We start from the raw sequence: 51465 nt of genomic DNA on the forward strand, positions 1-51465 counted from the left end.
GCCGTAGAACCCGCAATGAAATATTTTATCAACTCTAACTGCTTATTTCTCGATAACTTACAATGCTTTATATACATCAATAACTCCTAACAATTTAAATGTTAGGTGTCAGCCCCAAAGAGATTCTTCCTGTTAGTGCAGTTGAAGGGGAGTCTGCCCAGCGTGTAGCCCAGGTGGTACGTCGCGTTTTTGGCTTTGCCGATGAGGATAGAATCGCATTCGGAAGTACGGGAAGTAACGAATATTTGAGTGCGCTAGCCACGGCTTCTATCCTGCAAAAAGCAGGGGTAAAAGAGGAAGATATTATTAATATCGTTTTTCAAATTGAGGCGACGGTGCCTTTTCGACTGCAATCAGTAGATGAACTGCTCGCGCAATCGGAAGGTGAGCTGCCCAAGACGTTTGAAGATCGTAAGAGCCGATTAGAGGGGTTAGAAGTGAACCGGGGTGGGGCTAATAAAGCAGCATTTACTTCGCAAGAAATCGACGACATGATGATATTGAGTACGCATTTCGCAAATCAGGATATCAAGAATTTTTCAGGCAAATTTTCGACCTTCATGCATAATACGTTCAAAATCGCGCCAGAACTAAATGCAGAGCTTACCGGAAAACCTCCCACGGCTCGCGACTATATGAAAATTCTGAAAAAAGAGCAGGCCACGATGGATTGGTTTGCAGATGAAATGTCGAATAGGATTGTACACCATAATGGCGAGAAAGATCCGCAATACCCATCAACAAGTGCCCTCGAAAATCTCCAAAGTCGAGTGAATCAAAATTTTCGAGATGCACAAAAATATATCAAAATGAAGATGGTCTCGACGCATTATTTACAAGCTTTAACGACGCAACTAGGGTGCGAGAATCTTGCCTTAAAGGAGTTTATTCCCGAGGTTCATTTCCCGCAGAAGCCTAATGAATCATCCGATGTTATCTATCAAACTCTGAAAGGCGAGAATTTGGATGATATTTATACGGAGAATGAAGGGGGCGAACTTGTACGGTTTGATTTAGGAAGCTCTCCTTTGACGTCATGTTTATGGGAACATGTAGGAGAAGCGAAGTTATTGGCGCTCTCGGAACAGTTGGAACTCATTAGCACTCAACAGGGTAAAGAAGAAACCAAGCTCTCGGCAGAAGTGCTCAAGCTGTTTAACAGAGAATTAAAGGATGAGATAGTTATCCCCCCAAGTGCTACTGAGCACCTTCGTCGAGATGAACAAAAAAAGCCGTTGATGGAGGGGATTTATGAGAGCATCAAGCGAGTTACGACTCGTCCAATTCAAGCAAAAATGAACCAACTTGAAGCTACCCTGTTATCGCCGACGCTCACCCCTCCGGATGCCGGAACGGTGTCAGTCAGTCCTTAAAATTAGAAAATTTAGATAGGAACTTAGCGAGCCCTGTCTTGCAACTCTTTATCAATGCTTGCGCGCTCTAATACGAGTTCGTCAACGCGGTTTGCTTCGCGTGTGATGGCAGAAAACTTAGCTACATCCCACACTGCTTTACCGAAAATAACACTAATAGCCCCTAAAGCTACGCCAAGTAAGCCCATGCCTGATGATTTGTCTTTTGAAGCCACCGCAATAGCGCCTATTGCTATGTTGCAGGCTCCAATGGCGACAGAAAGAAACACCGCCTGAAATCTTTGCAAGAGTGTTTTTAGTGCTGCTCGGTGCCTGAGGGCGTATAGGGAAATTGCTCATAAGCCAACTATAGCAGTCAAATGTTACAATTCAGTGACTAAAATAAACTTTCCTGCAACTCATCTATCGCTTTAGACTTCGCTTTTTTAGGCGGTCTTTTGATAGGTTGCATCGGTGCGGAGCCTAACATGGTTTCGCCATCATGGAAGGTCAGGCTGGCGGCATTGGCGGCATTGGCGGCAGAGGTAATAAGCTCGCCATCTGCATTTTTGACGAGGGCAAAGCCGCGTTTGAGCACGTTATGATGATCCAGTAAGGCGAGCTTTCCGGTGAGCTGTTGCAACTGGTTGTCTTTGCGTTCCACGAGCTGCTTGAAACGTTCATTTAGTTTTTCACTTCGCTCACCTAGTTGGCGCGCTTGTTCTTTAAGTGGATGTTCCAGCAGGCTAGGGCGCAGGCCAGTACTGGCTTGTTGCAGCTTATGCTGTTTCGCCGTGACCATCATGCGCAAGGACTGGCCAAGCTTATCGCTTAAAATATCGAGTGATTGGCGCGCATTCGCGAGTATCTCAGATGGTTTGGGAAGGCCACGCGAAAGTCCTTCAATGCGTTGTTTATAATTACTTAATTGTGATTGTAATAAGCTATCCATACGCTGCTGATGGTCGCGCAGTGTGTAAAGCAAGTCAGCACGAACTGGTACCGCCATTTCGGCGGCGGCGGTGGGGGTGGGCGCGCGTTGATCGGAGGCGTAATCGATCAAGGTAGTATCGGTTTCATGTCCTACGGCAGAAATGACTGGGATGCTGGAGGCAGCAACCGCGCGCACAACGACTTCTTCATTAAATGCCCATAAATCTTCAATCGAACCGCCCCCACGCGCGACGATTAGCAAATCGGGGCGTTGTTCGTAGGTTTGGAAAGCGGTGACGGCATTGGCAATTTGCGCCGCTGCCGTATCGCCTTGCACCGCGACCGGCCAGACGAGAACATTACACGGCATCCGGTCTTCTAACCGGTGTAAAATATCGCGGATGACGGCGCCAGTGGGCGAGGTAATGACCCCGATCGTTTGCGGAAGATAAGGCAGTGGCTGTTTGCGATCTGCATCGAATAAGCCTTCCGCCGCGAGCTCTTTTTTGCGCTTTTCGAGCAGCGCCATCAGTGCGCCTTCACCGGCAGGTTCCATCGATTCAATCACGATTTGGTAATTGCTGCGCCCGCCATAAGTGGTGAGTTTTCCGGTGACGATGACCTCTAACCCATCTTCCGGTTGGAAGCGTAAACGTCCCGCGACACCTTTCCAGCAGATGCCGGACAGAACGTTTTTCTCATCCTTCAGGCTTAAATAAACATGGCCGGAGCTAGCGATTTTAAGTCCCGAAATTTCCCCGCGCACTCGCACGTATGAGAAGTTGCTCTCCACCATGCGTTTAAGCGCATTAGAGATTTCTGAAACCGAAAATTCCGGTGCATTATGAGTGGGCTTGATGTCTGACATGAGCCGGACTATACAAGCGTTACGAAGAGGAGCAATGATGAAAATTTTGATTATCGGTTCAGGCGGGCGTGAACACGCCCTTGCATGGAAAATTAAGCAATCACCGTTAGTGAGCGAGCTGTATTGCAGCCCCGGTAACGGCGGTATTGCGCAAGTGGCCGAATGTGTGGCACTCGCGGATGACGCAACCATTGTTCAGTTTTGCAAAGACCAACCCATTGATCTCGTGGTCGTGGGGCCCGAAGTTCCCCTCGTTGAAGGCTTATCCGATGCACTCCGACTTGCTGGTATCAAGGTGTTTGGCTGCAGTCAAGCCGCAGCTCAACTAGAAGGATCCAAAGGTTTTACCAAGGATATTTGCGCGAAATATAATATTCCAACTGCCAGCTACGGACGTTTCGCCGATGCGCAATCGGCTAAGGATTATCTGTTGGAAAAAGGCGCACCGATCGTGGTGAAAGCCGATGGTTTAGCTGCCGGTAAAGGTGTGATTATGGCCGAAACCAACCAAGAAGCACTTACGGCGATTGATGAAATTTTCAGCGGTAAGTTTGGCACTGCCGGTACCGAAGTGGTGATTGAAGAATGGCTGCAAGGTGAGGAGTCTAGCTTCTTCGCCCTCTGCGACGGTAAGAGTGTTCGCATGCTCGGTTCGGCGCAAGATCATAAACGCGTAGGTGAGGGCGATACTGGCCCTAATACAGGCGGCATGGGTACCTACAGCCCCGCACCCATCATGACGGATGCGATGAATAGCCGCGTGATGAACGAGATTATTCAACCAACTATGCGCGCCATGCAATCGGAAGGCACGCCCTTCCAAGGCATCTTCTTTGCAGGTCTGATGATGACCGCCAAAGGGCCGGAGCTGATCGAATATAATGTGCGTTTTGGCGACCCTGAAACGCAAAGTTTAATGCTGCGCTTAGAGTCGGATATTGTGCCACTCTTCATGGCCTGTGCCAAAGGTAAGGGCTTAGAGGATTGCGAGCTTAAGTTGTCCGGTGATGCGGCAGTATGCGTAGTGATGGCCGCGAACGGCTATCCCGGCTCCTATGAGAAAAATACCGAAATTCGCGGATTGGAAAATGCTGGCGGAACCATCTTCCATGCTGGCACCAAAGTAGAAGATGGAAAAACCTATGCCACAGGTGGTCGCGTGCTAGGCGTCTGTGCCAAAGCCTCCAACTTTGAAACCGCGCGCACACAAGCCTATGCCGCCGTTGAGAAAGTCGATTGGGCCCAAGGTTTCTACCGCAAAGATATCGGCTGGAGAGCTGTGGAGCGCGCGGCCTAGTGCTTAGTGACGTGACATGGCAAGCGCTCTTCCTCGGTATTGTTGAGGGGATAACGGAGTTTTTGCCGATTTCCTCTACGGGCCATTTGATTTTATTGGTGGATTTATTACAATTCTCTGGCCCTCCGGGGCGGGTATTTGAAATTGTCATTCAACTGGGAGCCATCCTCGCGATTTGCTGGATTTACCGTGCCAAGCTTTTTGGAGCGGTATTAAACGCCCCCAAAGATACCAGCGCGCGGCGGTTTATTTCGAATATCGTGATTGCCTTTTTACCGGCTGCCGTGATTGGCGTGTTCGCACATGGCTTTATCAAGGAAGTGCTGTTCTCGCCTTTGGTCGTAGCGATTATGCTCGTGGTGGGCGGGCTGTTTATTCTGCTGGTAGAGAAGGTGATAAAGCCGCAGCCCCGCACGCAAACGGTGGATGAAATGGACTGGAAACTGGCCTTGAAAATCGGCTTCTGCCAAGTGCTTGCGATGATTCCGGGAACCTCGCGTTCCGGCGCCACCATCATGGGAGGGCTGCTTATGGGCCTAGAGCGCAAAGCCGCTACTGAGTTCAGCTTCTTCCTCGCCATCCCCACTATGTTTGGCGCAACGGTGTATGATGCCTATAAAAATTGGGAGCATATGACAGTAGAGAATATGGAAGTAATTGCGATCGGCTTTGTCGCCGCGTTTATTTCGGCCTTATGGGTGGTGCGTTGGTTGATTAATTTCCTAAGCAATCATGGCTACACGCCCTTTGCCTATTACCGCATTGTGATCGGCACGATCATGCTAGTCCTCCTACTAGGATAGCGAAGAACCAACCCCCGCCTCAGGCGTAGAATTAATGCGCGGATGGGTTTTTGCTAACTCTTCAGTGTCGAGTTGTTTTGCAAATTTTTCAGCATCATGCGATTGGCTACGTGAAATGAAAGGTTGAACCGCAGCATATAGATCCATTGCTTCTTGAGCTGTTTGAGGTCCGGGTAGGCTGTTAACGAGCGCGGCGAGAGGTTTTTTAATATTTTGTGGCAAGACTGTTTTACTTTTATAGGAGGTCTCTTGCATGACGGCTCCTTTGTTTTGTAAGGTTTTATCGATCGCATTGATGATTTCATCTTTTGTGGCTGAAAGCATTTGGCTTTTTTCTAGCTCTGTAGCGAGCGCTTGTTTTACCGCCTCTTTTTGTTCGTGTCCAAACTGTAGAACAATGTCTGACGCACGTTCCGCAATAGCCTCAAATTTCTGATTAACTTCAGGAAGTTTGCTAATGATTTCATTTCTAATCTGCTGAGCGAATCGATTTAATCTCTCTTGTTCGTCCATTTTGGCATATTCTTCAGGACGCGGGTTCTTAGGGTCATGAAGGTTATCTAAACGTTTCGCCATGTAATTTGAGAGCTTGGTAATGAATTCATCTTTACCAGACTCTCCAAATGCGATTGGCATATTATCGAGGAGACCAATAGCGGTGCTTGCCATTGCTTCGATATTTGCGATTTGCCCTGCTTCATAATTACGGTTCTTGGTGAGGGCAACCGTCATATCACCGATTAGGTAGATACCATTACCAATATATTGCTTGTTGAAGCCAGATTTCTTATTTTTTGATTGTGCCGTTGCTAGGGCATCTAAATTTTTACTGCTGAGTCCAGTAGCACTTTTTGAGATATTGAGACGGTTATGTTCCCATTTTTGTTCTTCTTCAAGTGCATGTTTTACGGAGTGTTTTAAATCTCCAGCTTTCATACCTACAAGACTAGCTAAAGTTACGCAGACGCTTGCAAGTGTATTAGGCGAAGATTTAATTTCTTGTCCGGCGCGTTTGAAGAAATTCTCGCTCCAGTCCACTTTATTGGTAATGGCTTGTTCTTTAAAGAAGCCCATTAAGGTCCAACCTGCTACGGAGAGTGAGCCTGTTGTCACATCACCAATAGCTCCTAATTTCGCTTTTCCTAGCTGGTCATAGATATTGACGCCTGTGTTGAGCTTAATGTCTTTATTTTCATTCAGAAATGCTTTGGTATTACGAAGGCGCATCAAGCCTGAAACGATTAAGATCAATTGTCCTAAAATTTGTGCACCAGAACCCGTATAAACGGCGGTATCGTTAAACCATTTTTTAGCAGTAGAGCGGCGGTCTTTTATTTCGGGCATTAGATTGTCGAAGTCAGAAAGATCGATACCTTTCTGTTGTGCGGCAGAAAGCCCTTGTTTCATCTCTTCTGCAATGAGCTCTTTACCTTCTTTCATTCCAAACATCATGACGAGTGATTGAACGAGTGCTAAGTCATAGGCACGATCATATAGGCTATTGGCTGTTTTATTTTTGTCTTTAAATTTGTCAATTGTTCCAGTAATGGCGGTCTTCGCTTTAGGTGTTTTATCGCCAGAGAAGTTTGAATAGAGATTTGGGAGAGTACCTAATGCGATATCTCCAAAGGCATAGAGAGTGCTGAAGCGACGAGCTTCACTTCCCATGAAGAAATCGACTTTGCTCTTAATGCCCGTGAGAATATCACCAATACGCCCTCGACTGGTTTCAAATGTTTGGCGGATGCCGGCTGTTAGACCAAGTTCTCCAAAAGTTTTAAGCAGGCTAGTTTCATGGTTGAAATGTGTGATTGTGAGGGTTGGGATGCCGTTTGTGTCTTTCCCGAGCTTCGTTCTGTAATTTTTCTGTTCTAGCTCTTTCTTGAGAGATGGCAGGCGACCTGTTCCGCTCTCCACAGGCTCATAAATAACCGCCTCCCACTCTTTATCACCAAGAGTGGTCTCCAGAAAATTGATGCGACTTTCTGGGTCATCCCAGATGTGTACGCGCTGAATGTGGTTCTTTTTCGTCATATAAATCTATCTACTATAGAATATACCGCGTTTCGGAGTTTGATTGTGTTACAATTTTAAGACAATCATTGATTCGCGCGATAGCTTAAGTCACTGTAAAAGAACAAATGAGGCTGTTATGCGCGTGGCTATCTTATCCTTTCTAGTGGTAACCTTTGCGAGTTTCTCCGTTTTTGCGGCGGGTGAGGCGAGTGCTGAGGTCGTGATTGACTATGGAATATGGTCATTGCTCCCTGCCGGTTTAGCCATTGCGATGGCGTTATTGACGCGTCAGGTGATTGTCTCGCTCTTCCTTGGTATTTGGTCCGGCGCGTGGTTGCTTTCGGGCGGTGATTTGCCGGCTTTATGGCAGGGTTTCTTGCGCGTGATGGATACGTGGTTACTCCAATCTATCGTGCCAAGTGATGCGAGTACGGATCATATTTCGATCATCATGTTTACGCTCACGGTGGGTGGGATGATTGGTATTATCCGCGCCAATGGCGGTATTGACGGTGTGATTGCATGGATGGCGAATCGCGTAAAAACAGCAAAAGGCGCGCAATATGCTTCGATGTTTGCCGGTTTAAAGATCTTTTTCGATGATTATGCGAGCATGCTGATTGTCGGCAACACGATGCGTCCACTGGCCGATGAACGCGGTATTAGCCGTGAAAAACTCGCGTATATCGTGGATACTACGGCGTCGCCGATTGCCTCTATTGCGCTACTTACCACGTGGATTGGCTTCCAAGTGTCTTTGCTTGATACGGCGATGAGTAGTTTGCCGACCTTGAATATGCCAGCTTATGAGTTGATGATCGCGTCGATTCCTTACAGTTTCTACAGTATTTTGAGTATCTTATTCATCTTTATGCTTATCACTACGAATCGCGATATGGGGCCGATGTTAAAGGCCGAGCGGGCGGCGCGCAAGGAGGCAGCGAAAGCTGCTAAACGCAAGACCAGCAAGGCGAAAATGGTCAAAGTAAGCAAAGGTAAAGCGATTAACGCGCTCTTGCCGCTTATGGTGCTGATTGTAAGCGTGATCGGTGGCTTGCTCCTTACCGGTTGGCCGGATGAAGGGCAGGCGGTGACATTAACCGCTATCTTCGGAAATGCAGATCCGTTTAAGGCGATGCTATGGGCCTCTTTGCTCAGCGCCACCTCGGCGCTTCTTGTCAGTAAATACAATGCGGATATGACGGTCGGTGAGATTATCGGTGCCTTGGAACATGGCTTTGTGCCCATGCTTGGCGCGGTGATTATCCTGACCTTCGCTTGGGGTATTGCCGGCGTGAATGATGCGATTGGAACAGCGGATTACTTGGTGAATCAATTGGAGGGCAATCTTGCGCCACAATTATTGCCAGTGGTCGTGTTCTTGCTCGCGTCGATCATCGCTTTCTCAACCGGAACCAGCTGGGGCGTGATGGCCATTCTAGTACCGCTCGCCATCCCACTTGCATGGGGCGCATTAGAGAGCGCTGGCATGACTGGTGGGCCAGATGCGATGCCGATTCTCTATGCCAGTGTGGCGAGTGTGTTGACCGGTGCTGTATGGGGCGATCATTGCTCGCCGATTTCGGACACAACGATTCTCTCTTCCGTTTCCTCCGGTTGTGATCATATCGAACATGTGCGTACGCAGCTGCCTTATGCGATGCTTGTAGGTTCCGTCGCCATGGTCGCTGGCCTCATCCCCGTAGGCTACGGCCTGCCATGGTGGATGGGCATGGGCGCCGGCATGTTCTTGCTCTATGTCGTGCTAACCAAGTTTGGGCAAGAAGTGGATTAATTCGGATTGTCTCCGCTTAAGCCCACTGGCCTCCCATCGTGAAGTCAGCAAGCTGAGCCAGCCTTGAGCATTGGCGAAGCCAATAGCCCATCGAAGCGCCCGCACGCGCGCCGGGGGCAAAACAAATAAGTCTGAACTCCATGCAAATAAAAACCCCCGAAAGAGAATTTCTCTCTTCCGGGGGTTTTTATTTGCGGTTAAGCTCTAATTATAAGCTCAACAAACTCTAGCTAGCGAGTGACTCGTCGCCGTCTGTATCACCGTCGAAGCTGATCGCTTCTGGTTCTGCAGCCAGTTTAGCCGCGCGCTCGTCTTCGATTACCTTATCGCGTACTTGTGCCACATGTTTCATGCGATTCATGAATGCACCGGTACCGGCAGGAATCAAACGACCCACGATGACGTTCTCTTTGAGGCCTTGCAACGTATCGATTTTACCCGCCACTGAAGCTTCGGTCAGTACACGCGTGGTTTCTTGGAACGATGCCGCTGAGATGAATGATTTGGTTTGTAGGGATGCTTTCGTAATCCCTTGCAATACCAAGTGGCCTTCAGCTGGCTTCTCGCCGGCTTTAGCCGCTTTTGCATTCATTTCGTCGAAATCTTCACGCTCAACTTGCTCACCGACTAGGAAAGTCGTTTCGCCAGGCGCAGTGATTTCGATTTTACGGAGCATCATGCTAAGTACAACTTCGATATGCTTATCGTTAATGCCTACCCCTTGTAGACGGTAAACGGCCTGCACTTCGTGAACCATATATTCAGCCAAAGCTTCGACACCCATGACACGCAAAATATCGTGCGGTACAGGGTTACCATCCATCAACAAGTCACCTTTTTCGATCAAGTCACCTTCGTTTACGGCGATATGCTTACCTTTTGGAATCATATATTCCATCGGTTCTGCATCGTCCTCTTCAGGGCGAACAATGATACGACGTTTGGTTTTGTAATCGCGACCAAACTCGATACGTCCACCAATATCAGAGATCACAGCGTGATCCTTAGGCATACGTGCTTCGAATAGTTCAGCTACACGAGGTAGACCACCGGTAATATCACGTGTCTTAGAAGACTCTTTCGGGATACGTGCGATCACGTCACCTGCGTTGATGGTTTGACCGTCAGCGATAGAAAGAATCGCATCAACGGGAAGGAAATAACGGGCTTCCAAACCATTTGGCAAGGTGATGATTTCACCGTCTTTATCGCGCAAAGCAACACGAGGTTTCAGATCTTGACCACGAGCCTGCTGGCGCCAGTCAATAACTACTTTGCTTGATAAACCAGTGGCTTCATCCGTTACTTCACGTAGTGAAACACTGTCCACGAGGTCACGGTAGTTCGCCACACCATCACGCTCAGTAATGATCGGAATAGTGTACGGATCCCACTCAGCGAGTTTCTCGCCGGCTTTCACTTTAGCGCCTTCTTTAACCGTTACACGCGCGCCATATGGAACTTTGTGGCGACCACGTTCGTTCTCTTTGGCATCACGAATGATGATTTCACAGGTACGGCTCATTACCACTGCACGACCTTGTGAGTCGACAACGATGTTTTTGTTGGAAAGTTCCAACACACCATCATGTGAAGATTCAACGCTAGAGGCTTCTGAACCACGCTGCGCAGCACCACCAATGTGGAAGGTACGCATCGTTAGCTGTGTGCCCGGCTCACCAATGGATTGCGCGGCAATTACGCCAACCGCTTCACCCAAGTTTACGGCTGTTCCGCGTGACAAGTCACGTCCGTAACACGTACCACAGATACCGCCTTCAGACTCACAAGTCAGCGCTGAACGAATCATGATAGATTCGATACCGGCTTCATCAATATCATCAACGATATATTCATCTACCAACTGGCCGGCCTTAACGATAGGCTTCTCAGTGGTTGGGTGAATGACGTCGCGAGTTGAAGTACGGCCAAGGATCTTCTCAGACAGAGGCGTTACCACCTCACCACCTTCGATGATCGGTTTTGCCACGATGCCTTGATTCGTTCCACAGTCATTTTCAACGATGATACAATCTTGAGATACATCTACCAAACGACGAGTCAGGTAACCTGAATTCGCAGTTTTTAGTGCGGTATCGGCCAAACCTTTACGCGCTCCGTGGGTAGAGTTAAAGTATTCAAGTACGGTCAAACCTTCTTTAAAGTTTGAGATAATCGGCGTTTCGATAATCTCACCAGAAGGTTTAGCCATCAAACCACGCATACCCGCAAGCTGCTTAATTTGAGCGGCAGAACCACGTGCACCCGAGTGAGCCATCATGTAAATGGCGTTCATCTCTTTACCGTTCGCTTGTTTCTTCGCGTTTTTACCGGAAATGACATCCATCATATCTTCAGCAACGCGCTCAGAACAATGCGACCATGCATCGACGACTTTGTTATATTTCTCACCTTGGGTGATCAAACCTTCAGAATATTGATTTTCAAATTCTTTCACTTGATCCAGAGTGCCGTTAACGTGGCCATCCTTCGTTTCAGGAATGATCATGTCATCCTTACCGAAAGAGATACCCGCTTTGGCGGCGTGCTTAAAGCCAAGACCCATAATTTGATCGGCAAAGATCACAGTCGCTTTCTGACCACAGTAACGATAAACGTGACCGAGCAAGTTCGAGAGTTCTTTCTTTGTCATCAAGCGGTTAACTTGATCGAAAGCAACATCTGGGTTGCGTGGTAAGTACTGTGCTAGCAACATACGACCCGGAGTTGACTCAACCAAAGAGACTTTCTCTTTGCCATTCTCATCAACGCCTTTGTAACGGCATTTGATTTTCGCATGGAGAGAGACAACTTTATTATCAATCGCTTGAATCAATTCAGCCATTGAACCGAAAGACATGCCTTCGCCTTCTTCGCCATCAGCTTCAATCGTAATGTAGTAAAGACCCAAGACCATATCCTGTGAAGGTACGATGATCGGCTTACCGTTAGCAGGTGATAGAATGTTGTTCGTGCTCATGATGAGAACGCGTGATTCTAACTGTGCTTCGATTGACAAAGGTACGTGAACGGCCATTTGGTCACCGTCAAAGTCAGCGTTGAACGCGCCACAAACGAGTGGGTGAAGCTGGATCGCTTTACCTTCGATAAGTTTTGGCTCAAACGCTTGGATGCCCAAACGGTGAAGGGTAGGCGCACGGTTGAGTAGTACCGGGTGCTCACGGATTACTTCTTCCAAGATATCCCAAACTTCAGGACGCTCTGTTTCTACAAGACGTTTTGCGGCTTTAATTGTGGTCGCAATCCCGTAGATTTCTAGCTTCGCATAGATGAATGGCTTGAACAGCTCCAATGCCATTTTCTTTGGAAGACCACATTGATGAAGCATTAGCTCCGGTCCAACCACAATCACAGAACGGCCCGAGTAATCGACACGTTTTCCGAGTAGGTTTTGACGGAAACGCCCTTGCTTACCTTTAAGCATGTCTGAAAGTGATTTCAGAGGACGCTTATTGTTACCGGTAATGGTACGACCGCGACGACCGTTATCGAAGACCCCCCCCCCCGATTCTTGAAGCATACGCTTTTCGTTACGCACGATAATGTCAGGGGCGCGAAGCTCCAATAGACGTTTCAAACGGTTGTTACGGTTGATCACACGACGATAAAGATCGTTCAAATCAGACGTCGCAAAACGGCCACCATCAAGTGGCACCAATGGACGCAAATCAGGAGGAATGACAGGAACAACGTCAAGAATCATCCATTCTGGCTTGTTACCAGAATCAATGAAGTTCTCGATAAGTTTTAGACGCTTAACGTATTTCTTACGCTTCGCTTCAGAACCCGTTTCACGTAGATCAGTCTTCGTTGTTTCAAGTTCAACCGGAAGGTCGAGACCTTGCAACATCGTCTTGATCGCTTGCGCACCGATTTCAGCCGTGAAAGCTTCAGCACCGTAATCATCTTGAGCATCGTAATACTGATCTTCCGTTAGCACTTCACCTTTAGTGAAAGGCGATAGACCCGGTTCTGTTACCATGAAGCTTTCGAAATAAAGCACGCGCTCTAGATCTTTAAGCGTCATATCAAGTAACAAACCAATACGGCTTGGAAGTGATTTCAAGAACCAAATGTGAGCAACCGGAGCCGCTAGATCGATGTGACCCATACGTTCGCGACGTACTTTAGAAGTGGTGACTTCGACGCCACATTTCTCACAGATAATTCCGCGATACTTCATGCGCTTATATTTACCGCACAAGCACTCATAGTCCTTTACAGGGCCAAAGATACGCGCACAGAATAAACCGTCGCGCTCAGGTTTGAAGGTACGATAGTTGATCGTTTCTGGCTTCTTAACTTCACCAAAAGACCACCCACGGATTTTTTCCGGACTCGCGATAGAGATACGGATTTCGTCGAATTGTTCCTGACCTTGTTCTAGGCCGAAGAATGACATTAGTTGTGACATAATATTCTCCTAATCTCTCTCTATGCTTCTTTTTCTTGAAGTTCTACGTTTAGGCAAAGGGCACGTAGCTCTTTAACCATTACGTGGAACGATTCTGGAATGCCTGATTCAAAACTATGATCACCGCGAACGATAGATTCATAGACTTTCGAACGACCCGCAACATCATCTGACTTCACTGTCAGCATTTCTTGAAGCGTGTATGCCGCACCGTAAGCTTGAAGTGCCCAACACTCCATCTCACCAAAGCGCTGTCCACCAAACTGCGATTTACCGCCGAGTGGTTGCTGCGTTACGAGCGAGTATGGACCGATTGAACGAGCGTGAATTTTCTCATCGACCAAGTGATGAAGTTTGAGCATGTAAATGTAACCAACCGTTACATCACGATCAAACTGATCACCGGTACGACCATCCCAAAGCGTCATTTGACCGGAAGTCGGCATGCCCGCTTTTTTCAAGTAGTGCTCGATATCTTTCTCATTCGCACCATCAAATACCGGAGTTGCAAATGGAACCCCTTTAGTGGTGTTGGCTGCAAGTTCCTTAATTTCAGACTCAGACATTTTCTTGATAGTAGTGGCGAATTCTTTTTCGTCATAAACATCGAGAAGTTTGTCGCGAACGCCTTTTAAGTCTCCACTCTCTTGTGCAGTACGAACCGCTTCGCCGATCTGCGCGCCGATACCGGCAGCAGCCCAACCCAAGTGAGTTTCAAGAATCTGACCTACGTTCATACGTGAAGGTACACCCAATGGGTTCAACACGATATCAACCGGAGTACCATCTTCAAGGTAAGGCATGTCTTCCACAGGGATGATCTTAGAGATCACACCTTTGTTACCATGACGACCCGCCATTTTATCACCCGGTTGAAGCTTACGCTTCACAGCCAAGAAGACTTTCACCATTTTCAATACGCCAGGTTGCAGATCATCACCGCCCTGAACTTTATCTACTTTATCGGTAAAGTGTGCTTCGATACGCTCTAACGCATCATCCAATTGAGTTTTGAGACCTTCAATTTGATCCATTACCTTCTTGTCAGAAACAGCGAACTGCCACCATTGACCACGGCTATATTCTACGAAATGCTCATCGCTAAGTGTTGATTTCTTAAAGCCTTTCGGGCCCGAAACCGCTTCTTTACCGGTAAGCAATGTTTGTAGGCGACCGTAAACGTAGCCCTCAATGATGGCGCGCTCAGTATCGCGGTCTTTTGCAAGTTTCTGAATTTCAGATTGCTCAAGCGCCAAAGCACGTTCATCTTTTTCGATGCCACGACGGCTAAAGATACGAACACCAACTACGTGACCGACCACACCTGGTGGTACACGAAGTGAACTATCGCGAACATCAGAGGCTTTTTCACCAAAGATCGCACGAAGAAGTTTTTCTTCTGGCGTCATTGGAGATTCAGACTTAGGCGTTACTTTACCCACCAAAATGTCACCGGCTTTAACTTCCGCACCTACGTGCGTTACGCCGATTTCATCGAGGTTACGAAGCGCATCTTCACCGACATTTGGAATGTCGCGAGTCACTTCTTCAGGGCCAAGCTTTGTATCACGGGCGACGACTTCGAACTCTTCAATGTGAACGGAAGTGAAGACATCGTCAGATACGATACGCTCAGAAATTAGAATTGAATCCTCGTAGTTGTAACCGTTCCACGGCATGAAGGCCACGAGCACGTTACGCCCTAGCGCCAACTCACCCAAGTCAGTCGAAGGACCGTCTGCGATGATGTCACCCGAGTCTAGCGTGTCACCTACTTTAACCAATGGACGTTGGTTGATGCAGGTAGATTGGTTAGAACGTTGGAATTTTTGAAGGTTGTAGATATCTACACCCGGCGTGTTACCGCCTGTTTCTTTCTCATCCACACGAATTACGATACGAGATGCATCCACACGGTCAACTACACCACCACGTTTGGCAGTAATCGCTGCGCCTGAATCACGCGCTACAACCGCTTCCATACCGGTACCAACCAATGGCGCTTCGGCACGTACTAAAGGCACGGCTTGGCGTTGCATGTTTGATCCCATGAGGGCGCGGTTTGCATCATCGTTTTCGAGGAAAGGAATCATTGCGGCTGCAACAGAAACAAGCTGTTTCGGTGCCACGTCAATATAGTCGATTTCTTCTGGAAGGCTCATTTGGAAGTCGCCAGATTTACGGCTAGGAACTAATTCTTCGGTGAACTTTTTGCCTGTATCTAGCGGCGCATTTGCCTGTGCAATTGTATACTTACCCTCTTCAATAGCAGAGAGGTACTGCACATCATCGGTTACTTTACTGTCAATAACTTTACGGTAAGGCGTTTCGATGAAACCATATTTGTTAATTTGGGCGTAAGTCGCCATAGAGTTGATCAAACCAATATTCGGACCCTCAGGAGTTTCAATCGGACAGATACGACCATAGTGAGTCGCATGTACGTCACGAACTTCAAAACCAGCACGCTCACGCGTTAGACCGCCGGGACCAAGCGCTGAAAGACGACGCTTATGCGTAATCTCTGAAAGTGGGTTTGTTTGATCCATAAATTGTGAAAGTTGGCTAGAGCCAAAGAATTCACGAACCGAAGCAGCAACTGGCTTAGCGTTCACCAAGTCATGCGGCATAACGGTGTCGATATCAACAGAACCCATACGTTCGATAATGCCGCGCTCCATGCGAAGTAGACCGATACGGTATTGGTTTTCCATCAATTCACCCACAGAACGAACACGACGGTTACCGAGGTGATCAATATCATCAATTTCGCCGAAGCCATCTTTGAGACGGATCAATGTGCGGATTGACTCAACAATATCGCTTTTCGTTAGTGTGCCTTGCTCTTCAGGAGTTTCAAGGTCTAGACGAGCATTGATTTTTACACGGCCAACCGCAGAAAGATCATAGCGTTCAGAATCGAAGAAGAGGCTAGTGAACAATTCACCAGCGGCTTCAGGAGTCGTTGGCTCACCCGGGCGCATCACTTTATAGATGTCGATTAACGAGTCATCTTTGGTCGTGTTTTTATCGGCCATCAACGTGTTGCGAAGGTAAGGACCTACGGTGATATTATCGATGTTGAGGGTAGGGAGCTCTTTCAACCCTGTCTCAATAAGGATGTTTAAAAGTGCCTCTGTTAGTTCCGCACCAGCATCTGCCAATACTTCACCATCTTTATTCACGAGGTTCTTTGCGAGGAAACGACCCATGACTTGCTCATCGGTGAGCTGGATAGTTGCCGTACCATCTTCAAGAATTTTCTTCGCTTTACGCGGAGTGATTTTCTCACCGGCTTTCACGATAACTTTCGCTGTTTTGCCGTCGATCAAATCTTCTGTCAGCTTAACGCCGCGATATTGAACGGGGTTATAAGGAGCAACCCAGCCTTTTTTACCTTTTTTGATGGAAACAGTATCGTAATAAGTATCAAGAATTTCTTCCGTGCCCATATCCAATGCGCGAAGCAAAGTAGTGGCAGGAAGTTTACGACGACGGTCAATACGAGTATTAACAAGATCTTTCGGATCAAATTCGAAATCCAACCAAGAACCACGGTAAGGAATCACACGAGCAGAGAAGAGGAGTTTGCCAGATGAGTGAGTTTTACCTTTATCATGGTTAAAGAATACGCCAGGTGAGCGGTGCATTTGCGATACGATCACACGCTCAGTACCATTAATGACGAAAGTACCATTTTGAGTCATCAATGGGATATCACCCATGAATACTTCTTGTTCTTTAATGTCGCGAATTTCGCGAGAGCCGGTATCTTCATCTACAATCCATGTGATGAGGCGAAGCGTTGCACGCATCGGAGCGGCATAGTTAATATCGCGCTGACGGCATTCTTCTACGTCAAATTTAGGTTTGTCGAAATCGTAAGATACGAATTCCAATGTTGCTGTTTCAGCAAAATCATTAATTGGGAAAACGGATTTTAGGACCGCTTGTAAGCCAGTGTCAGTACGTTTAGCTGCAGGGATGTTGATTTGCAGGAACTGATCATATGAGTTCTTTTGAACTTCAATAAGATTCGGCATTTCGGTCACAGATTCAATGCGGCCAAAGCTCTTACGGATACGTTTACGGCTAGTGAAATTAAGGGTTTGAGCGGTCTGAGTCATCGCGGGTCTCTTCTCAACTTTTAATTAAAGTGCCGCACCGCCCGTATCATTTATTCAATGGGAAAGGGGGTACGAAAAATACAGAAAGAGGTGGCAGGCACTTACGTCCCGCCACCTTATCTTTGTGTGGAGTTAGAAGTTACTTAACTTCAACTTCAGCACCAGCTTCAGTGAGTTTCTTCTGAATCTCAGCGGCTTCGTCTTTCGACACGCCTTCTTTAACTGGTTTAGGTGCACCTTCAACTAGGTCTTTAGCTTCTTTCAAGCCAAGGCCAGTGATGGTACGTACTTCTTTAATTACGTTGATCTTCTTTTCGCCAGCAGCTTTCAAGATGACATCAAATTCAACTTGTTCAGCAGCAGGTGCAGCAGCTTCGCCAGCGGCAGCAGCTACAGCAACAGGAGCAGCAGCAGATACGCCCCATTTTTCTTCTAGCATTTTTGAAAGCTCTGCAGCTTCCATTACAGTTAGTGCTGATAGGTCATCAGCGATCTTTTCAATATTAGCAGCCATGATTTTCGTCCTCTTCTTAAAACCTTAAACTTAATTTCCTACGATTTCGCACCGTAAGCACCACAAACACGCGCCAGCTGACCAGCAGGTGCCTGTAACACACCAGCGATGCGAGTCGCAGGTGTATTCAACATGCCAACAATTGTGGCACGTAACTCGTCGAGTGAAGGCATCTTAGACAATTCAGTCACGCCATTCACATCGAGTACTTGCTCGCCAAAAGCGCCGCCAAGTACTTGTAATTTATCATTCTCATTGGCAAAGTTTACCAATGCTTTAGCCGGAGCTACAGGATCATCACTGTAACCAATCGCTGTTGGGCCCGTTAGAAGCTCACCAAGAGATTCGTAAGCAGTCCCTTTAAGCGCACGCTTTGCTAAAGTATTTTTTGTCACTCGGAAAGAACCGCCTGCCGCACGTACTTTAGCGCGTAGTTCAGTAATTTCATCTACGGTTAGTCCTTTATAATGGACAACCACGATTGAGGCTGCATCAGCAACTCCAGTGTTTAATGCTTTAACATAAGCTTGTTTTTGTGCGCGATCCATACTCTGTGCTCCGTATTTCTAACTATGCTGCTTGCTTAAAGCTGCTTAAATCTAATTTAACGCCGCCACCCATGGTCGAGCTAATAGCAGCACGCTTCATGTAGCCGCCCTTAGCACCGGATGGTTTAGCGCTTTGCAATGCTTTGATCACTGTCGAGATATTCTCAGACAATTTCTTCGCATCGAAACTTGCTTTGCCGACAGCGACGTGAACGATACCGGCTTTTTCAACGCGACATTCAACTTCACCAGCCTTCGCTTTATTCACAGCTTCTTCCACATTGGGAGTCACGGTGCCGAGCTTAGGGTTAGGCATCAGGCCTTTAGGGCCGAGAATCTTACCGACGCGACCTACGATGGCCATCATATCAGGAGTGGCAATCACGCGATCATAGTTAAGATCACCTTTTTGCATACTTTCCATCAGATCTTCAGCACCGACAACATCAGCGCCTGCTTTTTTAGCAAGTTCTGCTTTGTCGCCACGAGCGAATACGGCGATGCGCATTTTCTTGCCTGTACCGTTAGGGAGGGCAACCATTTTACGGACTTGTTGATCCGAGTGACGCGGGTCAACACCAAGGTTAACCGCTAGTTCGATGGTTTCATCGAATTTCGCTGTTGCGTTATCTTGTACGAGCTTAACCGCCGCATCCAAATCGTAAAGCTTTGCGCCATCGATTGTTGCGAGAATTGCTGTTTTCTTTTTGCTTAATGCCATGATGATCTATCCTTTACGCTGCGTCTTCGAGTACTTCAATACCCATAGAAACCGCTGAGCCTTTAATCATATTACAAGCGCCTTCCATATCGTTGGCGTTAAGGTCAACCATCTTCAATTCCGCGATTTCACGAACTTGCTTCATAGTCACTTTACCGACGATTTGCTTGCCTGTTTCGCCCGCACCTTTTTTCAACTTCGCTGCCTTTTTGAGGAAGTAAGAAACCGGAGGGGTTTTTGTGATGAATGTAAAACTACGGTCTGCATAAGCTGTAATGACAACCGGAGTCGGTGTGCCAGGTTCAGACTTCTGAGTTTCCGCGTTAAACGCTTTACAGAATTCCATAATGTTCAAGCCTTGTTGGCCCAATGCGGGTCCAACCGGTGGTGAAGGGTTTGCCTTACCTGCCGCGATAGTTAGCTTGATGTATCCAATAATTTTTTTAGCCATAACCTATACCTTCTACCCCACTGGGGAGCTAGGCTTTTAGGCCATACAATAGGAGTATGCAACCCCTTTTTTGACTGTTTGGCCAGTTATTTTTCCGGTTGGAGGAAATGAGCGGTAAAATGGCGACTTTTATGAGCTTGTTGCGCCACGCGTATTTAATAATCCGACATTGGGGGAAGGGGGGGGGCTAAAATGGTGCGTTGTAAAATGCGTCATTATAATGCCAGTTTATTCATAAGCGCTACATCCTCGCCGTTTATGAGCAACGGAGTGTGTCGGATGATATTGTCGATTAGCGTGTCGATGGCGTGGCGTTCGTCTTTGCTAAAATCGTGCAAAACATAGCCGCTAACGGCGTCTTTGTGGCCGGGGTGGTCGATGCCGATGCGAATGCGCCGATATTCTTTGCCGATTTGGGCATCAATATCACGTAATCCGTTATGTCCGCCATGTCCGCCGCCGGTTTTAATGCGCAGTTTGGCATTGGCGAGGTCGAGTTCGTCATGGAATACGGTGATCTGCTCGGGCTTTAACTTATAGAAAGCCATGGCCGCCTGAACGGAGCGACCCGAATTATTCATATAGGTTTGCGGTTTGAGGAGTAGGATCTTTTCGCCATCGACAGAAATTTCGGTCAATTCGCCTTGGTGCTTCTTGCTCCATCTAGGCGCGTGATTATCCGTGGCCAAAGCATCAAGCAGCATGAAGCCGACATTATGACGGTGATTGGCGTATTTGGTGCCAGGGTTTCCGAGTCCTACGAATAAGTGCATGGGGGTAATCTATCCTGCTTTGTGAAATAAAAAAAGGGCGCGAACTGTAAAAGTTCAGCGCCCTTGGTTTTAAGTTGGCGAGATTTACTCGTCGCCGGCTTCAGTGCTTTCGCCTTCTTCGCCTTCAACTGGCTCTTCGCCATCCACAGGAACTTCACTTGCTTCAGGAGCAACGGTGACTTCTTCCTCTTTCTGGAGGCGACCCGCGATCGTTACAACGGTAAAGTCACGGTCTTGAATTGCAGGGTGCACGCCTTCTGGAAGTTTCACGGCGCTAATGTGAATTGAATCGCCGATGCCTGCTTCTGATACATCAGCTTCAATGGAAGTTGGGATGTTTTCAGGGTTACAGACGAGTTTCACGGTATGTTTGACCACGTTGATTGAACCACCGCGCTTTACACCGATAGATTTCTCCGTACCGACGACTTTAAGGGGAACAGCGACAGAAACAACGCTGTCAGACTCAACTTGCAGGAAGTCGATATGTTCAATTCTATCGCTCACCGGGTGAGCTTGAATTTCACGAGCGAGTGCGTAGTAAGTTTCTTTTCCCACTTTAATTTCAGCCAATTTAGAGCGTAAGCCGCCCTTATGGTAGATTTTTCCGAATTCGTTTTCGGCAATAGAGAAGCTAACGGGCTTCACTGAGTTACTGTAAAGAACCGCTGGGATTCGTTTGTTACGACGTAGCTCGCGTGCGGCGCCTCGGCCTAGTTTTTCGCGGGCTTCTGCTTCAAATGTATAAGCTGCTTTCATGGTAATAATCTCCTTTATTCAAATAGACTCGAAACCGAGTCCTCGTTGCTAATGCGCTGCATTGCTTCGGCCAAAAGTGGCGCGATGCTAACAGTGCGGATTTTCGTGTGTTCTTTTACGGAATCGGGTTGTTGGATAGAATCAGTAATCACCAACTCATCCATTTTTGATTTTGCGATACGGTCAAAGGCGGGGCCTGAAAGAACGCCATGCGCGATATAAGCAGAAACGCCTGTTGCGCCTTTTTCAAGCAATGCGTCTACACCGTTGCAGAGCGTACCGGCTGTGTCGACGATATCATCGAATAGGATGCAATGACGGCCATCAACATCACCAATCACGTTCATCACTTCAGAAACACTCGCGCGCTCGCGGCGCTTATCAATGATGGCAAGGTCCGCATTAATGCGGTTCGCAAGTGAACGAGCACGAACGACGCCGCCCACGTCAGGTGATACAACGGTGAGTGGCTTATCGCCATGTTTGGATTTAATATCATCGACGATGACTGGGCGAGCATAAAGGTGATCCACCGGGATATCGAAGAAACCTTGAATTTGACCGGCATGAAGATCAAGCGTTAGTACGCGATCGGCACCGGCAGAAGTGATTAGGTTGGCGACAAGTTTTGCTGAAATTGGTGTGCGTGGGCCCGGCTTACGATCTTGGCGCGCATAGCCAAAGTAAGGAATCACTGCCGTTACACGGCGCGCAGAGGCACGTTTGAGTGCATCCAGCATGATGAGTAATTCCATGATGTTATGGTTGGCAGGGTTGGAAGTGGACTGAACCACAAACACATCTTCGCCACGTACATTTTCGTGAATTTCCACGAAGACTTCAGAATCAGGGAATTTTTTAATATCCGCTTTTGTTAGGCTAGTGCCTAAGTGAGAAGCCATTGCTTGGGCTAGTGGGACATTGCTATTACACGCTAGTATTTTCATATTTACCTCTCACAGCACCATCGCGAGCCTCATTGCCCAAGCGCTTTACTATGAAGACGAGGTGTATAGGAGAATTAAAGGCTGCTGTAAAGTCTTATTGGCGAATACGCTTTAGGCGTTTTTCTTGTACGAGCAGAGCGATTGCCATCATTGCAATAATGCATGAGAAGATGATATCGCTAACATCGTAATTCTCGATAAGTTCGTGCATTAATTCTGGCACAAACCAATGGGCTGCAATTAAGCTCCAAACAAGAGCTAAAGCCGCGAGCGCTAACGTAATAATCACCATGTTTCGTATCCTACGTAATGTAGAGGGTATTATGCTTATTAGGTTGAATTTTCAAGCTGCGCAGGTTTTTTTGCTTTTATCCGTAAGCTCTAACGCTGCTTCTACAATGGATTTTGCACTTGGTAGAGTTGCCGTTGCTGCTTTGCCTAGCGGGATGAAGGAATCATCGGCAGCAATACGGCCCAGCGCTGGGAGCGGAGAGAGCTTTTCCATCAATAGTGCCATGAGCTGTTCGCTTAAAGAACCCGTTACACGACACTCATCGACGATTAAAATATGCTCGCAGCTTTTGACCGCTTCTAAAATAGCGGTTTCGTCGAGTGGAGCGAGCCAGCGCAGATCAATGATGCGGGATTTAATGCCATGTTTTTCGGTGAGGGTTTTCTCTGCTTGGCGCGAGAGGTAATAGCCATTTCCGTAAGTGAGGATGGCCAGCTCTTTGCCATTGCCATGCTGGCCTAACTGGCCCAGCGAGAGATCATCTTGTTTGTAAACATCTTCGTAAGTAAAGCTCCAGCCTTCATCTTTGGGCTCATGCAAGTCGCGGGTCATGTAAAGCGCGATAGGCTCTAAGAAGATGACAATGCGTTGCTCTTCGCGGGCTAACCGCACGCATTCACGTAGCATGCCGACCGCATCGGCCCCGTTGCTCGGGCAGGCGATGATGACGCCCGGAATATCCCGTAAAACGGCGAAACTATTATCATTATGGAAATGCCCGCCAAACCCTTTTTGGTAGGCGAGCCCAGCAATACGAATGACCATTGGGTTTGTATATTGGCCTTCTGAGAAGAAGGGGAGGGTGGCCGCTTCGCCGCGCAATTGATCTTCCGCATTATGCAGGTAAGCGAGGAATTGGATTTCGGGAATGGGTAAGATACCGTTATGCGCCATGCCGATGGCAAGGCCGAGGATGGATTGTTCATCAAGCAATGTATCAATCACGCGATGTGCGCCGAATTGATCGTGCAGACGAGACGTAACGGAGTAAACCCCGCCTTTTTTGCCTATATCTTCGCCGGCGAGCACGATGTTGCTCTGTTCTAGCATCAGATCCGCTAGCGTCCAGTTGATCATGCGGGCCATATTTTGCGGGCGGCTGATACGTGATTTGTCGGCCTTGAATAGCTCTGTGCGTTCAGCTTTTGTGGGCTTGGTGGGAGGGGGTAAATCCAACTTTGGTGGAATGATAGAGGCCATTACTTCCTTGGAAGTTTCCAGCTTAGGGCGCGTGATGGCGAATTCGGCTTTCGTTTCCACCTCCGCCTGAATGGTTTGGTAAAGTTCGAGCACTTGGGTACTGCTCATGTTGCAATGATCGATGAGTAGTCGCGCTGAATAAAGCAGCGGATCATGGGCTTCGGTTTCAACAATTGTATCCATGCTCATGTAAACATGCTGAGCATCGGCGCCAGCATGACCGAATAGACGGATGCAGCGCATATGCAAGAAAGCTGGCATGCGCGTTTTACGGATATAAGTCTCAGCTTGGCGCGCGGTGCGGTAGGTGTCCAGTGCGTCCAGCCCGTTGCAGGTGAAATATTTGATGGCGGGTTTGTTGCTCATACTAGCTTGTACCCAGCCATCAGGCGTCTCAGTCGAAATGCCGATGCCATTATCTTCGCAAATAAACAAGATAGGTGTGTGAATCTTTTTATAGGCCGTCCAACTGGCCGTATTGATCGCGCCTTGCGAGGTGGAATGATTGAGCGAGGCATCGCCAAAGCTACACATGACGATACTATCGCGTGGTAATGCGGCAGCCTGCTTGAGGCGACGGTTTACGCCGATAGAGCTGGCGGTGCCAACGGCTTTGGGTAGGTGAGAGGCAATGGTACTGGTTTGCGGAGGAACGAAGAGGCGCTTGCTGCCCAGCACTTTATGGCGTCCGCCAGAGATCGGGTCGTCTTTACTGGCTGCGAAGCTCAGCAGCATATCTTGTGCAATGTCGATAGAAGGGGCTTTCTTCGCACGTTCGATGAAGAAGGCGGCGCCACGATAATGCAAAAAGGCCATATCATCGATACGGAAGGCGCTAGCGATGGCGGCATTGCCCTCATGTCCGGAGGAGCCGATTGTGTAGAAGCTTTCTCCACGGTCTTTCAATTTGCGCGAGGTGTTATCCAAATGACGGCTGAGAAATTGGCTTTCCACAATTTGGCGGAGTTGCACGGCAGAGATGCCGGCGACCTCAAGGCTGGTGGAAAGGGGAGTGGGGAGGTCTTCCTCCGCAACTCGTTTTAGAAAGTTCTCATGAACAATAGTGGCTCTATCTTGCATATTTGATTTTTGGCAGCAAATAATTGTGGAGTCAAATTAAGCGATAGAAAAATCGTCGGTCGTTAGGCCGCTGGTAATGCCTTGTAGGATAATTACCCCTTCGCCGCCGACGCCGATCACAGCATTGCCGCCGGTATAGAGTACTTTATTGAGGGCATCTTGTGCGGTGCTAATACCGTAAGTGTTATCAAATTGGATGGTATCGACGCCCACTTGGAAGTCAGTCACCGTATCAATATCAAAGTTACTACCAAATACGAATATATCAGACCCTGCGCCGCCAGTTAGGTTATCTGAGCCTTCGCCGCCGGTGATGGTGTCGTTATTCACGGTGCCGGTCAGTGTATCATTCGCGCCGCCATAGTGCAGTTGCACGAGGCCGTTGCCATAGGGCCCACCCGTGACGAGGATATCCATATCGCCATCGCCATCCCAATCTTTTAGCTCGAGGGTAGAAACATTGTCGTTGGTGAGGCGGCTGAGAGAGCCGTCCGCCTGATACATCATGACGCCCGTAATGCCGACGCCGCTACCGTAGGTACCGTTTGTGGTGATATATTCTACCTGACCATCGCCATCGAAATCGCCAATATCATAATTGCCGAGGTTATTTGAAGTCACGCGAGTCATGCTGCCATTCACGGTGAGTAAGCCGCTTGTTGCCGCGCCACTGGTCCAGTTGCCGTAATTCGTCACCACTTCCATCGCGGCATCGCCATCGAGTTGAGTGAGGCGGAAATCAGAATCTGCGACGTAACTTACGCGGCTAAGGGCGCCGTTATTTTCGTAAGAGACAATGCCGCCGAAATTCGCGCCATTTTGGTAAGTTCCGTTATTACTAACGATTTCATTCGTGCCATCGCCATCAATATCGGCCACTTTCCAATCACCAATATCGTTGTAAGTCACTCGGTTTAGGCCGCCATTGCCGTTATACCAAATCGTACCAACAATGGAGACGCCATTTTGGTAGGTGCCGCCATTGCTGATCACATCAACTTGGCCATCATTATTCATATCGGCCACTTGGTAGTCGGTGACGCCGTGATAGGTGATCATGGTTTCGGTGCCGTTCTGGGCGATCCATTTGAGGCCGCCACCAGCATTGGTTACGACATCCATGCTGCCATCGCCATTATAATCGACCACGCGGTAATCGCCGGTATTGCTGGCAAGGATGGTCCCTTTTTCGCCGCTAGCGCCATTATACCAAACCAGTGCTCCGCCATTCGCGCCGCCGGTGGTGACAATATCCAATTGGCCATCGCCATTATAGTCCATCATATCGAATTCGCCGAGCTGATCAGAGGTGATACGACGCGCTGTGAGGCCACTAGACTGGGTGCCGTTAATCACATCACCCGTCACGCTTAGGCCGGTAAAGTCACCGGCGCTATAGGTATGATCGCCGGTTAGGTTGATGTGGAAAGAGCCGTCCGTGGTGCTGATTTGAGTGTAGGAGCCCATATCTGTGTAGTTAAGGTCGCCCGCCGAAAGGTTGAGGCCCGTTACATCGATCTTATCGCTGCCGCTGGTGAAGTCAGTGATGGTATCGGTGGCAGAACTGTTCGAATGGCTAAGGGCGAGGACTGGACAGAAGAAACCTCTTATCAATATTTTCAAAATCGTGTTGTTGAGAAATCTGTGTTTGCTGCTTTGAAAAATGATGCTGGAGAGATTCAAGGAGTATGCTGCGGAAGTAGTTTCTCTGATAGTTTTATTTCAGCGGAGTTGGCATATGATAAGCCTTCATCTTTTTATATTTCTCTTGTAGCGGTTTCTCCTTCGCAGCGCCGAAATGGGTATGCGCAATATATGGTTTCACAATATTGCGATATGATTCACAGCCTAGGATATTCAACTATTTTGGTTCGATGTAGAGCGGAAAATAAGCCGATTCAGGGAATTCTCCATAATAATAATTTCACAGAGCTTCATCGTTACCAGTCTGAGTTAGGCGGCGTCATATGTGAACGAATCGTTTTAACTCGCAAGTTAAGTTGAGCTCAATATTAGAAAAATGAAGAAAAGTAATTTACCCACTAAAATTTTCATCATATGCGAACGACCATTCGACTGGCGTAAAAGTGGGCGAAGATGTGGGAAGAAGTAAAATATTGTTCTGAACGCTGTAGGCGCGCTAAAAAGAAATCATGAAAATAGATTCTAAGCTTCACCAACTGCTTACCTATGCAGGGGCATTACCATTTTTGGCCTGTGCGGCTTTGCTGTTCATGGGTATCAGTGTCGTGCCGCTTATAGGAGAAACTAGACTAATTGCGCAGAGTTATGGATTGCTCATCCTATCCTTCTTATGCGGTATTCATTGGGGTACGTATTTGTATAAAGCCCCCTCATCTCCGCTTAATCTTTTCATCAGTAGTAATGTAATTGTGATTGGGGTTTGGGTTCTATCGCTTGTCGCAATGCCGCGCATTAGTTTGCTGGGTTCGGCGATTGGCTTTGCATTGATCATTTTGATTGAATGGAAGTTGTATAAGGCAGACTTAATTTCCCGAGCCTACTTTAAAATGCGACGCAATGTGAGTTTTGTCGTCATCACTTGCTTGCTTATTACTGCACTGCATGGCGTTTAAGGTCATCTAGCGTTACATAGTCTAACGCTTTTGTGTGGCAGGCTTCTAACTTGACGGGCGGCGCTAGGTTTTCGTGCAAGGCTTCGCGCCAGCGTAGGACGCAAAGGCACCAGCCATCACCCGCTTTTAAGCCAGGGAAGTCATACGCTGGGCGAGGGGTAGAGAGGTCATTGCCGCGAGACTTCGTGAATTCTAGAAATTCATCGGTCAATATCGCACAAATTACATGGCGACCAGCATCATGTTGATCAGTTCGACAAAAGCCATCGCGGTAAAATCCAGTTATGGGGTCAGTGCAGCAGCCGATCAGTGGAGTGCCAAGAACATTTAAAGCCTGTTCAGTCATTTGTTATTCCTTTTAGAAAACGTCGTGAATCATCATGGATTGCTTGTTTCTTTTCAGTATCCATACGGTCATAGGTTTTATACATCATACCGATCCGGTGGTTAGTTTTAAGTTTTTCGCGGTTACGGCTAAGAAAGTCCCAATAGAGATAATTGAAGGGGCAAGCTTCTTCGCCATTCTTTTTAGTCACCTTATAAGAGCAGCCTTTGCAATAGTCAGACATTTTATTAATGTAAGTGCCGCCAGCCGCATAAGGTTTGCTGGCAAGATAGCCGCCATCGGCAAACAGTATCATACCGCTAACATTAGGCAGTTCTACCCATTCATAAGCATCGGCGTAAACAATAAGGAACCATTCATTTACTTGTTTGGGTTCAATGCCCGCGAGTAATGCAAAATTCCCCAACACCATCAGCCGCTGAATATGGTGGGCATAAGCGTTGGCTTTGGTTTCGCTGACGCATTGGCGTAGGCAGTTCATTTTGGTGTTTGCAGTCCAGTAAGACTCTGGCAAATCACGGGTGGCTTCAAAAAAGTTCTCATCCGCATAATCAGGCATTTTAAGCCAGTAAATGCCGCGTATGTATTCGCGCCAACCGATAATTTGGCGGATGAACCCTTCGACTGCATTAAGCGGGGCTTTCTTATCGTAATAGGCCTGTTGTGCTGCCTCGACACATTCCATGGGTGTGAGTAGTCCGCAATTTAAATAGAAGCCAATATGCGAATGATACATCCACGGTTCGCCTTGAATCATGGCATCTTGATAATCGCCAAAATACGAGAGTCGCTCATCGATAAATTTGCTCAATGCGTAACGTGCTTGGTCGTGAGTCACGGCAAAATAGAACGGTTCTAAATCACCAAAATGGTTGTCGAATTTTTTAGCAACTAGGGTTAAGACTTCATCGGTTATCTCATCTGTTTTTCCGGTGTAGGTAGCGGGTATATCCAGCCCTTCTTTGGGAGGCTTACGATTTTCAGCATCGTAATTCCATTTGCCGCCAATGGGTTGATCACCATCCATAAGGATATTATATTTTTTGCGCATTTCGCGATAGAAATACTCCATGCGCAGCGTTTTCCGGCCTTCTGCCCAATCGGCGAATTCGTTGGGCGAGCAGAGAAAGCGATCATCTTCTCGGATATCAACGCGGAGGCCAAATTGGTGCTCCCATCCTTGCATTTCCTGTGCGACACGATATTCGCCAGCATGGGTGACGATTAATGTATGGGCTTGGTGCTGCGCGATTGCGGTTTCGATAATGTCACTAAAGCTCTGTGCCTCGCCGAGTTCCGTATATTCAACGCGGAAGCCTTCATCGCGTAGCTCTTGCGCAAAGTGACGCATGGCAGAGAATAAGAAGGCTATCTTCTTTTTATGATGTTTAACATATGTTGCCTCATCCCATAGCTCAGCCATTAGGATGATATCGTTGTCTTTATCAGTATCGCGCAGGCTGGAAATAGAGTGATTAAGCTGATCGCCTAATATTAGTCGTAGCTTGGTCATGCCCCCTCGTTAAGAGCTATCTCAATCGCTTTGGTAATGTTTGAAGATTGTGGCTTGGTGGTTGAATTGAAATAATCAATTAACTCGCCATTTTGGTTTACGAGATATTTATGGAAGTTCCATTTGGGCGCAGTGCCAAAGCCTAACTCTTTTTTCGCCCAGCGATAAAAGGGGTGTGCATCTTTGCCGGAAACCGCTTCTTTTTGCGTCATGGGAAAATTCACCCCGTAGTTTAATTGACAGAATTCCGCAATTTTTTCAGATGATCCGGGCTCTTGTGCGCCAAAATCGTTGCTGGGAACGCCAATCACGATTAACCCACGTTCTTTGTAAGTTTTGTAGAGTTTCTCTAGCCCTTCGTATTGCCCAGTAAAGCCACATTTTGAGGCTGTGTTCACAATGAGTAGCAGTTTTCCTTTATAATTGGAGAGTGGTATCTTTTCGCCTCCCAGCAATGTTTGGAAAGTAAAGTTATGGGCGTTCTTTGAGGGTGCGCCTCCATCCTCTGCTAGAGTCTGGAAAGAAAAAAGAGCAGCGCAGATGGCGAATAATTTGCTAAGCAGTTTCATAGATTCAAGATGCTTTATAATATGACAATGAACTAGTTACGATTTTGTAATGCGCGCATTGCAGTCAATTTTGCTAATAACTATTTATGGAAAAAAAATCCGTTGCAATTATTGGAGCCGGCATTGCTGGGCTAACGCTGGCTCACTTGCTCAAAGGACATGCTGACGTGACGGTTTTTGAAAAATCGCGTGGGTTAGGTGGTCGTATGTCGACTCGCTACGCGGGGGATTATGAGTTTGACCACGGTGCTCAGTTTTTTATCGCGCAGTCTAAAGAATTCAAACAGTTTATTGCCCCGATGATTAAAGCGGGTGTTATTGAAACTTGGAATGCAGGTTTTGTTGAGTTTCAAGGGAATGAAGTTAATAGAAGCCGCCAATGGAACGATAAATTTCCGCACTATGTTGGCGCACCTAAGATGAATGCAATAGGCAAATATCTAGCACAAGACCTTAATGTTTATACTCAGACATGTGTTGATAAGCTTCAAAAGCGAGGGACTAAGTGGGATATTATTGGTGAAAATGAACAAGAGCTAGGGCTCTTCGATTGGGTTATCTCTACAGCTCCCGCACAGCAAAGCACTAAACTTTTGCCTTCTGAGTTCCAATACCATTCAACCATGCAAGATTATCCGATGGTGGGTTGCTACACCTTAATGCTGGGATTTGACGAGCCGCTGGATTTGGATTGGCAGGCGGCATTGGTTCGTCAATCTGATATTAGTTGGATGTCTGTCAATAGCAGCAAGCCGGGGCGATCTTCCAAGTTTTCTCTCTCCATTTTGGCGACAAATGTATGGTCAGAAGAGAATATGGATCGTGATCGTGACGAGGTGGTTGATCACCTCATGGCGCAAGCTTCGCAGGTGAGTAGCCAAAATTTGAAAGTAGCAGACCATATTGCTCTGCATTCTTGGCGTTATGAAAATAGCCCGAAGCGCCTGAATAAAGAACCCTTGCTTGATGAGCAGAACCAACTCGGAGTCTGTGGCGATTGGTGCCAACAAGGACGAGTCGAAGGCGCATTTACAAGCGCACGATATTTGGCAAATAGTTTAAAAACCCATCTTAAATAACGATGAAACTTATGAAAACACCAGCCTCGTTAAATCAATCATGATTGCCGTATTCTATGATGGAAAATGTGGGTTATGTTCCAAAGAAATCCGCCACTATAGGGCTATCGCACCCGATGGAATTTTCGATTGGCAGGATATTACAGAATCAGTTAAGTTCTTAACAGAGCATGGCGTAAGTCTCTCTGAAGGATTAAAGCAGCTTCATGCAATAGATGATAATGGCCAGCTGCATGTTGGCGTGGATGCCTTTATTTTGATTTGGAAGCAACTAAAGCGCTGGCGCATTTTAGCAGCCTTAGTTTCGCTGCCCATTATTAGGCAAATAGCAAATGCTGTTTACAAACTGTTTGCTAATGTGCGTTTTAAGAGGCTTGCGCACTGTCAGCTAGCAATGAAAGAGGAGCAGCTATAGCCATGGTAAAAAACATTGCAATCATTGGTGGATCTGGAGCTATCGGTAGTGAATTTACACAGCAGTTATCTGCGCTATATCCAGATGCTGCTGTTCACGTTTTTTCTAGAAGTGACCCAAAGCTGAGTAACAGAAATACGATCTTCCACCCAATTGATTATCAAGATGAACTTTCCATTGAGTCCGCAGCGGCAATTGCTTCAAAAGAGATGCTTCTCGATAGGGTGATAGTTGCGACAGGCATATTGCATGGTGATGCGCTAATGCCGGAAAAATCACTTCGTGACCTATCAACTGAAAATTTCCGACAGTTGTTTGAGGTGAATACTATCTTACCCGCGCTTGTGGTGAAGCACTTTTTGCCTAAATTAAACCGAGATGATCAATCAATATTTGTGGCACTTTCAGCGCGTGTGGGCAGTATTTCAGATAACCGATTGGGCGGTTGGTATGCTTACCGAGCATCAAAGGCCGCGCTCAATATGATCATCAAAAGTGCGGCGATTGAAATTTCTAGGAGTAATAGGAAAGCAATCATTGTTGGATTACATCCAGGCACCGTCGATAGCAATTTATCGAAACCGTTTCAAAGTAATGTGGCTGAGGGAAAGCTGTTTACACCTGAATACTCAGTGACAAAGATGCTCAAAGTAGTAAATAACCTGACAGGTGAAAGTAACGGAAAATGCTTCGCGTGGGATGGAAAGGAAATTGAGGCATGACCCAAGAAAATGCAAAGAGAAGCGAAATAACCGAGATGGCATGGTGTGATAAAACTTCTTTTGATGATATTCAACTCATTACGGGGCTATCCGAAAAACAAGTGATTAAAAGTATGCGACAAAACTTAAAGCCATCAAGTTTTAAGTTATGGAGAAAACGTGTTTCAGGCCGAGTTGCAAAACATAAAAAGTTATCATTTTGATATAATGAATACTTTTATGATTGAGCTAGATAATACACTGAAGTTGATTCTTGCATCAGGAGTGAACGCATCAACTTTTCTTCTTCAGTAAGTTACTGTATTTTTATTCGTAATTATTATTAGGCTTTATTATTTATAACAAAAGGTATCAAGTTTTTCTACTGCTCTAAGTGCTTTCCTAGATGCCCTGTTTTGACAAAGTTGCTGTGTTTTATTTCGCAATTATTTTTGATATTTTTTTGTGAAGTCAGAGTTGCCTTACAATTGTTTGAATCAAGCTTGGGAATTTTTTTTCTAGTTCATTTACGCGGACTTCACTGTAGCATTCACGTCCTTTTTTTTCTGAACGAATCACACCCGCTTGCCGCAATACCTGAAAACAATGCGAGCGAGTAGAAATAGGTAGCTTCTTAATTCCACTTACTCCCTGCGTGCAAGTAAGAGGCTCTTTTGCCTCAAGTAAATTCTTAACGATATGTAATCGTGATTCATCGCCCAGTGCATAGAGTATATTGGATAGAGTAATTTCCTTCAATGGCGGATGTGCTAATATTTTCATACATTCCTTATAGCGAGATTGACAAATAATATCAATAAATCTATATATCAAATATATTGATATATAGATTTAGGAGAAAAACGATGAAACTAGAGAAAAGTTATGAACTGGGTAACTACCGTCTTCCGCACAGGGTAGTTATGGCGCCTATGACGCGTTCGCGGACCACGCAACCCGGAAATATTCCCAACGCACTTATGGCAAGCTACTATAAACAGCGTGCGGCACATGCGGCCATTATCATTACGGAGGCAACGCAAATCTCGCAACAAGGACAAGGTTACTCCTTTACACCGGGTATTCACAGTAAAGAGCAAATCGAAGGATGGAAACTTGTCACGGATGCCGTGCATCAAGAGGGAGGTAAGATCTTTTTACAGCTTTGGCACGTCGGCAGATTATCTCATGAAATGTTTCATAATGGTGAAAAGCCAGTAGCACCTTCTGCTATCGAGCCGAATGCTCGTATTTGGGCTGTAGATGCAGAAAACCCAAAAGGTGCAATGTTTGATTGCCCAGAGCCACGTGCGCTTAGTGTTGAAGAAATAAAAACAATCATTCAAGACTTTCGTCAAGCAGCCGCTAATGCAATTGAAGCAGGTTTTGATGGTGTGGAGATTCACGGAGCAAATGGCTACTTACTTGACCAGTTTATGCGTCGTACTTCTAATATTCGTACGGATGAATATGGTGGTGATATTGAGAATCGCGTTCGTTTTATGTTGGAAGTTGCACAAGCTGTTGCAGAAGAAGTAGGAGCTGATCGTACCGGGATTCGTCTTGCGCCCTTTATCAAGCAACGTGGTATGGATGATGATGAAGCGATTGATGCGGTATTATATGCCTCTAAAGAGCTAGGTAACTTAGGATTGCTTTATATTCATTTAGCAGAGGCAGATTGGGATGATGCGCCGCAGATATTCGTGATTTATTCGTACTTCTTTAACGATAGTTAATAACTATGAGAGAAATTCTGGGAGTTTTGAATTAAAGGAAACACGCTTCCACAAATGGTTTGGGAAGGTTTCTTGGAAATTTAGGAAGCTGGTTGTTAACCAGAAATGGTGCCCGGAGACGGACTTGAACCGCCGACACAGGGATTTTCAATCCCTTGCTCTACCAACTGAGCTATCCGGGCACTCGGTTGAAAAATGCTTATAGCCAACCCGTTGCAGGATTGCAATAGCTTGAATGCACCTACTTGACATCTTTTGCTTAATCTTTACAACCCGGACATGGAACACTTAACTGCACTTACTTTTGATGATGTCCTGCTCCAACCAGCAGCCTCTGACGTTGTCCCCTCCGAAGTTAACACGACGAGCCGTCTTACGCGCGACATTGCGTTGGGTATTCCTTTGATATCCGCAGCGATGGATACGGTGACGGAAGCTCGCCTCGCGATTTCCATGGCGCAGCATGGTGCGATCGGTTGTTTGCATAAGAATATGACGATCGAAGAGCAAGCTGCCGAAGTTCAAAAAGTGAAGAAATTTGAATCAGGCATGGTGGTTAACCCTGTGACGATTCGTCCAGATGCGACTTTGGCTGAGGCGCGTGCTTTGATGCAAAAACATTCGATTACAGGGTTCCCTGTCACGGAAGCGGATGGCAAGCTTGTTGGTATGCTCACAAACCGTGATGTTCGTTTTGCGGATAATCCGCAGCAGCTTGTTCAAGAACTCATGACGCGCGATCTAGTCACCGTGAATGAAGGTGTGGAGCGTGAAGAAGCAAAACGTTTGCTGCATAAACACCGCATTGAAAAGCTTCTCGTGGTGGATGATGCGCATCGCTGTGTTGGTTTGATCACGGTAAAAGACATTGAGAAAGCACAGCAATTCCCTAATGCAACCAAAGATAAAATGGGGCGCTTACGTGTTGGCGCGGCGACCGGTATCGGTGCTGATGGCATCAAGCGTGCGGAAGCACTGATCGAAGCCGGTGCCGATTTTGTGATTGTTGATACGGCGCATGGCCACTCTAAGAATGTGATTGAGACGGTAAGACTACTGCGTCAATCGCATAAAGATTTCTCAATTATCGCGGGTAATATCGCAACGGCACAAGCGGCTGAGGCGTTGATTGAAGCCGGTGCTTCTGCGGTGAAGGTGGGTATCGGCCCCGGTTCAATCTGTACTACGCGTATGGTGGCAGGCGTTGGCGTGCCGCAACTTTCAGCGATTCAAAATGTGTCGAAAGTAACCAAAAAACATAATATTCCGCTGATCGCTGATGGGGGTGTGAAATTCTCAGGCGATTTGGCGAAAGCGATTGCTGCTGGCGCTGATTGCGTGATGCTCGGCTCGCTCTTTGCCGGAACGGAAGAAAGCCCAGGCGAAGTGATCTTGTTCCAAGGTCGTTCGTATAAAGGCTATCGCGGTATGGGTTCTGTCGGTGCAATGGCGCGTGGCTCAGCTGATCGTTATTTCCAACAAGAAATTAACGATACGATGAAATTAGTGCCAGAAGGCGTCGAAGGTCGTGTGCCGTTTAAAGGGTCCGTCTCTGGTGTGATCCACCAGCTTGTGGGTGGCCTAAAAGCCGCGATGGGCTATACAGGTCATGCAACAGTTGGAACGATGCAACATGGTTGCCAAATGGTGCAAATCACCAGCGCAGGCCTCAAAGAATCTCACGCACACGATGTGACGATCACTCGCGAAGCACCCAATTACCGTATAGGGTAGTCAGCGGTTAAGGTTTAGCCGTCATACCGGTCTACGTCGTATGATAAGTTTCCTTATCCTAAGCGCACAGACTCTAATAAATTTCGCTGCTGCGGGAGAATAATTCTTCCACTTTGCGAACTGATTTTGTCATGGCGAGCACAATAATGCGGTCATTCTCCGCAATCGTGGTTTCAGAGTCGGGTAAAATAACTTTTTGTTTATGCACGACTGCACCAATCATAGCGTCATTGGGGAGCTCGACCATCTCGACCGTTTTTCCAATCATGGGCGAACCTTTGATGGCTTCTACTTCTAATACTTCGGCTACCCCATCATGAATAGCATGTACTCCACGTATTTTACCGCGGCGGATATGCTGTAAAATGGTTGAGACAGTTGTTTCACGCGGATTCACGGTTACATCAATACCAATACTATCCAATAGCGGTGCGTAGGAGCTGGTATTAACGAGTGTAATGGCGCGCTGAGCACCGAGGCGCTTGGCTAGTAATGAAGAGATCACATTGACCTTATCGTCATTGGTGACGGCGATCATGGTTTCTATCAAATTGATATTCGCATCCGCTAAAACTTCTTCGGAAAGGCCGCTCCCATGCAAGACGGAGATATCAGGCAGAACATTAGCGATATGTTTCGCACGCTCCTTATCCAATTCGATAAGCTTAATACGTGTTCCATTATCTTCGGCATTGAGGCGTTCGGCTACAGTTTGGCCGATATTGCCACCCCCTAAAATAAGCACGCGGCGTGCCTCTTTCTCCTCATGGCCAAACAGCGCCATGCAGCGCCCGACATCATCCGTATGGGCAAGGAAAAAGACTTCGTCACCCGCTTGTAGGATGCGTTCATCATGCGGCAGGTGGAATTTGTTTTTATTCACCACGCCCATCAAGTTCATGCGTAATTGTCCAGAGGCGCGCTGTTTTACTAAGCGCAGTGGTAGGTTGATGACGGGGCAGTTATTGGTGCATTGCACGGAGATAAGTTTGAGTAATCCATCCGCATAAGGGATCATGTCGGTTGCGCCCGGTACATGCAGACGGCGGATGATGGCCTCGGCCACCTCAATCTCAGGTGAGATGATCACGTCAATCGGCATATGGTCGAGGCGGTAAAGCTCTTTCCAATGCGGATCGCGGTAAGATTGATGGCGTAGGCGTGCAATTTTGCTCGGGATTTTGAACAACGTATGTGCGATTTGACAGCAGACCATATTGGTTTCGTCGGCATTGGTGACGGCGATCAGCATATCCGCATCTTCGCCACCGGCGCGCTGAATCACTTCGGGGTGTGAGGCATGGCCATGGATAGCAGATACGTCCATACGGTCGCCAATATCGCGTACGAGTTCTTCCGAGTGATCAATCACGGTGACGTGATTATTCTCGGCCGCTAATTGCGCTGCAATGGTACTCCCAACTGCACCGGCTCCACAGATGATAACTTTCATAAGCGGAATTTAGCACCTTAAAGAGTAGGTGCCAGCAAATTCGGTTGTTTGAGGCAGGAGTGAGCATAAAAGAAAAGGGGATGTTAACCTAAAAAAGCCAACATCCCCTTATTTTTTCGTAATCTAAAGTAGCTTATGCAGTAGCGGCGACTGCTTCCATTGGCGCGGGTGCGTCATTGGTTGTTGCTTCTTCTGGCGTTTCTGCTCCGCGGCTATTACTTAGGCCTAGAAGTTTCAGTTTGCGGTGCAATGCTGAGCGCTCCATGCCTACGAAGTTAGACGTACGGCTGATATTTCCGCCAAAGCGATTGATTTGAGCTGCCAAATATTGACGTTCAAATAGCTCGCGCGCTTCGCGTAGTGGCATTGAGAGGATGTCGCCGGAAATATCCGAAGTCATCACTGCTGGAGAAGATTCGAACAGTTCGCTTGGAAGTGCTTTGCTGTCGATTTTCTTATCTGCATCGCCTGGAGACATGATCAGTAACCATTCCATCATGTTACGTAGCTGGCGCACGTTACCCGGCCATTCGTAAGCTTGTAGAATCGCCATTGCTTCTTCGCTCATTTCGCGCGTTGGCAGGCCAGACATCTGGCTCGCTTGCTTGAGGAAGTGGTCGCATAGTGCAGGAATGTCACTGCGGCGTTCTTTTAATGACGGAACTTGCATTGGAACCACGTTTAGGCGGTAATAAAGATCTTCACGTAGCTTGCCTTCATCCATGTAGCCTTTGAGTTCACGGTTACTGGCTGCGAGCACACGAACATCAACGTCGACCGGCTTATTGCCACGTAGACGCGTGAAGGCGCGATCTTGTAAAGAGCGCAATAGGCGACCTTGGGTTTCGAAAGGAAGGTCTGTCACTTCATCAATGAAGAGTGTTCCGCCATGCGCTTTTTCAAAAAGACCAAGCTTTTTCGCACCGCCATTTGGATTACTATCTTCCACACCGAACAGTTCGCTTTCGACACGGTCAGCGGTTAAGCCCGCCGCATTTAAGGTAACGAAAGGGCCGTCTGCGCGTTCTGAATCTTGATGAATAAGGCGTGCTACCATTTCTTTACCTGCACCTGCACCACCGGTTAGCAGGACCCGACTTTGGGTTGGAGCCACTTTCTGAATCATTGATTTAAGCGAGGTAACAGCTTGAGAGTCACCAATTAAATCAACTTCTGCTTTACCGCGTGTTCTGAGTTCTTCATTCTCGCCACGTAGCTTTGCATGCTCTAGTGCACGTGCAACTGTGTGTAGAAGTTTTTCCTCTTTAAAGGGTTTTTCGATAAAGTCGTAAGCGCCTAAACGGATAGAGTTTACGGCAGTTTCGATATTGCCATGACCACTAATCATCAACACAGGAAGGTTAGGGTATTTGCTTTTAACGAGTTCTAAAATGCCGAGTCCGTCGAGCTCTGAGCCTTGCAGCCAGATATCAAGTAGAAGCAAGCTAGGTACGCGCTCTGCAACAGCTTTGAGTGCAGTATCACTATTCGCGGCGGTGCGAGTGGAATAGCCACCATCGCCTAGAATGTCAGATACGAGTTCACGGATGTCAGTTTCGTCGTCAACGATAAGGATATCATTGCTCATTGGTCATCTCCCCAAATTTTTTTATTCTTATTATTATTGTGTCACTTTGTGTGACTTATTGAATTCATCTTACGTCACATTTTTGCCACCATCAACCGTAAATGTGAGAATAACTTCAGCACCCTCATCTGTACGGTTGCCGAGGTACATCTCGGCGCCATGATCTTCCATAATCTTATTCACAATGGCCAGTCCAAGGCCAGACCCCTTTTCCTTCGAAGTAACATAAGGTTCCATGATGCGCTCCAATAATTCTGGCGGGAATCCGGGGCCGTTATCTTCGATGTGCACGATGATTTTCGACGAAGAGTCGCCTGATAATGAGACATGAATTTCGGGACGAACCGTACGCGTGGTTCCATCTTGGTGCTGTTCAGTGGCGCGTTTTTCGACTTCTTCAATTGCTTCGGCAGCATTTTTGAGCAGATTCGTGAAGGCACGTGTAATTTGGCGTTCATCGGCGGGCAGGTTCGTATTCACTGCAGTGCTATCGAGCGTGTAGCCAATGGAAGGATGTGCGGTTTTTTCCGAGAAGATCACTTTATTTAAAAGGGTTTCTAAATTCTCAGGAGTGAAAACAGGATCGGGCATACGGGCAAAGCCCACGAATTCTTCAACCATCCGCCCAATATCGCCGACATGGCGGATGATCGTATCCGTATAGCGTTGGTAGGATGCTAGATCTTCGGTGATTTGCGGGCTATATTTGCGACGTAAGCGCTCGGCAGAAAGCTGAATCGGCGTGAGCGGGTTCTTAATTTCATGAGCGACACGGCGTGCGACATCTGCCCAGGCCGCGCTACGCTGCGCGGCGACGAGTGCCGTCATATCATCAAAGGTAATAATGTAGCCTTGTAGCTCTCCATCAACGATCTCGGCGGCTAAATGCATGACAAGGTGATGGTTGACGCCTTCACGTTCAATTTTAAGTTGCTTGGTGAGAATCTCTTTCGGTTTTTCGACAAGTTCGCTGAAGCTTCCTTTAAGCTCCGGGAATACGCTGAAGATATTCTTCAAGCTCATATCGGTTCCCCGGTCGCGATAGAGGATTTCAGCAGCGGCACCATTATGCAGCGTAATGTTCTTATGTTTATCTACTGCGATCACGCCGGCAGAGATTCCGGCCAGTACGGTCTCGGAGAAGCGACGGCTGCCATCCACTTGGCGGTTAGCATCTTCGAGCTGGCCATGTTTGCGTTCTAACTCGCCCGTCATTCGGTTAAAGGAGCGGATGAGGGTGGCGATTTCATCTTCGCGGGCGCCGATCGGCACTTTGACTTCATAATCGCCGTCACGCACCCGTTCAGCGGCGCGGATGAGGCGGGCAACGGGCACGACGAGGCGTGAGGCAAATTGCATCCCATACCAAATAGAGAGTAGTAAAAGCAGCAAGACAAGCAGGCCAAAAACAGTGGAGAATTGCAGCTGTAATAAGGAGACCTTCTCGCGCATGCGGCGATATTCGGCGACGGCGCCGGTCGCATTATCCATATGGTTGAGCACGCGATCATCGACTAAGCGACCCACGACCAGATAGGCATCGGGCAGGGCGCTTAATTTGATGAGTGCACGGATACGATCCTCGCCTTCAACCCATATCACCGGCTCGCCTTGTGCGGCGAGCATGCGTTTATCATCTTCAATACGTTCAAAGGCGAGGGCAAAGCTCAGAGATGTTTGTGCCACGATTTGATTGTTTTGAATGATCATGCCTTCCGTTAGCGAGCGAAGCTCCGCCTGACGGTTAAGGGCTTTGGTCAGAAGCGATGTATTGCTGCCAACGACGTGTAGTAAATGTTGGTCGAGATCGCTCGATAGGCCCAATGCATCGGCGCGTAGGATGGATTTATGCTCCGTCAAATAAGATTGTGCCACCATGACAGATTCTTCCAGCGCGATGCTGACTCGCTGGTTGAACCAGCTTTGGATGCCTAAATGGAAGAGGAGTACGGCGAAAAGTGAGACCACAAGCGCGGGCAAAATCGTCAGGCCAGAGAACATCAGTAAGATGCGCTTCTGGAGTTTCGCGCTGCCAGCGCTGTTTCTGACGGTGCGCCATAGGCTGAGCACCCGATGGACGACCAGTAAGAGTAGGAAAGCAAAAAAGAGCAGGTTGCCTAAAATAAGCCGCATAATGGCTTGTGGATCAGGGCCTAAGGGCGTGTCGCCACTGGTGACCGTGTAGAAAGTCGCCACACCCGAACCCAAAACGGCGAACGTCAATAACCACGTGAGTAAGCGTGTGGTTTTTTGCGTCGCTGGCAAGGTAAGGGAAGATACCATGAATTTTAGACTAGCAATTAAAGTGCGCGAATCCAGTGGAATGCGGATGGGGGAGGGGTAAAGGGGAGTTTTCTTCGTTCATTGTCACTCACCCGTGCGGTTGGCAGCCCGTCTGCATTATTCTTCTTCCTTTCGCTCGCGAACCACTTACTTTTTTCGCTTCAGCACATTGGTATAGCGATTTCGCTTTTTGAATAGGTAGAATGAAAAATAAGGCTTTTTAACTGCGGCCTGCGATCATGTAAATGCGGTTCTTTTTTATTCTTAATTACCTTAATATGAAATTCTTATTCATTGTATCAATCAGCTTCTTTACCCTGTCACTAAGCGCGCAGGAATTACCTAAAGGCGCAGAGTTCTCACAACTTTTCTGGGGCTGCGACAAGGGAATTACCCTGCAACTTCCCGATAGTGTACTAACCGACGAAGGTTGGTACTCTCACGAATACCAACACACAGGGTTCGGACTAAGAAAGTTTTTTATCACCATGGGTGGTACTTTCATTAGTCTAAGTCGGGACTCTGTCGTGCTGGGAATCCAAACTCGGGAAACTAGCTTCGGTGAAGTGACCTTCACGGTTACTTCACCTAGGTTTTCGGTGGTAGGTGCAGACTGGAACAGCACTAACGTCTATGATGGAGGTTTGTTCTACGAGGCATCGACTAAAAAATCGAGCCGAGACGGGTTTACACTACAAATTTCCGAACGCGGAATAGTAGTGAATACTAGTCGCAAGGGTAAAACCATAAGTGCCGAGACTTACGAGTTGCCGAAAAGTTTCCGTGAATTAGGGCTTACGATTGAGTTGATTCGTCAAAAACACAAGGTGGAAATTCTTCTTCACTAGGTAAAAGTTTACTTTTACTAACCGTGTTTGACCTCCTATTTGCTATAAGCAGGTGGGAGGCCCTTTCGTTTTAAGTTCAGTTTAAGGAGGCCGTCTTGCGTCTGTTGCAGGGGTTGGAGTCAGACTGTGAGTTTTCCCATTGCCACACGCGCGTGCTTTTGTTGGATCTACCTATCTTGCACCCTGTGGTTGTTTGTGGTAATTTGGTTCGGCAGCGGGTCAGTCCCCTCTGTGGGGGCGAGCAACCCCTCCATAGCTAGCGGTCAAACATGGTTCGGCGCGCTGATAGATGCTTACGCCCGTAAATCCGGTATTGGCCGGATGGCGTGGGAATGTTCAGGGCTTGCCTAAATACCATGCACCTTTGGCTAGCTGGGGGTCTTGATCGCATCCGGCTTTTAGCTGCGTCCCCTTCATTGAAAGGGAGTTGCTCATGAAAAAACATTTTAAACGCCTGTGCTGGGGCGTTGCCTTTATTGCTTATTTGATGTGGGAGGTGCTGAGCCTGGCGGTGATTTATACTTTTGGTGTTTTCTGTGTTTTGGGCGCACCTCTTATCCTCCTATTTATTATAATAGGAGATTGGTGGAAAGATCGCAAAGGCCTCTGAATGTCATTTAGACATAAGTAAGGGGTGGCCATGCGAAAGACGGCGCTATTAGAAAAGATAAGGAAGAAAGAAACTAAGCGGAAGCTTGTTGTGCGACGGCTGCTTTTTGGATTTTGCGTTTTAGCTTGATCGCTTCGTCCGTCAATTTACGGCTTGAAGTCGTTAGTAAGTAGCTATCCAGTCCACCATTATGCTCAACCGTGCGAATGGTAGAAGCGGTGACTTTCAACGAAACACCTTGTTGCAGGATATCAGAACGTAGGGTTACATTCTGTACATTCGGCAGAAAACGACGACGCGTTTTGCGCTGTGAATGTGATACGTTATTACCGCTTTGCGGGTTTTTACCTGTTAGTGTGCAACGTCTAGCCATAATATCCTCTTGGTTGGAGCGGGATGATTAGGGAAAAATCAGGCGCACGTCAAGGGTTTTTGACATTTGCTTGCATATTCTTTAGTTAGTCGCTTCTTATGACATCACATTTCGAAATTCAAATGCCCCATTGGCCCACTGCTAGTTGGGGGAATCTGCCCGGAGAACCACTTGAGCGAATGCATCGTTTGCTCGAAGAATTGGCGAATCCGCATCATCAATTGCCGCCTGTAGTGCATGTGGCCGGTACGAACGGCAAGGGTTCCACCATTGCCTTCCTGCGTGCCATATTAGAGGCAGCAGGCTATAGCGTGCATGCTTATACCTCGCCGCACATTAAATCATTCTCCGAGCGTATTACCGTGGCGAGCCAGCCGGTTGATAAGAAGGCACTCTTTCATGCGTTAGAAGCCTGCCGTTCCGCGAATGCCGAACAGCCGATTAGTTTCTTTGAAGGGACAACAGCGGCCGCCTTTATGTTATTTAGCCAAACACCGGCTGATATTTTATTGTTAGAAACAGGTATGGGCGGTCAGGATGATCCGACCAATGTGTTGGATGAAGTGCGCCTTTCGATCATTACAACGATTTCGCAAGACCATATGGAATATCTCGGCGATACGATCGAGCATATTACCTCGCATAAGGCGGGTATTATTAAGGATGAATGCCCCGTCGTGTTTGGTTTCCAGTCACCTGAAGTGATGGAACTGTTGGAAAAATCTGCTGAGATTCATAAATCTCCGGCGGTGGTTTACGGAAAACACTGGGCCGTTCAAAAAGCACTTGAAGGGTTTGTATTTGCCGATGGGCACGGGCAGATTCCTTTACCAGAGCCTGCCCTAAAGGGGCCGCACCAATTGATTAATGCCGGCTGTGCGATTGCGGCACTCTCTGCGCTTGATGAGTTTGAGGTGATGGGCGATCATATCGCAGCAGGCCTTAAATGGGTGCAATGGCCTGGGCGTTTAGAGTCAATCAATCATAAGGCATTACCTGACGATTGGGAGCTATGGTTTGATGGTGGGCATAATATGGCTGCCGGCCATATGCTTTCCGTACTGGCGGAAGATGAATGGTCGGATAAGCCGCTCTATATTATCTTTGGTACCACGCGTGGTAAGCAGATCGTTTCGATGTTGCAGCCACTCGCGCAATTGGCGGAAGAAATAATCGCTGTTCCTGTTGCGGCGGAGCCAAGCTGCTACACGCCGCAAGAGATCTTGGATCAGACCGATGATGTGGGAATGTCGTTGATGCAGGCTGAGAGCGTTCAGATGGCGATTGAAGAGGTGAAAGCGATGTCTGGTGATGTGCCGGCGCGCATCCTCGTGTTCGGTTCGCTCTACCTACATTTAGAAGTCACCGCATAAAAAAAGAGACCGGCCAAACTGACCGGTCTCTCTTTTTTATTTAACCTATGATGATTACATCATGCGTAGGCGTACTTGGCAGAGTGGTGAATCTGCAAGGACTTCTGTTGTTTGATTATAAGCAAGACCACCCGTGAATACGCAGGTTGCTGCACCTGCAGCGGCTGGTACATTGATGAGTACGCCTTCCATCGCGCGGACACCACCTTGAAGTGGACGAGAATCATCTACTTTACGGTCAATGTTGAACGCTTCAAACGGAGTGAGTGAATTTGCAGAAGCGAGTATACCGGTTGCTGCAGTTCCTGTTGCGCCCGTGACAGTGAACCAGTTACGGCCCCCAGCAGAATAAGCAACCCAATAGTTACCACGACCGAGTTTTGCTTCAGGGAAGTAAAGTGGCAGGGCATCTGCAGTCAAGCTGGCTGCAACGACTTCGGTTGCTGCTTGGAACCAGCCATCGATCATTTCAGCATCGTTCAAATCACGCCAGTATAGCACGGTTTCACAGCCCTGAACGGTTCCTGCACCGAGTGCGCAGCCATCAAGGAGCCCATTACCATCGCCGTTACCAACAGCGGCAACACCCGTACGGACGTAAAAACCATAATCTGTGGCACGTGTTTGGTTGATATCGCCTGGGATATAACCGTATTTATCGCGGAACGTGTTTGTCGCCGCGTTAGTGCTTTCCCATTGGCCGATCGTTGCGCGAACTTCAGCGGACTTGATCATGTCTTGTCCTACCAGCACACCGCCGATAATAAGACCAATAATCACAATAACGATTGCTAGCTCGACGAGCGTAAAACCGCTTTTCTGATGGGTGTTTCGATTGTTTTTCATAATAGAATGCCTTTCCTAACGCTTCATGCGCATAAAATATAATACTCATACACTTTAAGTCATAAAGAGTTAAAAAACTCTTAAAAATCAGTGACTATGTAAATAAGTACTATAAAGTGCTGAAATGTAACAAAAATGCGACAAAAATGCACTGGGCGATTTCACGCATATGGAGCTTAAATTCCCGAAATGGTACTTTAAAAGGCATCAATCAGGTGATAAAATTCTGGTAAAACTTACCGTTAAACGAGTTAAGCCGTTGCTGCTGTGCTATCAGAATCGTCTTCGCCATCAATTTTTCCACCGGCTTTTCTGATCGCATCATCAAGATGAGTTTGCGTGCAGAGTCCAAGCAGGACAGGGTCACGTGGACGAAGGTTATTCGTATTCCAGTGCGAGCGTTCGCGAATAGCGGTAATCGTATTTTTCGTGGTACCAACGAGTTTAACGGTTTTACTATCAGGAAGTTCTGGGTGGTTTTTAAGAATCCACGCAATCGCATCGGGCTTATCTGCACGGCGAGCCACTGGCGTATAACGAGCGCCTTTGAGTTTCTTCTTCATATATTGCTGAGCATTTTTAGCGAGAGTTAGCGAAACTTTGCTATCTTCTTCTGCATTTTCAATTTGTTCTTTTTTCAGCTGACCGGCGGCGATTGGGTCTGCACCGATAATACCGGTGGCGACTTCACCATCGGCGATCCCTTTAATTTCTAATGGATGCATACCGCAGAAATCGGCGATTTGCTCAAAGCTTAGGGCAGTGTTATCAACTAACCATACGGCAGTGGCTTTCGGCATAATAGGCAGGGTCATAGCATCCTCAGAGTTTGTTAGGAGCTATGCTTTTAGTAGGATTTTCCCAAGATTCAAGTTTTGTTCTATCTTTTTTATCGCTTTTCCGGCCTGTGAGAGTGGATATTCGCTATCGATAGCGGGAATTACCTGTCGATTCTCCAGCCAATCCCAGCAATGTTCGCGAATTTCTTGAGCGAGAATTGCTTTCTCTTTTGTACTGCGACTACGTAGGGTGAGCCCGTGCCAGCTAATTTGTTTGAGCAGTAATGGCGCCATATTAAGTTCCGCCTTTGCACCTCGTAAGAAGGCAATCGAAACCATTCGCCCGCCGCGCTTTAGGCATTTGAGGTTTTTTTGAAAATAATCGCCACCGATCATATCAAGTACGACATCTACGCCGCCATGATGGGTTTTGAGGGCCTCCACAAAGTCGCTTTCTTTATAGGAGTATGATTTTGCCGCGCCATACGTTTCGCTAAATTGGCACTTTTCTGCGCTACTAGCAGTGGTGATCGCAGTTGCCCCCGCTGCTGCAACCATTTGTGAGGCTAGGCTGCCAATACCACTCGCGCCACCATGGATGAGAACCGTTTCACCTGCTGTTACATGGGCGGTATGAAAGAGGGCGAGCCATATCGTAAAGAGGCCTTCGGGTAATGCGCCGGCTTCACGCAAGTTCCAGCCTTTGGGGATAGGAAAGGTTTGAGTTGCGGCGACTCGTGTATATTGGGCATAACCGCCGCCTTCTAATAAAGCGCAAACTTCGTCGTCGATATTATAGTTCGATACGCCTTCGCCGAGCGCGGCGATCGTACCGCTTACCTCTAAGCCGGGTAGAGGCGATGCGCCTTCAGGTGCCGGATAGCTGCCTTGCATTTGAAATAAATCCGCACGGTTGATAGCCGTATAAGCCACCTTAATAAGCACTTCACCGGCACGCGGTACCAGTTGCTCTAGCTGATCATCATAAACCAGCGTTTCATTTTCAATACGAATTCCGAACATGGGGTGAGTGTAGCTGCCACCTCTTTAATTGTCATAATCTATTTTCACTCCCCCTCAGGAGGGAGTGAAGCTAACTGCTAGAACGAAATCGCTTGCACCTTTGCGCCTTTAGCGGTGCCTTCGGCTGGCAACTCAAATATAGGGCGGATGCCGTAGAGGGGGGCCATTTTCTCGATGATGCGTTTGACGATGGGGGCCGCGACCCAGCCGCCGGTGGCATAGCCGTAGGTGCTTTTATTGCCGCGCGGTTCGTCTAGCATGGCGAGGATCACGTAGCGTGGGGCTTCAGTGGGGAAGACGCCAACGAAGGATGCGAGTTTATCTTTATCGCGGTAATTGCCGTTTTTGACTTTTTCCGCCGTACCAGTTTTTCCGCCAACGCGGTAACCCACGGCGTTGGCTTTACGCGCGGTGCCGTGTTCGACGACGAGACGCATGAGTTTGCGTAGCTGGTCGGTGGTCTCTTGCGCGATTACGGTTGGGCGTGTTTTGGTCTCTTCGTTATGCGCGTCTTTGATGAGGGTGGGGGAAAGCTTTTTGCCATCGCCCAGCAAGGTGCCGATACTTTGTATCAAGTGCAGCGGCGTGACGGAGATGCCGTGACCGTAGGAGATCGTCATCATGTTAATGTCGCGCCATGTTTTAGGGATGAGCGGCATTGCGACTTCGGGCAGCTCAATCGGCACACGCTCGAATAGGCCGAGTTGTTTTAGGAAATCTTGTTGGCGTTTTTTGCCAACATCCATCACCATTTTCACGGTACCAATATTGGAAGAGAGCATGAAAATCTCCGGAACTGTCAGCCACCGATTTTCAGGATGGCTATCGCGGATGGTATATTTGGCGATTTTAATCGGCTTCGTAACATCGTAGCGGTCAAATATTTTGGCGGTTTTATGGTGAAGTGCCATCGCAGTGGTGAAGGTTTTAAAGGTAGATCCCATTTCATACACCCCCGTTGCGGCGCGGTTGAAGCGAGCGTCGGCTGTAGCTTTTTTCGGCTCGTTCGGGTCGAAATCGGGCAGGCTGGAGAGTGCCATAATCTCGCCATTGGTGATATCCATGACTACGCCGACGCCGCCAATGGCTTTGAACTCTTCCATGCCGGAGCGTAGCTCGTCGCGCAGGATGTGCTGTAAGCGGGCATCCATGGAGAGGGTGAGATCTTCGCCTTTTTCGCTTAAGCTTTTATCGAATTTCTTTTCAATCGCGGAGAGGCCCTCGCCATCGACATTGGTAAAGCCAACCGTGTGGCTGAAGGAATTTCCGTGTGGGTAAACGCGGCGCATGGCTTCTTCAAATTCTAAGCCAGGAATGCCGAGTGCGTTCACCGCTTCCATTTGTGATGGCGTGATGTGGCGTTTGAGATAAACGAAGCTGCGTTTGGGGTTGAGCTTTTTGAGAATCTTTTTTCGGTCGAGGTCTGGGAAGATATGAGCGAGTTTTTCCGCTGCCTCTTTTGCGCCGAAACGGTCAATGATGCGCGGTTTTGCGTAAAGCGTTTGCGAGGGTAGGGATACGGCGAGCAGTTCACCGTTGCGGTCATAAATGCTGCCGCGCGTGACTGTGTTTACTTTTTTCACCGGAGTGAGGCCGTTATTGGCCATCATCTGGTTACGGTTATTATTGGGCTGCAATAGTGAGACATCGATAATGCGAACGGCTAATAGCGCGTAGCACATCAGCAATAAGCCCGCGATGAAAACAAGGCGGGTTCGGCATTGGTCCAGCGAGCGCTTGCTGGCGCTATCGCGCTGCATGCGGTGGACGGGAATGGATGAGGTGCTATGTCGGGTCATTACTCTATGGAGTAAGATGAATAAGTTAACGCTTCGTTACCTTGCTCCATTAAAACGGGCTGTGGTGGAAATTCCTGAATCTCTGCGACTTGTGTGCCATTGCCGGGCGTTAGCTTAGGGAGATGCTTGCGTGCGAGTTTCTCCAGACGATCAGGGCGGGTGAGGTAAGCCCATTCGGCGGCCAACACTTCAAGCGCACGTTGCTCTTTAATCATGTCTGCTTCGACCAATAGATTTTGATCGCGCAATTCGCGGACTTGCCATTTCACTTCATACAAGCCGTAAGCTGAGGCGATGATGACGCCGAACCATAATGCCATTGTGCGTTTTCTCATGCTGCTTCCTCGGTGCGAATGCCTATGCGTAATTTTGCCGAACGCGAACGTGCGTTAATGGCGGATTCTTCGGTACTTGCTGCCACGGCCTTCTTTCGATAGGGCATGGTGAAAAGTGGAGGGGCCACTTCTTCTGCCACCGGCAAATGCCGTGACCCCCCAAGGTTTTCACGAGAGCAAGTTGTGAAAAAGTGTTTCGCAATGCGATCTTCCAGCGAATGGAAGCTTACGACTACGAGTCGTCCGCCGCTGTTTAGGAGGTGTTTGGAGGAGGCTAGCGCCGTTTCCAATTCTTCCAACTCGCGGTTGACGTAAATGCGGAGCGCCTGAAAGCTGCGTGTGGCAGGGTGGATTTTTTGTTTCCCCTTCGGCGCAGCTTTGGCGATAATTTCAGCTAATTGTAGCGTTGTTTCAATCGGCGCTTCTTCGCGAGCGGCGATTATCGCGCGAGCAATACGGCGAGACTTCTTTTCTTCGCCGTATTTATAAAGAATATTGGCAAGTTCATCGGCTTCCATCGAATTCACCGCATCAGCCGCCGATTGGCCCTGCTGGCTCTGACGCATATCGAGTGCGCCATCGCGCATGAAGCTGAATCCACGTTCAGCTTGGTCTATCTGCATCGACGACACGCCTAAATCCATGACGATGCCATCGACTTTGGTGACGCCATGTGCGGCGAGGAGTTCGGTCATTTCTGAAAAGCTTCCGGCGAGGAAGATAAAGCGATCTGGAAAGTCTTGTTGAAGCTTTTCAGCAAATCCATTCACATCCGGATCGCGGTCAATCGCGTAGAGTTTACATTCGGCGGCTTCTAATATCGCGCGGCTATACCCACCGGCGCCAAACGTGGCATCTACATAGATTTCGTCATTTACGGGGGCTAGAGTCTCCAGCACCTCAGGTAACATAACAGGAATGTGAGGTGCGTTTTGCTCCATCAGCCGTAAACCTCAAGCCAAGCGGGTAGGTTGTCATTGGCGGGGCAGATCGGTTTCCATTCGGTGCCGATCACGGCGCTGGCGCCCCGAAATCCGCGCTCAATCTCAGAGTCACTGGTTTCTTCTTCAGGGCTTGTCCAATCGCAATTTAGCGTCACCATCATCATGCGTCGCCGCCTTTCATGCTTTCGGCACGAAGTTTCAGGCGTTGTGCGCGTGCGAGCTTGCGTGCTTGTTCAGCGTAAGCTTCAAAGGCTTTTGGTTCCCATATCTCAAAGGTTTCGCCTTTACCGACGAACAGCGCGTGATCGGTTAGGCCTGCATCTGCAATAAGTGTTTCTGGTAAAAGCACGCGGCCTTCACCATCAAAGGAAATTTGCGAGCTGCCACCGAGAATAGTGGTCGCGAAGGCGTCGCGTTCTTCAGAGAACGGGTCGAGTGTTTCAATATTAGCGGAGAGTTTGGCGATACGGTCATATCCGCAGGCTTCAATGCAAGGATTGATGAAAGAGCCGTAAGCGATAATGCCGTGAAATTCTTGGTCTGCGAGAGCCGAGCGGAAGGGTGCAGGAATGGATACACGCCCCTTCTTGTCAATTTTATTTGTAAAGGTCGATAGAAACAACGCCATACTTTTTAAAATCTTAACTCCCTGCTCATAGCCAGAAAGACTCTGGCCATATCTTCACCCTCTGATGGGGTTGTTTAAATAAGACTCGGATTAGATCGACCGAAATCGATCTAATCCGAAGTTAGTGTTCGACGGGGCTGTCTGAATAGATTCAGCAAGCCCCGTCTATGTTTTGCGGTTTTAAGATTCCCCAACCTTGTACCGTCTTCTCGTGCCCCCAAATCCTCATGTCGGTTTCCCCTGACAAGTAGCCTCTTATGGGCCTTTTGGTTTTCCATGGGATTTCATGGGCTGTTATGGGAAATTAACCAGAATTGATGGGTGTGGTCAATCGTTACATGGGATACGCAAGCAGAAAAATACCCGAATTAACGATTTGTTGCGAAAAAGACACGCTTTTAAAGAAAGTGGATAAGATTGTGGATAAGTATAGGTAACTCAATTTGACTGTGACTTTTATCAATCAATCTCTCTTGTGGGTAAGTGAGGTCGCGACCGCTATATGTAGTAGGGAAGTGGTTTTTTGAATATTTGATCTGTCATTGCTCGCATAAAGTGATGAGGAGCTAAGGGCGTAAAAACGGCAAAAGCCGAGAAATCATTTGAGATTTTTCGGCTTCGGCTTTTTGTGTTTTTTAGTAAAAACCGAAAGACCGTTCAAGACTTTCTGGTTTCTTTGGAGGCTTCGTAAAAGAAGCAAAGTACGATTCCAGCGACTGTGCCAATTATGGCAGCGCTGTTGGAGCCTGAGCTGTATAAATTTAACCATCCGGTGTAGATGAGGCAGTAGGCAGCTTTGAATGAGGTTGCGCCGGCTAGGGCAAACAACAACAAGATTTTTGGTCTAATCATGACTTAAGTTTAGGGGCTGACACCTAATAATATTCTTTGAGCAACTTTTTCAGGTCTGCCAGTAAGTCACTTGGTGTGCCCATATTAAACCTCCACTCACATTCTTTCAAGAACAGATTAAAATGCT

General features: G+C 47.7%; 49 protein-coding genes, 1 tRNA gene and 1 pseudogene. 17 read left to right on the forward strand and 34 right to left on the reverse strand.

All coding sequences use genetic code 11. The features are described 5' to 3' along the window. The first annotated feature begins 98 nt into the window (after positions 1–98). Positions 99–1373 carry a hypothetical protein gene (locus tag P8P30_10415; GenBank protein MDG1287954.1) on the forward strand — a complete coding sequence of 425 codons (1275 nt, stop codon included), beginning with the start codon at positions 99–101 and terminating at the stop codon, positions 1371–1373. A 23-nt stretch (positions 1374–1396) separates the two neighbouring features. Here P8P30_10415 and P8P30_10420 read toward each other — a convergent pair whose 3' ends face one another. Both P8P30_10420 and xseA read right to left on the reverse strand, forming a co-directional pair. After that, positions 1397–1588, reverse strand: a complete 192-nt coding sequence (locus P8P30_10420) for a hypothetical protein (protein MDG1287955.1) — start codon at positions 1586–1588, stop codon at positions 1397–1399. Positions 1589–1749: 161 nt separating this feature from the next. Then, a complete protein-coding gene (gene xseA / locus P8P30_10425; GenBank protein MDG1287956.1) occupies positions 1750–3153 on the reverse strand; it encodes an exodeoxyribonuclease VII large subunit in 1404 nt (467 codons plus the stop codon). 34 nt (positions 3154–3187) lie between these two features. Between xseA and purD the strand changes: the two genes are divergently transcribed. Further along, positions 3188–4450: a phosphoribosylamine--glycine ligase gene (purD, locus tag P8P30_10430; GenBank protein ID MDG1287957.1), complete on the forward strand. Its 1263-nt coding sequence runs from the start codon at positions 3188–3190 to the stop codon at positions 4448–4450. Next, complete coding sequence (locus P8P30_10435) at positions 4450–5253, forward strand: undecaprenyl-diphosphate phosphatase (GenBank protein MDG1287958.1); 804 nt, start codon at positions 4450–4452, stop codon at positions 5251–5253. Before purD ends, P8P30_10435 begins: the two co-directional genes overlap by 1 nt. Here P8P30_10435 and P8P30_10440 read toward each other — a convergent pair. Then, positions 5245–7287, reverse strand: coding sequence for a hypothetical protein (locus tag P8P30_10440; protein ID MDG1287959.1), 2043 nt, complete (start codon positions 7285–7287; stop codon positions 5245–5247). The genes P8P30_10435 and P8P30_10440 overlap by 9 nt on opposite strands. Before the next feature lie 124 nt (positions 7288–7411). On the opposite strand from P8P30_10440, the gene P8P30_10445 reads away from it, so the two are divergent. Beyond that, entirely contained in the window at positions 7412–9064 is a 1653-nt protein-coding gene (locus P8P30_10445) for a Na+/H+ antiporter NhaC family protein (GenBank protein ID MDG1287960.1), read from the forward strand. A gap of 16 nt (positions 9065–9080) precedes the next feature. On the opposite strand, the gene P8P30_10450 is transcribed toward P8P30_10445, so the two are convergent. The 13 genes from P8P30_10450 to P8P30_10510 form a co-directional block, all read right to left on the reverse strand. Next, a complete protein-coding gene (locus P8P30_10450; GenBank protein ID MDG1287961.1) occupies positions 9081–9206 on the reverse strand; it encodes a hypothetical protein in 126 nt (41 codons plus the stop codon). An 84-nt stretch (positions 9207–9290) separates the two neighbouring features. After that, on the reverse strand, positions 9291–13487 hold the full coding sequence (gene rpoC, locus P8P30_10455; GenBank protein ID MDG1287962.1) for a DNA-directed RNA polymerase subunit beta': 4197 nt from the start codon (positions 13485–13487) through the stop codon (positions 9291–9293). Positions 13488–13519: 32 nt separating this feature from the next. After that, a complete protein-coding gene (gene rpoB / locus P8P30_10460) occupies positions 13520–17626 on the reverse strand; it encodes a DNA-directed RNA polymerase subunit beta (protein MDG1287963.1) in 4107 nt (1368 codons plus the stop codon). Positions 17627–17765: 139 nt separating this feature from the next. Continuing rightward, complete coding sequence (gene rplL, locus P8P30_10465; protein ID MDG1287964.1) at positions 17766–18140, reverse strand: 50S ribosomal protein L7/L12; 375 nt, start codon at positions 18138–18140, stop codon at positions 17766–17768. Between the two features lie 38 nt (positions 18141–18178). After that, complete coding sequence (gene rplJ / locus P8P30_10470) at positions 18179–18688, reverse strand: 50S ribosomal protein L10 (GenBank protein MDG1287965.1); 510 nt, start codon at positions 18686–18688, stop codon at positions 18179–18181. 22 nt (positions 18689–18710) lie between these two features. Then, a complete protein-coding gene (rplA, locus tag P8P30_10475; protein ID MDG1287966.1) occupies positions 18711–19412 on the reverse strand; it encodes a 50S ribosomal protein L1 in 702 nt (233 codons plus the stop codon). Between the two features lie 10 nt (positions 19413–19422). Beyond that, positions 19423–19860: a 50S ribosomal protein L11 gene (gene rplK, locus P8P30_10480; GenBank protein MDG1287967.1), complete on the reverse strand. Its 438-nt coding sequence runs from the start codon at positions 19858–19860 to the stop codon at positions 19423–19425. A 215-nt stretch (positions 19861–20075) separates the two neighbouring features. Then, positions 20076–20633, reverse strand: coding sequence for an aminoacyl-tRNA hydrolase (gene pth / locus P8P30_10485; protein MDG1287968.1), 558 nt, complete (start codon positions 20631–20633; stop codon positions 20076–20078). A gap of 84 nt (positions 20634–20717) precedes the next feature. Next, positions 20718–21392, reverse strand: a complete 675-nt coding sequence (locus tag P8P30_10490; protein MDG1287969.1) for a 50S ribosomal protein L25/general stress protein Ctc — start codon at positions 21390–21392, stop codon at positions 20718–20720. A 14-nt stretch (positions 21393–21406) separates the two neighbouring features. After that, entirely contained in the window at positions 21407–22339 is a 933-nt protein-coding gene (locus P8P30_10495; GenBank protein MDG1287970.1) for a ribose-phosphate pyrophosphokinase, read from the reverse strand. A 94-nt stretch (positions 22340–22433) separates the two neighbouring features. Then, entirely contained in the window at positions 22434–22631 is a 198-nt protein-coding gene (locus P8P30_10500; GenBank protein MDG1287971.1) for a hypothetical protein, read from the reverse strand. Between the two features lie 51 nt (positions 22632–22682). Next, entirely contained in the window at positions 22683–24911 is a 2229-nt protein-coding gene (locus P8P30_10505; protein ID MDG1287972.1) for a thiamine pyrophosphate-dependent enzyme, read from the reverse strand. 36 nt (positions 24912–24947) lie between these two features. Beyond that, positions 24948–26378, reverse strand: coding sequence for a calcium-binding protein (locus P8P30_10510; GenBank protein ID MDG1287973.1), 1431 nt, complete (start codon positions 26376–26378; stop codon positions 24948–24950). On the opposite strand from P8P30_10510, the gene P8P30_10515 reads away from it, so the two are divergent. From P8P30_10515 to P8P30_10525, 3 genes and pseudogenes are all read left to right on the forward strand, one after another. After that, entirely contained in the window at positions 26334–26915 is a 582-nt protein-coding gene (locus P8P30_10515) for a GNAT family N-acetyltransferase (GenBank protein MDG1287974.1), read from the forward strand. The genes P8P30_10510 and P8P30_10515 overlap by 45 nt on opposite strands. 16 nt (positions 26916–26931) lie before the next feature. After that, a pseudogene (locus P8P30_10520) lies at positions 26932–27068 on the forward strand (DUF2256 domain-containing protein). Continuing rightward, a complete protein-coding gene (locus P8P30_10525) occupies positions 27065–27508 on the forward strand; it encodes a DUF3429 domain-containing protein (protein ID MDG1287975.1) in 444 nt (147 codons plus the stop codon). Before P8P30_10520 ends, P8P30_10525 begins: the two are co-directional and overlap by 4 nt. Here the strand turns inward: P8P30_10525 and P8P30_10530 are convergent. The 3 genes from P8P30_10530 to P8P30_10540 are packed head-to-tail and all read right to left on the reverse strand — an operon-like array spanning position 27486 to position 29936. Continuing rightward, the gene (locus P8P30_10530; protein ID MDG1287976.1) at positions 27486–27854 is read right to left on the reverse strand and encodes a DUF2237 domain-containing protein; all 369 of its coding nucleotides are present in this window, start codon (positions 27852–27854) and stop codon (positions 27486–27488) included. The two genes, P8P30_10525 and P8P30_10530, sit on opposite strands and share 23 nt — an antisense overlap. Next, positions 27847–29367 (reverse strand): cryptochrome/photolyase family protein, encoded by a 1521-nt coding sequence (locus P8P30_10535; GenBank protein ID MDG1287977.1) that lies wholly within the window; start codon positions 29365–29367, stop codon positions 27847–27849. Before P8P30_10535 ends, P8P30_10530 begins: the two co-directional genes overlap by 8 nt. After that, complete coding sequence (locus P8P30_10540; GenBank protein MDG1287978.1) at positions 29364–29936, reverse strand: glutathione peroxidase; 573 nt, start codon at positions 29934–29936, stop codon at positions 29364–29366. The genes P8P30_10535 and P8P30_10540 overlap by 4 nt, the downstream gene beginning before the upstream one ends. 86 nt (positions 29937–30022) lie before the next feature. On the opposite strand from P8P30_10540, the gene P8P30_10545 reads away from it, so the two are divergent. The 4 genes from P8P30_10545 to P8P30_10560 are packed head-to-tail and all read left to right on the forward strand — an operon-like array spanning position 30023 to position 32355. Further along, on the forward strand, positions 30023–31015 hold the full coding sequence (locus tag P8P30_10545; GenBank protein ID MDG1287979.1) for an FAD-dependent oxidoreductase: 993 nt from the start codon (positions 30023–30025) through the stop codon (positions 31013–31015). Between the two features lie 40 nt (positions 31016–31055). After that, positions 31056–31430 carry a DUF393 domain-containing protein gene (locus P8P30_10550; protein MDG1287980.1) on the forward strand — a complete coding sequence of 125 codons (375 nt, stop codon included), beginning with the start codon at positions 31056–31058 and terminating at the stop codon, positions 31428–31430. Between the two features lie 2 nt (positions 31431–31432). Continuing rightward, the gene (locus P8P30_10555) at positions 31433–32152 is read left to right on the forward strand and encodes an SDR family NAD(P)-dependent oxidoreductase (protein ID MDG1287981.1); all 720 of its coding nucleotides are present in this window, start codon (positions 31433–31435) and stop codon (positions 32150–32152) included. After that, positions 32149–32355 (forward strand): TIGR03643 family protein, encoded by a 207-nt coding sequence (locus P8P30_10560; GenBank protein MDG1287982.1) that lies wholly within the window; start codon positions 32149–32151, stop codon positions 32353–32355. The genes P8P30_10555 and P8P30_10560 overlap by 4 nt, the downstream gene beginning before the upstream one ends. A gap of 247 nt (positions 32356–32602) precedes the next feature. On the opposite strand, the gene P8P30_10565 is transcribed toward P8P30_10560, so the two are convergent. Next, positions 32603–32914: a hypothetical protein gene (locus P8P30_10565; GenBank protein ID MDG1287983.1), complete on the reverse strand. Its 312-nt coding sequence runs from the start codon at positions 32912–32914 to the stop codon at positions 32603–32605. 83 nt (positions 32915–32997) lie between these two features. Here P8P30_10565 and P8P30_10570 point away from each other — a divergent pair, with 83 nt between their 5' ends. Continuing rightward, entirely contained in the window at positions 32998–33870 is an 873-nt protein-coding gene (locus P8P30_10570; protein ID MDG1287984.1) for an alkene reductase, read from the forward strand. Positions 33871–33976: 106 nt separating this feature from the next. On the opposite strand, the gene P8P30_10575 is transcribed toward P8P30_10570, so the two are convergent. Further along, positions 33977–34052: transfer RNA gene (locus tag P8P30_10575), tRNA-Phe, on the reverse strand. Positions 34053–34149: 97 nt separating this feature from the next. Between P8P30_10575 and guaB the strand changes: the two genes are divergently transcribed. Then, positions 34150–35604 carry an IMP dehydrogenase gene (guaB, locus tag P8P30_10580; GenBank protein MDG1287985.1) on the forward strand — a complete coding sequence of 485 codons (1455 nt, stop codon included), beginning with the start codon at positions 34150–34152 and terminating at the stop codon, positions 35602–35604. 73 nt (positions 35605–35677) lie between these two features. Here guaB and trkA read toward each other — a convergent pair whose 3' ends face one another. From trkA to P8P30_10595, 3 genes are all read right to left on the reverse strand, one after another. Further along, entirely contained in the window at positions 35678–37057 is a 1380-nt protein-coding gene (trkA, locus tag P8P30_10585) for a Trk system potassium transporter TrkA (GenBank protein MDG1287986.1), read from the reverse strand. Positions 37058–37190: 133 nt separating this feature from the next. Continuing rightward, positions 37191–38645, reverse strand: coding sequence for a sigma-54 dependent transcriptional regulator (locus tag P8P30_10590; GenBank protein ID MDG1287987.1), 1455 nt, complete (start codon positions 38643–38645; stop codon positions 37191–37193). Positions 38646–38714: 69 nt separating this feature from the next. Continuing rightward, positions 38715–40928, reverse strand: a complete 2214-nt coding sequence (locus P8P30_10595; GenBank protein ID MDG1287988.1) for a PAS domain-containing sensor histidine kinase — start codon at positions 40926–40928, stop codon at positions 38715–38717. A 278-nt stretch (positions 40929–41206) separates the two neighbouring features. Here P8P30_10595 and P8P30_10600 point away from each other — a divergent pair, with 278 nt between their 5' ends. The 3 genes from P8P30_10600 (at position 41207) to P8P30_10610 (ending at position 42386) form a co-directional block, all read left to right on the forward strand. Further along, a complete protein-coding gene (locus P8P30_10600) occupies positions 41207–41776 on the forward strand; it encodes a hypothetical protein (GenBank protein MDG1287989.1) in 570 nt (189 codons plus the stop codon). A gap of 126 nt (positions 41777–41902) precedes the next feature. Then, a complete protein-coding gene (locus tag P8P30_10605) occupies positions 41903–42127 on the forward strand; it encodes a hypothetical protein (protein ID MDG1287990.1) in 225 nt (74 codons plus the stop codon). Positions 42128–42209: 82 nt separating this feature from the next. After that, positions 42210–42386, forward strand: coding sequence for a hypothetical protein (locus tag P8P30_10610; protein ID MDG1287991.1), 177 nt, complete (start codon positions 42210–42212; stop codon positions 42384–42386). A gap of 73 nt (positions 42387–42459) precedes the next feature. On the opposite strand, the gene rpmB is transcribed toward P8P30_10610, so the two are convergent. Beyond that, positions 42460–42759: a 50S ribosomal protein L28 gene (rpmB, locus tag P8P30_10615; protein ID MDG1287992.1), complete on the reverse strand. Its 300-nt coding sequence runs from the start codon at positions 42757–42759 to the stop codon at positions 42460–42462. Between the two features lie 98 nt (positions 42760–42857). Here rpmB and P8P30_10620 point away from each other — a divergent pair, with 98 nt between their 5' ends. Next, positions 42858–44132 carry a bifunctional folylpolyglutamate synthase/dihydrofolate synthase gene (locus P8P30_10620; GenBank protein MDG1287993.1) on the forward strand — a complete coding sequence of 425 codons (1275 nt, stop codon included), beginning with the start codon at positions 42858–42860 and terminating at the stop codon, positions 44130–44132. Between the two features lie 54 nt (positions 44133–44186). Here P8P30_10620 and P8P30_10625 read toward each other — a convergent pair whose 3' ends face one another. From P8P30_10625 to P8P30_10665, 9 genes are all read right to left on the reverse strand, one after another. After that, positions 44187–44978 (reverse strand): prepilin-type N-terminal cleavage/methylation domain-containing protein, encoded by a 792-nt coding sequence (locus P8P30_10625; protein MDG1287994.1) that lies wholly within the window; start codon positions 44976–44978, stop codon positions 44187–44189. A gap of 251 nt (positions 44979–45229) precedes the next feature. Next, positions 45230–45793 carry a DUF1013 domain-containing protein gene (locus P8P30_10630; protein ID MDG1287995.1) on the reverse strand — a complete coding sequence of 188 codons (564 nt, stop codon included), beginning with the start codon at positions 45791–45793 and terminating at the stop codon, positions 45230–45232. A gap of 24 nt (positions 45794–45817) precedes the next feature. Then, positions 45818–46780, reverse strand: a complete 963-nt coding sequence (locus P8P30_10635; protein MDG1287996.1) for an NAD(P)H-quinone oxidoreductase — start codon at positions 46778–46780, stop codon at positions 45818–45820. Positions 46781–46857: 77 nt separating this feature from the next. Then, on the reverse strand, positions 46858–48579 hold the full coding sequence (locus P8P30_10640) for a penicillin-binding protein 2 (GenBank protein MDG1287997.1): 1722 nt from the start codon (positions 48577–48579) through the stop codon (positions 46858–46860). Then, positions 48579–48914, reverse strand: coding sequence for a hypothetical protein (locus P8P30_10645; GenBank protein MDG1287998.1), 336 nt, complete (start codon positions 48912–48914; stop codon positions 48579–48581). Before P8P30_10645 ends, P8P30_10640 begins: the two co-directional genes overlap by 1 nt. Next, the gene (rsmH, locus tag P8P30_10650; GenBank protein ID MDG1287999.1) at positions 48911–49855 is read right to left on the reverse strand and encodes a 16S rRNA (cytosine(1402)-N(4))-methyltransferase RsmH; all 945 of its coding nucleotides are present in this window, start codon (positions 49853–49855) and stop codon (positions 48911–48913) included. The genes P8P30_10645 and rsmH overlap by 4 nt, the downstream gene beginning before the upstream one ends. Continuing rightward, positions 49855–50022, reverse strand: coding sequence for a hypothetical protein (locus tag P8P30_10655; protein MDG1288000.1), 168 nt, complete (start codon positions 50020–50022; stop codon positions 49855–49857). The genes rsmH and P8P30_10655 overlap by 1 nt, the downstream gene beginning before the upstream one ends. Then, positions 50019–50486: a division/cell wall cluster transcriptional repressor MraZ gene (mraZ, locus tag P8P30_10660; protein ID MDG1288001.1), complete on the reverse strand. Its 468-nt coding sequence runs from the start codon at positions 50484–50486 to the stop codon at positions 50019–50021. Before mraZ ends, P8P30_10655 begins: the two co-directional genes overlap by 4 nt. 875 nt (positions 50487–51361) lie before the next feature. Beyond that, a partial coding sequence (locus P8P30_10665) for an IS1595 family transposase (GenBank protein ID MDG1288002.1) occupies positions 51362–51465 on the reverse strand: 104 nt, incomplete at its 5' end.

Source organism: Rickettsiales bacterium (assembly GCA_029252805.1).
Classification (GTDB): domain Bacteria; phylum Pseudomonadota; class Alphaproteobacteria; order Rickettsiales; family JALZUV01; genus JALZUV01.

Excerpts from the sequence above, each read along its gene's own strand:
- xseA (MDG1287956.1), bottom strand. The coding sequence starts at position 3,153 with ATGTCAGACATCAAGCCCACTCATAATGCACCGGAATTTTCGGTTTCA.
- P8P30_10525 (MDG1287975.1), top strand. The coding sequence starts at position 27,065 with ATGAAAATAGATTCTAAGCTTCACCAACTGCTTACCTATGCAGGGGCA.
- guaB (MDG1287985.1), top strand. The coding sequence starts at position 34,150 with ATGGAACACTTAACTGCACTTACTTTTGATGATGTCCTGCTCCAACCA.
- rpoB (MDG1287963.1), bottom strand. The coding sequence starts at position 17,626 with ATGACTCAGACCGCTCAAACCCTTAATTTCACTAGCCGTAAACGTATC.
- P8P30_10495 (MDG1287970.1), bottom strand. The coding sequence starts at position 22,339 with ATGAAAATACTAGCGTGTAATAGCAATGTCCCACTAGCCCAAGCAATG.
- rpmB (MDG1287992.1), bottom strand. The coding sequence starts at position 42,759 with ATGGCTAGACGTTGCACACTAACAGGTAAAAACCCGCAAAGCGGTAAT.
- P8P30_10540 (MDG1287978.1), bottom strand. The coding sequence starts at position 29,936 with ATGAAACTGCTTAGCAAATTATTCGCCATCTGCGCTGCTCTTTTTTCT.
- rpoC (MDG1287962.1), bottom strand. The coding sequence starts at position 13,487 with ATGTCATTCTTCGGCCTAGAACAAGGTCAGGAACAATTCGACGAAATC.
- P8P30_10505 (MDG1287972.1), bottom strand. The coding sequence starts at position 24,911 with ATGCAAGATAGAGCCACTATTGTTCATGAGAACTTTCTAAAACGAGTT.
- P8P30_10565 (MDG1287983.1), bottom strand. The coding sequence starts at position 32,914 with ATGAAAATATTAGCACATCCGCCATTGAAGGAAATTACTCTATCCAAT.
- P8P30_10620 (MDG1287993.1), top strand. The coding sequence starts at position 42,858 with ATGACATCACATTTCGAAATTCAAATGCCCCATTGGCCCACTGCTAGT.
- P8P30_10450 (MDG1287961.1), bottom strand. The coding sequence starts at position 9,206 with ATGGAGTTCAGACTTATTTGTTTTGCCCCCGGCGCGCGTGCGGGCGCT.
- pth (MDG1287968.1), bottom strand. The coding sequence starts at position 20,633 with ATGCACTTATTCGTAGGACTCGGAAACCCTGGCACCAAATACGCCAAT.
- P8P30_10570 (MDG1287984.1), top strand. The coding sequence starts at position 32,998 with ATGAAACTAGAGAAAAGTTATGAACTGGGTAACTACCGTCTTCCGCAC.
- P8P30_10640 (MDG1287997.1), bottom strand. The coding sequence starts at position 48,579 with ATGACCCGACATAGCACCTCATCCATTCCCGTCCACCGCATGCAGCGC.
- P8P30_10590 (MDG1287987.1), bottom strand. The coding sequence starts at position 38,645 with ATGAGCAATGATATCCTTATCGTTGACGACGAAACTGACATCCGTGAA.
- P8P30_10610 (MDG1287991.1), top strand. The coding sequence starts at position 42,210 with ATGAAAAAACATTTTAAACGCCTGTGCTGGGGCGTTGCCTTTATTGCT.
- P8P30_10510 (MDG1287973.1), bottom strand. The coding sequence starts at position 26,378 with ATGGGCTCCTACACTCAAATCAGCACCACGGACGGCTCTTTCCACATC.
- P8P30_10535 (MDG1287977.1), bottom strand. The coding sequence starts at position 29,367 with ATGACCAAGCTACGACTAATATTAGGCGATCAGCTTAATCACTCTATT.
- P8P30_10600 (MDG1287989.1), top strand. The coding sequence starts at position 41,207 with ATGAAATTCTTATTCATTGTATCAATCAGCTTCTTTACCCTGTCACTA.
- P8P30_10545 (MDG1287979.1), top strand. The coding sequence starts at position 30,023 with ATGGAAAAAAAATCCGTTGCAATTATTGGAGCCGGCATTGCTGGGCTA.
- purD (MDG1287957.1), top strand. The coding sequence starts at position 3,188 with ATGATGAAAATTTTGATTATCGGTTCAGGCGGGCGTGAACACGCCCTT.
- rplK (MDG1287967.1), bottom strand. The coding sequence starts at position 19,860 with ATGGCTAAAAAAATTATTGGATACATCAAGCTAACTATCGCGGCAGGT.
- P8P30_10440 (MDG1287959.1), bottom strand. The coding sequence starts at position 7,287 with ATGACGAAAAAGAACCACATTCAGCGCGTACACATCTGGGATGACCCA.
- rplL (MDG1287964.1), bottom strand. The coding sequence starts at position 18,140 with ATGGCTGCTAATATTGAAAAGATCGCTGATGACCTATCAGCACTAACT.
- P8P30_10635 (MDG1287996.1), bottom strand. The coding sequence starts at position 46,780 with ATGTTCGGAATTCGTATTGAAAATGAAACGCTGGTTTATGATGATCAG.
- P8P30_10530 (MDG1287976.1), bottom strand. The coding sequence starts at position 27,854 with ATGACTGAACAGGCTTTAAATGTTCTTGGCACTCCACTGATCGGCTGC.
- P8P30_10595 (MDG1287988.1), bottom strand. The coding sequence starts at position 40,928 with ATGGTATCTTCCCTTACCTTGCCAGCGACGCAAAAAACCACACGCTTA.
- P8P30_10625 (MDG1287994.1), bottom strand. The coding sequence starts at position 44,978 with ATGAAAAACAATCGAAACACCCATCAGAAAAGCGGTTTTACGCTCGTC.
- P8P30_10500 (MDG1287971.1), bottom strand. The coding sequence starts at position 22,631 with ATGGTGATTATTACGTTAGCGCTCGCGGCTTTAGCTCTTGTTTGGAGC.
- P8P30_10630 (MDG1287995.1), bottom strand. The coding sequence starts at position 45,793 with ATGACCCTGCCTATTATGCCGAAAGCCACTGCCGTATGGTTAGTTGAT.
- rplJ (MDG1287965.1), bottom strand. The coding sequence starts at position 18,688 with ATGGATCGCGCACAAAAACAAGCTTATGTTAAAGCATTAAACACTGGA.
- P8P30_10645 (MDG1287998.1), bottom strand. The coding sequence starts at position 48,914 with ATGAGAAAACGCACAATGGCATTATGGTTCGGCGTCATCATCGCCTCA.
- P8P30_10555 (MDG1287981.1), top strand. The coding sequence starts at position 31,433 with ATGGTAAAAAACATTGCAATCATTGGTGGATCTGGAGCTATCGGTAGT.
- P8P30_10490 (MDG1287969.1), bottom strand. The coding sequence starts at position 21,392 with ATGAAAGCAGCTTATACATTTGAAGCAGAAGCCCGCGAAAAACTAGGC.
- P8P30_10415 (MDG1287954.1), top strand. The coding sequence starts at position 99 with ATGTTAGGTGTCAGCCCCAAAGAGATTCTTCCTGTTAGTGCAGTTGAA.
- trkA (MDG1287986.1), bottom strand. The coding sequence starts at position 37,057 with ATGAAAGTTATCATCTGTGGAGCCGGTGCAGTTGGGAGTACCATTGCA.
- rsmH (MDG1287999.1), bottom strand. The coding sequence starts at position 49,855 with ATGGAGCAAAACGCACCTCACATTCCTGTTATGTTACCTGAGGTGCTG.
- P8P30_10655 (MDG1288000.1), bottom strand. The coding sequence starts at position 50,022 with ATGATGATGGTGACGCTAAATTGCGATTGGACAAGCCCTGAAGAAGAA.
- P8P30_10560 (MDG1287982.1), top strand. The coding sequence starts at position 32,149 with ATGACCCAAGAAAATGCAAAGAGAAGCGAAATAACCGAGATGGCATGG.
- mraZ (MDG1288001.1), bottom strand. The coding sequence starts at position 50,486 with ATGGCGTTGTTTCTATCGACCTTTACAAATAAAATTGACAAGAAGGGG.
- P8P30_10550 (MDG1287980.1), top strand. The coding sequence starts at position 31,056 with ATGATTGCCGTATTCTATGATGGAAAATGTGGGTTATGTTCCAAAGAA.